Genomic DNA, 46,557 nt, shown 5'->3' on the forward strand with positions numbered 1-46,557 from the left:
GGCGCCGAAGTCCGTGTGGTGATGACCCAGGGCGGGCGCGAGTTCATCACCCCGCTGACCCTGCAGGCTCTCTCCGGCCACCCTGTGCATCTCGATCTGCTCGACCCGGCCGCCGAAGCGGCGATGGGCCATATCGAGCTGGCGCGCTGGGCCGATCTGATCCTCATCGCCCCGGCCACCGCCGACCTGATCGCGCGACTGGCCCAGGGCGTAGCCAACGACCTGCTGACCACCCTGGTCCTGGCCACCGACGCCCCCGTCGCCCTGGCGCCGGCCATGAACCAGGCCATGTGGCGCGACGCCGCCACCCAGGCCAACCTCGAACTGCTGCAAGATCGTGGCATGCGTCTGTTCGGCCCAGCCTCCGGCAGTCAGGCCTGCGGCGATGTCGGTCTCGGCCGCATGCTCGAGCCCAACGACCTGGCCCTGCTGGCCGCCGATTGTTTCCAGCGCCAGGCGCTCGATGGCCTGCACATCCTCATCACCGCCGGTCCGACCCAGGAAAACATCGACCCGGTGCGTTACATCACCAACCACAGCTCCGGCAAGATGGGCTTCGCACTGGCCGAGGCCGCCGCAGAAGCCGGTGCACGCGTAACCCTGGTTAGCGGCCCAGTGCACCTGCAAACGCCGGATCGGGTCAGCCGTATCGACGTGGTCAGCGCCCGCGACATGCTCGCCGCCTGCGAAGCCGCGATGCCCTGCGACGTGCTGATCGCCGCCGCAGCGGTGGCCGACTATCGCCCGGAAGTGATCGCGCAGCACAAATTGAAGAAAGACCCCACCAGCGGCGAGGGTATGCTCCTGCAAATGGTGCGCAACCCGGATATCCTCGCCACCATCGCCGGCCGTGAGGATCGCCCGTTCAGCGTGGGCTTCGCCGCCGAAACCGAGAACCTGCTGGAATACGCCTCGCGCAAGCTGCGCGACAAGAATCTCGACCTGATCGTCGCCAATGATGTGGCCAACCCCAGCATCGGCTTCAATAGTGAAGAGAACGCCATCACCGTGATCGACCGTGGGCTGCAGCAAACCAGCTTTGCCCAGACCAGCAAGGGCAAGATCGCCCGCCAGTTGATCACCCTTATCGCCGAACGACTGAACAAGAACTGACCATGCACGCTCTGCAAGCCAAGATCCTCGACCCCCGCCTCGGCCAGGAATTCCCGCTGCCGCAATACGCCACGCCCGGTTCCGCCGGCCTCGACCTGCGCGCCATGCTCAAGGAGGAAATCGTCCTCGAGCCGGGCCAGACCGTGCTGATTCCGACTGGCCTGTCGATCTACATCGGCGACCCTGGCCTGGCGGCCATGATCCTGCCGCGCTCTGGCCTCGGCCACAAACACGGCATCGTGCTCGGCAACCTGGTCGGCCTGATCGATTCGGACTACCAGGGCGAGCTGATGGTGTCGTGCTGGAACCGCGGCCAGACGCCGTTCACCATCGCCATTGGCGAGCGCATCGCGCAGCTGGTGCTGGTGCCGGTGGTGCAGGCGCATTTCGAACTGGTCGAGCAGTTCGACGAGAGCCAACGTGGCGCGGGCGGTTTCGGCCACTCCGGTAGCCACTGATTCATCCCCAATAGGACGACCCGCCGAGGAGCACCGACGTGAAACTCTTCAAGCGTAGCGCCAAGGAAGCCGACACTGCCGCCAGCCTGGTGCCGAACAAGCCCAAGAGCAGGGCCGCCAAACCCTCGCTGGGCCCACTGCTACCCGGCCTGCTGGCTGCCTTGCTCGGCATGGGCGCCGGGGGGGCACTGCTGTGGTTCGCCAATAGCAGCGGCAGTCAGGCGCGCCAGGCCGAGCTGACTCAAGCCATCGGCAGCAACCAGGCCGCCGCGGTGCAGCAGGCACTCAAGCAACTGCAGGCCGACAGCCTCGCGGCGGCTCGCAACCCAGAATTGCTGCAAGCGCTGCAAAGCGGCGACAACCTGCAGGTCAGCGAGGTCGAACGGCGCCTGGGCTATTGGGATGGGGTGATCGATGCTCACCTCAATCGACGCGGCGAAGCCGTGCAGAACACCACCCGCGCTGCACCGATGAACTTTGCCGGCCTGGATATGCTGCGCCGCGCCGAAAGCGGCCAGCAGCCGGCGGTCGAAGCCTATCGCGTCGGCCAGCGCTGGCTGGCCTACAACGCTGTGGTGTTGCGCGTCAGCGACAGCCAACCGGCCCAGGGCACGCTGATGCTGGCCTTCGACCTGCAACGCCTGCTCGCGGCTTTGCCAGCACTGCCTGCCGAGTACGGCCAGGTGCAGCTGGTGCAGCAGTTCGCCAACACCCCGGCACAGGTCCTGCTGCAGCGCGGCCAGCCTGGCGAAGGTGCAGCGCAGACCTTCTCCACCGGCAACCCCTACTGGAAGATCAGCTTCACGCTTGGCCCCGGCCTGGCACAGGGCAGCATTCCCCTGCCGATGCTTGGCCTCGCGGCCCTGCTGGCATTCGGCGGCGCCCTGATCGGCCTGATTCTGGTGCAGGGCGCCCTGCAGCGGCGCGTCAATGGCGATGCCCAACAGCTTGGGCAAATGCTCAAAGAACTCTCCGCCGGTAAGAACGTCAAAGCCTTCAGCCTCAGCGTGCCGGCGCTCGATGCGCTGGCTCAGAGCCTGGCGCGACTGCCGCGCCGCAGCAGCCCTGAAGGCAGCAGTACCCCCATTAAAGGAACAGCCGCGGCCCCCGCCGCTCAGCCGACAGCCAAACCGGCCGAGCTGGTCGACCCGCTGTTTCAGGACACCGATATCCTCGATATCGACATTCTCGATGAAGACCAGGATCTCCTGGGACTGGAGCAGAGCCCCGCAATGAGCAACAGCCAAAGCGCCCCGAAACTTCCCGCCGATATTTTCCGCGCCTACGACATTCGTGGCGTGGTCGGTGACACCCTGACCGCCGAATACGCCTACTGGATCGGCCGCGCCATCGGCTCGCAGAGCCTGGCCCAGGGCGAACCCAAGGTCATCGTCGGCCGTGACGGTCGCCTGTCCGGCCCTGAACTGCTGCAGCAGCTGGTGCAAGGCCTGCTCGATTGCGGTTGCGAAGTCACCGATATCGGCATGGTGCCGACCCCGGTGGTGTACTTCGCCGCCAACGTGCTGGAAGGCCGCTCGGCGGTGATGCTCACCGGCAGCCACAACCCGCCGGACTACAACGGCTTCAAGATCATCATCGCTGGCGACACCCTGGCCAACGAGCAGATCCTCGCGCTGAAGACCCGCCTGGACAACAACGACCTGGCCAGCGGTGTCGGCAGCGTGCAGCAAGTCGACGTCCTGCAGCGCTACTTCAAGACCATCCGTGACGATATCGCCTTGGCCAAGCCGCTGCGCGTAGTGGTCGACTGCGGCAATGGCGCGGCCGGCGTGATCGCCCCGCAATTGATCGAGGCCCTGGGCTGCAGCGTGATTCCACTGTTCTGCGAAGTTGATGGCACCTTCCCCAACCACCACCCGGATCCGGGCAAACCGGAGAACCTGGTCGACCTGATCGCCCGCGTCAAAGCGGAAAACGCCGACCTGGGCCTGGCCTTCGACGGCGACGGCGACCGCGTCGGCGTGGTGACCAATACCGGCAACATCGTCTACCCCGACCGCCTGCTGATGCTGTTCGCCAAGGACGTGGTCTCGCGCAACCCCGGCGCCGACATCATCTTCGACGTCAAATGCACCCGTCGCCTGACCCCGCTGATCAGCGGCTACGGCGGTCGCCCGGTGATGTGGAAGACCGGCCACTCGCTGATCAAGAAGAAGATGAAGGAAACCGGTGCCCTGCTGGCTGGCGAAATGAGCGGCCACATCTTCTTCAAGGAGCGCTGGTACGGTTTCGACGACGGCATCTACAGCGCGGCCCGTCTGCTGGAAATCCTCAGCCTTGAAAAGCGCAACGCCGAGCAGGTGTTCAGCGCCTTCCCCAACGACATTTCCACGCCGGAAATCAACATCAAGGTCACCGAGCAAACCAAGTTCGGCATGATCGAACGCCTGCAGCGCGAGGGCCAGTGGGGCGAGGCGAACATCACCAGCATCGACGGTGTACGCGTCGACTATCCCAAGGGCTGGGGCCTGATCCGCGCCTCCAACACCACGCCGGTGCTGGTGCTGCGCTTCGAAGCCGAAACCCAGGAAGAGCTGGAGCGCATCCAGGATGTGTTCCGCGCGCAACTGCTCAAGATCGTCCCCGACCTGCAACTGCCCTTTTGACCGATTTGTTCCAGGAGCCCCCCTGCATGACCCTCGAGCGTGACGCCGCCGCACAGGTTGCCAAGGTACTGTCCGAAGCCCTGCCCTACATTCGCCGCTTCGTCGGCAAGACCCTGGTGATCAAGTACGGCGGCAACGCCATGGAAAGCGAGGAGCTCAAGCAGGGCTTCGCCCGCGACATCGTGCTGATGAAGGCTGTCGGCATCAACCCGGTGGTGGTGCACGGCGGCGGCCCGCAGATCGGTGATCTGCTCAAGCGCCTGAGCATCGAGAGCCACTTCATCGACGGCATGCGCGTCACCGACACCGCCACCATGGACGTGGTGGAAATGGTGCTCGGCGGCCAGGTCAACAAGAGCATCGTCAACCTGATCAACCAGCACGGTGGCAGCGCTATCGGCCTGACTGGTAAGGACGCCTGCCTGATCCGCGCCAAGAAGCTCACGGTCAGCCGCCAGACGCCGGAAATGACCCAGCCGGAAATCATCGACATCGGCCATGTCGGCGAGGTTACCGGGGTCAACACCGACCTGCTGAACATGCTGGTCAGGGGCGACTTCATCCCGGTGATCGCGCCCATCGGCGTTGGCCCGAGCGGCGAGTCCTACAACATCAACGCCGACCTGGTAGCTGGCAAGGTAGCCGAAGCGCTGAAAGCCGAGAAGCTGATGCTGCTGACCAATATCGCCGGCCTGATGAACAAGCAGGGCGAAGTGCTCACCGGCCTGACCACCGAGCAGGTCAACGAGCTGATCGCCGACGGCACCATCTATGGCGGCATGCTGCCGAAGATCAAATGCGCACTGGAAGCGGTGCAGGGTGGCGTGACCAGCTCGCACATCATCGATGGCCGTGTGCCCAATGCGGTGCTGCTGGAGATCTTTACCGACATCGGCAACGGCACCATGATCAGCAACCGCAAACGTCCTTGAACAACGGCCGCTACGCGGCCTTCTGATGACCCTCTCCCGCTTGCGTGAGACGACTGCATGGAAGGAGCCAACGCCGAGGGTGTCCGCAGGATGGGAGAGGGCTGGGCAAATACAGCGGTGCGCACAGCGCACCCTACCCCGGCCATCCGCACGCTACTCGAATCGGCGTATTTCGACGACACACTGCAGATTGACACCCGTAGCGCGCGTCTGGGCCGCTAGAGCCTGCACTTCGCTTAGCGCGCCTAGCCAGCGGCGAAATCGTCTACGTGCACGCTGACGGCGCGATACTCAGCAGCGCACCGCTACCGCTGTGGCTCAGGGAAAAGATCGAGCGTTTCGAGAAGGCCTAGCTGCAAGGCTGAATTACTGCCACCTAAGGTCTTTTCTGCGGCTCGCCGAACAGCTCAGCCAGGCGCGCGCGATCAGCGGCGAAACCTGCCTCGGCCTGGGTGCGCGCTTCCTTGTAGCGAGCGATATCACGCAGCAGGCGCTGCTGCTCTTCCTTGAGGTTGTTGATCTGCGCCAGCAGATGCTCCGGCACCTGGCGCCCGGCGCGCTCATGGTCGGCGGCCTGACTCTGCAGATTGGCCTGCTGGGTGCGTACCGACTGCAGATTGCCGCGCGCGACACTGGTGATGCTGTCGAGCTCAGCCAGCTTGCGCTCACGGGCACGATCAACATCATCGAGGTTGGTGTACAGGCGCAGCAGCTGGGCATCGCTGCTAGCACGGGCCTTGTCCGCCTGCATGCGGGCGAACTCTTCCGGCGTCGGTGCCGGCGGAATCACTCGCACTACACGGCCCTGATCGTTCAGCACCTCGTAACCCTTGCCGATGAACTCGGGCGGCACACCCTGGCGACTGAGCACTGTCACACCCTTGTTATCGACGTAGCGATACAGCTCGGCAGCCACAGCCACTCCAGATAACGGCAGCAGCAGGCTACAGAGCAGCGTACAGCGAGTCAGGAGCGGTGCAGGCATAGGAGGACCTTGTGCTAGGGCTAGATTCCATACTCGGCGCGATAGGCTTCGACAGCCGGGAGATATTGCTTCAGTTCAGCATCACCTGCCAGATATTCCAATACCTGCTCCAGTGACACGATGCTCACTACCGGCATGCCGAAGTCGCGCTCGACTTCCTGGATGGCAGACAGCTCGCCCTGACCACGCTCCTGACGGTTCAGCGCAATCAACGTGCCGGCAGCCTGAGCACCCTGCCCCAGGATGATCTGCATCACTTCGCGGATGGCGGTACCGGCAGTGATCACGTCATCGACGATCAGTACGCGGCCCTTGAGCGGCGCACCGACCAGCGTGCCGCCTTCGCCATGATCCTTGGCTTCCTTGCGGTTGAAGCACCAGGGCAGATCGCGCTGATGATGCTCGGCCAGCGCCACAGCAGTGGTCGCCGCCAATGGAATACCTTTGTAGGCGGGGCCGAACAGCACATCGAAATCGATGCCGCTATCGACGACCGCCGCCGCGTAGAAACGCCCCAGCTGAGCCAGCGCCAAGCCGCTGTCGAACAAACCGGCGTTGAAGAAATAGGGGCTGGTGCGCCCGGACTTGAGGGTGAACTGGCCGAAACGCAGAACCCCGCGCTCGATGGCAAAACGAATGAAATCGCGCTGGTACGCTTGCATGAAAAGTCCCGGACGGCACGGATTTAGCTAATTGAGGTGAGCTCGGGTATCATACATGCATGTGTTTTTGGGGGCCATTTATGCGGATCATCAGTGTGAACGTGAATGGTATTCAGGCTGCGGCCGAGCGAGGTCTGCTCAGCTGGCTGCAAGCCCAGAATGCCGACGTGATCTGCCTGCAAGACACCCGTGCCTCCGCCTTTGAAATGGACGACCAAGCCTTCCAGCTGGATGGTTATTTCCTCTATGCATGTGACGGTGAAGTGCCCAGCCAAGGTGGCGTGGCGCTCTACTCGCGATTGCAACCCAAGGCGGTGATCAGCGGCCTCGGCTTCGAGATGGCCGATCGCTACGGGCGCTACCTGCAGGCAGATTTCGACAAGGTAAGTATTGCCACCCTGCTCCTGCCCAGCGGGCGGGACGGCGACGAGAGCTTGAATCAGAAATTCAAGTTCATGGACGATTTCACCCATTACCTGGACAAGCAACGGCGCAAGCGTCGCGAGTACATCTACTGCGGCTCGCTGCACGTGGCACACCAGAAGATGGACGTGAAGAACTGGCGTGACTGCCAGCAATCACCCGGCTTCCTGGCACCCGAGCGCGCCTGGATGGATGAGGTGGTCGGCAACATGGGTTATGTCGACGCACTGCGTGAAGTTAGCCGTGAAGGTGACCAGTTCAGCTGGTGGCCGGATAACGAGCAGGCGGAAATGCTCAACCTGGGTTATCGCTTCGACTACCAACTGCTTACGCCAGGTATGCGCCGTAGTGTGCGCAGCGCACGCCTGCCACGTCAGCCGCGCTTCTCCCAACATGCGCCGCTGATCGTCGATTACGACTGGATTCTCAGCATCTGATCGACAGGTACGAAAAAGCCGGCTTATCGCCGGCTTTTTGTTGTCACTCGCGATGCGACTTCAATCCACTCTCGGCCTGCCCCAGCAGGTTGCGGATATAAGCGTCATCGGCATAGCGCTGGCTCAGATCGAGCAGATGAGCATGCGCCTGCTCATACTCTTGCAGTGCCAGGTAGTTGCGCACCAGCGCGATCTCAGTGATACGCCCCGGTTCGATCTCGAAAGCAGCCCGATTATAGGCGAGCGCCTTGGGGTAGTCGGCATACTGCTCACCGTTGTCGCCCAGATAAAGCAGCCCTAGCACGTTGTTAGCCGCCAGACCTCGGGGTGCCAGAGCATGTGCCTGCTCCAGCTTGGCAGCGGCTTCCGCCACCCTGCCCTGCATGAGGTCGGCGTCAGCCATGTTCACCAGGTAATCGTAAGAGCCTTGTGGATAGTAGGCTGCAGCCTTGGCCGCATATTCGCCTGAGCGCGGGTAGTCACCCATCTCGTAGTAACCCAGCGAGATGAAGCGAAGCGCATGGGCCCGCTCCATATCCGTCGCAACCGCGCTCTTCACCACCTCTTCGAACTTGGCAATGGCCTGACGCGATTGCCCCGTGTCATGCAACTGCGATGCCTCGAGCCTCAGTGCCTGCAGTTTCGCCTGCTCGGTCAACGCCTGCGCAGCATCGCCGCAACCGACCAAACCTGACAGCAACAGCGCCAGCGCCCACATTCGTACCGTCATCAAACCTGTCCTTCCCTGACATGGAGAGGTCACCCCTCCCATTCCGTTCCCGGTTACTTACTTGATCAGGCGCCAGCTGAACGGGTAGCGATACGGCTGCCCCTCATTGGCCTTGATGCCGGCGATGATGGTCAGCACCAGTGCAGCCAGGCCCAGCAGCATCAGCAGCGGGAAACCGATCACCACCACCATCAGGATGAAGCAGACCACTGCTGCCAGCGCCACGCTGATCTGGAAGTTCAGCGCTTCCTTACCCTGCGCATCGACGAAGGGGTCCATATCCTTCTTGATCTGCCAGACGATCAGCGGGCCGAGCAAATTACCGAAGGGGAACACCAGGCCGAGAAAGGCGGCGAAATGGCAGAACATCGCCCACTGACGCGCTTCCTGACTGGGCGTCGGAACCGGGTTTTGCATATCGTCGTTCATGCTTGGTGCTCCTTGCTCGGTTGAAGATCTCAGTCGACCAGAGCGGCCTTCTGCAGCTCAAAGAGCTCGTTCATGCCCTTCTGCGCCAGCGCCAGCATGGCGTTGAACTCTTCAGGCTGGAACGGAGCACCTTCGGCAGTGCCCTGCACTTCGATGAAGCCGCCGGCATTGGTCATCACCACGTTGAGGTCGGTCTCGGCGGCGGAGTCCTCCAGGTAATCCAGATCCAGCACCGGCTCGCCCTTATAGATGCCGACCGAAACGGCAGCGATCATTTGCTTGAGCGGCTCGCCTTTCAGAGCGCCACGTTTCTTCAGCACTTTTAGCGCATCGATCAGCGCCACCATGGCACCGGTGATGGAGGCGGTACGGGTACCGCCGTCAGCCTGGATCACATCGCAATCGACGTACAAGGTGTTCTCGCCCAGCTTGGTCATATCCAGCGCCGCGCGCAGCGAGCGACCGATCAGACGCTGGATTTCCAGGGTGCGGCCGCCCTGCTTGCCGCGGCTGGCCTCACGCTGGTTACGCTCGCCGGTGGCACGCGGCAGCATGCCGTACTCGGCGGTCAACCAGCCCTGGCCCTGCCCCTTGAGGAAACGCGGCACGCCCGACTCGACGCTGACGGTGCAGATCACCTTGGTATCGCCGAACTCCACCAGTACCGAGCCCTCGGCGTGCTTGGTGTAGTTGCGGGTAATGCGAATCGAGCGCAACTGATCGGCGGCGCGGCCACTGGGACGTTTCATCGAGCGATACCTACTTCATTAAGTGAAAACAGTGCGCATTATAGGGGCGGGGCGGCTGCGGCGACATGCCGAATTGGGTAGGGTCGATTCACTGCGCTACAATCCTGCGTTTTTCGAGTCGACGTCCACGAGGTATCCCATGGTTCACAGCATGACGGCCTTTGCCCGCAACGAGCAGGCAACTGCTCACGGCACCCTGAGCTGGGAACTGCGCTCGGTCAACCATCGCTACCTGGAGCCGCACCTGCGCCTACCGGAAGCCTTCCGCGACCTCGAAGGCGCCGTGCGTGAAGCACTGCGCCAAGGGCTGTCGCGCGGCAAGGTGGAATGCACCCTGCGCTTCGCCGAAGAAAGCGCCGGCAAACAGCTGCAGGTCGATAGCGAGCGCGCGCGCCAACTGATCACCGCCGCCGAGCAGGTCGCTGCGCTGATTCAGCAGCCAGCGCCACTCAACCCGCTGGAAGTGCTGGCCTGGCCCGGCGTGCTGGTCGCCGACTCGGCCGATCCGCAGGCGCTCAACGCCGCTGCGCTGAAACTGTTCGACCAGGCGCTGGGCGAACTCAAGGCCGGCCGTGCCCGTGAAGGCGCCGAGTTGGCCAAGCTGCTCAATGATCGCCTCGACAGCATCCTCGACGAAGTCGCCTCCCTGCGCGAACTGGTGCCACAGATGCTCGCCGGCCAGCGCCAGAAGATCGAAACCCGCTTCGCCGAGATGCAGGCCGAGCTCGATCCGCAACGCCTGGAGCAGGAGCTGGTGCTGCTCGCGCAGAAGAGCGACGTGGCCGAAGAACTGGATCGCCTCAGCACCCACGTCAGCGAAGTACGTCGCGTGCTCAAGGCCGGCGGCGCGGCCGGTCGGCGCCTGGACTTCCTGATGCAGGAACTCAACCGCGAAGCCAACACCCTCGGCTCCAAGGCGTTCGACACGCGCAGCACGCAAGCGGCCGTCAATTTGAAAGTCCTGATCGAGCAGATGCGCGAGCAGGTTCAGAATATCGAGTGAAACGGCTGCGCTAGGCTATAGCGCGTATAAATCAGGTTCGAAATGCTCATTTACAGTCGTAAACTCCACTCCCTGACCTGATTTCGCCCTGTCCAGCCGTCGCTCGCTACATTTTCAAGACCACCAAGATTTGCTCAGGAAGCTCTAATGGCCACCACCGGCACCCTGTACATCGTTTCCGCACCTTCCGGCGCCGGCAAGACCAGCCTGGTCACGGCCCTGATCGACAGCGGCGCACAGATTCGCGTCTCGGTCTCGCACACCACCCGCGCCATGCGTCCGGGCGAGCAGGACGGGGTCAACTACCACTTCGTCGACCACGCGCAGTTCAATGCCATGATCGAACGCAGCGAGTTTCTCGAGCATGCGCAGGTCTTCGACAACTTCTACGGCACCTCGCAGAAGTGGGTCGAGCAGACCCTGAGCGAGGGTTTCGACCTGATCCTGGAGATCGACTGGCAAGGCGCGCAACAGGTGCGCAAGCTGATGCCGCAGGCCAAATCCATCTTCATCCTACCGCCAACCCAGGAAGCCCTGCGCCACCGCCTGACCAACCGCGGCCAGGACAGCGGCGAGATCATCGAACGACGCATGCGCGAGGCAGTCAGCGAGATGAGCCACTACGTCGAGTATGACTACCTGGTGATCAACGACGACTTCAACCACGCCCTGAGCGACCTGAAGGCGATCTTCCGCAGCAACCAGCTGGCGCAAACGCAGCAACAACAGCGCCATGCCGGCCTGCTCAGCGAACTGCTGGCCTAAGAGCAGCTGCAGGCTTCAAGCCACAAGCTGCCAGTAAAAGCAAGGCCGAATTGGCTCCTGCTTGTAGCCTGGAGCTTGAAGCTGCTTTACACTATCCAGTCCGCTCGCCCGCTCGGGCCAAGCTTATCCGCACACGTTACGAGGAACACCATGGCTCGCGTTACCGTCGAAGATTGCCTGGACAACGTTGATAACCGCTTCGAACTGGTCATGCTCGCGACCAAACGTTCGCGCCAGCTGGCCACCGGCGGCAAAGAGCCGAAAGTGGCTTGGGAAAACGACAAGCCCACCGTAGTGGCCCTGCGCGAAATCGCCGCTGGCCTGGTGGACTATGAAGTGATCGCCCAGGAAGACATCGTCGAAGAAGAGCCGCTGTTCGCTGCCTTCGAGGAAGAGGCCAACGAGCCTCTGTAAGTCGATGATGCCGGGTCGAAGTTGCGCGGCGTGTAGCCAAGCCAGCCCTGAGGGGAATACCCCATGGCTGGCATAGACGCTCTCGCCGACCGACTTTCGGCCTACCTCGGCAATGACCAGGTCAACCTGGTGCGCCGAGCCTACTTCTACGCCGAACAGGCGCACGATGGCCAACGCCGCCGCAGTGGCGAAGCCTACGTGACCCACCCGCTGGCCGTGGCCAGCATCCTCGCCGACATGCACATGGATCATCAGAGCCTGATGGCCGCCATGCTGCACGACGTCATCGAAGACACCGGCATCGCCAAGGAAGCGCTCAACGCGCAGTTCGGCGAAACCGTGGCCGAACTGGTCGACGGGGTCAGCAAACTGACCCAGATGAACTTCGAGACCAAGGCCGAGGCGCAGGCTGAGAACTTCCAGAAGATGGCCATGGCCATGGCCCGCGACATCCGCGTGATTCTGGTCAAGCTCGCCGACCGCCTGCACAACATGCGCACCCTCGATGCCATGCCGCACGAGAAAAGCCGGCGCATCGCCAAGGAAACCCTGGAAATCTACGCCCCCATCGCCAACCGGCTGGGCATGCACAACATGCGCGTGGAGTTCGAAGACCTGGGCTTCAAGGCCATGCACCCGATGCGCTCCGAGCGCATCCGCGCCGCCGTGCGCCGCGCTCGGGGCAACCGCAAGGAAATCGTCGCCAAGATCGAAGAGTCGATTCAGGTGTGCCTGCAGCACGAGGGCATGGAAGGCGAAGTGATCGGCCGCGAGAAGCACCTCTACAGCATCTACCAGAAGATGCGCGGCAAGCGTAAGGCGTTCAACGAGATCATGGACGTCTACGCCTTCCGCATCATCGTCGACAAAGTCGACACCTGCTACCGCGTGCTCGGCGCCGTGCACAACCTGTACAAGCCGCTGCCCGGACGCTTCAAGGATTACATCGCGATTCCCAAGGCCAACGGTTACCAGTCGCTGCACACCACGTTGTTCGGCATGCACGGCGTGCCCATCGAGATCCAGATCCGCACCCGCGAGATGGAAGAGATGGCCAACAACGGCATCGCCGCGCACTGGCTGTACAAGTCCAACGAGGACGAAGCGCCCAAGGGCAACCACGCCCGCGCACGCCAATGGGTCAAGGGCGTGCTGGAGCTGCAGCAACGCGCCGGCAACTCGCTGGAATTCATCGAGAGCGTGAAGATCGACCTGTTCCCGGACGAGGTCTACGTGTTCACGCCCAAGGGCCGCATCATGGAGCTGCCGAAAGGCTCCACCGCGGTCGACTTCGCCTACGCGGTGCATACCGACGTCGGCAACACCTGCATCGCCTGCCGCATCAACCGCCGCCTGGCGCCGCTGTCGCAGGCCCTGGAAAGCGGCTCGACGGTGGAAATCGTCACCGCACCGGGCGCCCGGCCCAATCCGGCCTGGCTCAACTTCGTGGTCACCGGCAAGGCGCGCACGCACATCCGTCACGCCCTCAAGCAGCAACGTCGTTCCGAATCCATCAGCCTTGGCGAACGGCTGTTGAACAAGGTACTGGCCAGCTTCGACACGAACCTGGAGAAGATCGCTCCCGAACGCGTCCAGGCCGTACTTGGCGAATACCGTCAGGAGGTCATCGAAGACCTGCTCGAAGACATCGGACTGGGCAATCGCATGGCCTACGTCGTAGCACGCCGCCTGGTCGCCGAAAGTGGCGACGACACCTTGCCGAGCAGCGAAGGTCCGTTGGCGATTCGCGGCACCGAAGGCCTGGTGATGAGCTACGCCAAGTGCTGTACACCGATTCCGGGCGACCCCATCGTCGGCTATCTGTCCGCTGGCAAGGGCATGGTGGTGCACATGGAGAACTGCCGGAACATCGTCGACATCCGCCACAACCCGGAAAAATGCATCCAGCTCAATTGGGCCAAGGACGTCACCGGCGAATTCAACGTCGAACTGCGCGTCGAGCTGGAGCACCAGCGCGGCCTGATCGCCTTGCTGGCCAGCAGCGTCAATGCCGCCGATGGCAACATCGAGAAGATCAGCATGGACGAACGCGACGGCCGCATCAGCGTGGTGCAGCTGGTGGTCAGCGTGCATGACCGCGTGCACCTGGCCCGCGTGATCAAGAAACTGCGCGCACTCAAGGGCGTGATGCGTATCACCCGAGTACGCGCCTGACACAATCCCCCTATTTCCAGTCTGTAGGCTGGGTGCTCGACCCAGCCAGTTCTCACAAGGAGCGATTCATGAGCAAGACCGTCATCACCAGCGACAAGGCCCCCGCCGCCATCGGCACCTACTCCCAGGCGATCAAGGCCGGCAACACCGTCTACATGTCCGGTCAGATCCCGCTGGACCCGGTAAGCATGGAGCTGGTCGAAGGCTTCGAAGCACAGACCGCACAGGTGTTCGAGAACCTCAAGGCCGTTGCAGAAGCTGCAGGCGGCTCGTTCAAGGACATCGTCAAGCTCAACATCTTCCTCACCGACCTCTCGCACTTCGCCAAGGTCAACGAGATCATGGGTCGCTACTTCGAACAGCCCTACCCGGCTCGCGCCGCCATCGGCGTTGCCGCTCTGCCGCGTGGTTCGCAGGTGGAAATGGACGCGATTCTGGTCATCGAATAAGTCGTTCTTCGGGCGGGGTGTGACGCCCCGCTCTCCCTTCCACGGCATGGAGATCACCATGCGTCTGCTTCCCCTGCTGCTCTGCAGTGCCCTGCTGGCCGGCTGCGCCAGTAAGCCGAACAACGACCCGAGTGGAACCTGGATCAACCAGGCCGCCATCGACGCCGCCCGCGAAAGTGGCCGCCTGCGCGAAGCCCTGCTCGCCTACGGCCCCAACCTCGAATGGCATATCGCTCCCGACCGCCAGGAGGCCAGCTACAGCAATGGCTTCGAGCTGGCCGAAGGCAAGCTGCAAAGCGCCGGAGAAGGCCGTTGGCAGGTGACCTTCTACGGTGACTACAAGGAACAACTGGGTGTGCAGAGTGGCGAACTGGTACAGATCGCCAGCGACTACTGGCCCGAGCAGCATTTCACCCGGGTCGACAGCTCCGGCGAGCCCAGACCACTGGGCAGCAGCTTCGAACAGGCGCTGTATCGCGACTATCTGGGCGGCGACTGGCTGATCGAGGAAGGCCTCGGCCAGGGCGGCCTGGTGCGCTTCAACAGCGACGGCCAGGTGCAGGGATTGCCAGGCGCCGAACGCTTCGCCCTGTGCCTGGCGGGCGATTGCGCAGCCATGAGCGGTGAACACGACAGCCTCTGGTTGCAAGCCGGCGATCAGGGCAGCCCCTGGCTATTCGTCCACGAAGGCAATCAGCTGCGGATCTTCGAAGCGCACAACCGCGCCCAATTCGATGAGATGCCCGAGTACCAGCCGGGCCCGCAGCGCTGGTTGCTCAAGCGCCGCTGATCAACGCTGGCCTGGCTCTATTTGTCCCGCAAGATCGCCGCATAGCCCTCGCGATAGCTGGGGTACTGCGGCGCCCAACCCAGCGCACGGGCGCGGGCATTGCTGCAGCGCTTGCTGCCGGCGCGGCGCACGCGCTGCTCGTCGCTCCAGTGGCTAACGCCCAGTTGCTCGCGCAACCAGCCCACCACGTCGTGCAGCGGCGCCGGCTCGTTGTCGACGCCCAGGTAGCAATCGGCCAAAGGCACGCCCGCAGCGTCGGCCTGCAGCAACGTGGCGAGCAGTCCTGCTGCATCGTCGACATGAATGCGGTTGCCATACAGCGGCGGTGTTTCACTGACGCGGTAGCCTCCGCGCACCTGGCTCAGCAACCATTCCCGGCCGGGACCATAGAGACCGGTCAAACGCACCGTGGTCGAAGGCAGGCCACTGTCGAGCGCGACACGTTCGGCTTCACGCATGATCACCGCAGAAAAGCTCTGGGCTTCGGCCGGAGAATCCTCATCGATCCACTCGCCCTCCTGCTGCCCGTACACCCCGCTGCTGGAGGCGAAGAGGATGCGTCGCGGGCGCTGGCCATGTTCAGCCAGCCAGCTCAGCACACGGCGCAACCCGTCGACATAGGCAGCACGGTAGCCGGCCTCGTCGTGCTGGGTGGCGGCTGCGCAGTACACCAGATACTCAAGCGCCCCCTGCGGCCAATCCGCTGGGCATTGATCAGCGTGCAGGTCACCGGCCAGCGGCTCGATGGCGGCCGGCAGCGCGGCCACGTTGCGGCGCATGCCCAGCACGCGCCAGCCCTGTTCGGCCATACGCAGGCCAAGACGGGTACCGACGTCCCCGCACCCGGCAATCAGCAGGCTGTTGCAGCTCGACATGCTTTTCTCCATGACTTCTATGCGACAGCGCAGTGTAACAGCCCGTTTGAAAGCATCGGCTGAAGCATTCAGCGGACTGCATGAGTGCTGGAGGCAGGGCGGCGCAGACGCCAAAGTCGAGATAGTTTTGCAACAGTCTATTAGCGCGGTTGGTTCATCTGATTGCAAAGGCTATGCTTGGCGGCAACTTAATGGATAAACACTATGACCCTCACCGAACTGCGGTACATCGTCACCCTCGCTCAGGAACAGCATTTCGGCCGTGCCGCCGAGCGTTGCCACGTCAGCCAGCCGACCCTGTCGGTTGGCGTGAAGAAGCTGGAAGACGAGCTTGGCGTGCTGATCTTCGAGCGCAGCAAGAGCGCTGTGCGCCTGACGCCAGTCGGTGAGGGCATCGTCACTCAGGCGCAGAAGGTGCTGGAGCAGGCCCAGGGCATTCGCGAACTGGCTCAGGCTGGCAAAAACCAACTGGCCGCGCCGCTGAAGATCGGCGCCATCTACACCGTTGGCCCCTATCTGTTCCCGCACCTGATTCCGCAGTTGCACCGGGTCGCACCGGACATGCCGCTGTACATCGAGGAAAACTTCACCCACATCCTGCGTGACAAGCTGCGCACCGGTGAGCTGGACGCCATCATCATCGCCCTGCCGTTCCAGGAAGCCGATGTCCTGACCAAACCGCTGTACGACGAGCCCTTCTACGCGCTGCTGCCAACCGGCCACCCCTGGGCGGCGATGGACACCATCGACACCAAGCTGCTCAACGACAAGAGCCTGCTGCTGCTCGGCGAGGGCCACTGCTTCCGCGATCAGGTGCTGGAAGCCTGCCCGACCCTGCGCAAGGGTGGCGATGACCACGGCAAGCACACCACGGTGGAGTCCAGCTCGCTGGAGACCATCCGCCACATGGTCGCCTCTGGTCTCGGCGTGTCGATCCTGCCGTTCTCGGCAGTCGACAGCCACCACTATGCGCCCGGCGTGATCGAAGTCCGTCCGCTCAGTGCACCAGTGCCGTTCCGTACCGTGGCCATCGCCTGGCGCGCCAGTTTCCCGCGGCCCAACGCCATCGAAGTGCTGGCCGACTCCATCCGCCTCTGCTCGGTCGCCCGCAGCCCGCAGACCAAGAGCGCCTGAGGTCTGAGGTGAGTGAACTGTCAGCGGTTTCCGTCACGGCGCTGAAAGGCGTGGGCGCCGCGCTGGCGGAGAAACTGGCCAAGGTCGGCCTGGAAAACCTGCAGGATGTGCTGTTCCACCTGCCGTTGCGCTATCAGGATCGCACCCGCATCACCCCCATCGGCGCCCTGCGCCCGGGGCAGGATGCGGTGGTCGAAGGCATTGTCGCCGGTGCCGACGTGGTCATGGGCCGTCGCCGTAGCCTGCTGGTCCGCCTGCAGGACGGCAGTGGCACCCTGAGCCTGCGCTTCTTCCACTTCAGCCAGGCACAGAAGGACGGCATGAAACGTGGCACCGCCCTGCGCTGCTACGGCGAAGTACGTCCCGGCGCCACCGGCCTGGAAATCTACCACCCGGAGTACCGCGCGCAGAGCGGCGACGAACCGGCCCCGGTGGAGCAGAGCCTGACGCCCATCTACCCGACCACCGAAGGCCTGACCCAGCAGCGCTTGCGCCAGCTCAGCCAGCAGGCGCTGGCACGCCTGGGCCCGCGTAGCCTGCCGGACTGGCTACCCGATGAGCTGGCCCGTGACTATCACTTGGCGCCGCTGGACGAGGCCATCCGCTATCTGCACCGGCCACCACCGGACGCCGATGTCGAGGAGCTCGCCGAGGGTCGCCATTGGGCTCAGCACCGCCTGGCCTTCGAAGAGTTGCTGACGCACCAGCTATCCCTGCAACGCCTGCGCGAACAGGTGCGCGCGCAGCAGGCACCGGCTCTGCCGCCAGCGAAGAAGCTGCCGCAGAAGTACCTGCAGAATCTTGGCTTCGCCCCGACTGGTGCGCAGCAGCGCGTGGGTGCCGAGATCGCCTACGACCTCACGCAGAGTGAACCCATGCTGCGTCTGGTACAGGGCGACGTCGGTGCCGGCAAGACGGTGGTCGCCGCCCTGGCTGCATTGCAGGCGCTGGAGGCCGGCTATCAGGTGGCGCTGATGGCGCCCACCGAGATCCTCGCCGAGCAGCACTTTCTCAACTTCAGCAAATGGCTGGCACCGCTTGGTCTGGACGTCGCCTGGCTGGCCGGCAAGCTCAAGGGCAAGGCCCGCGCCACCGCGCTGGAACAGATCGCCGCCGGCTGTCCGATGGTGGTCGGCACCCACGCCCTGTTCCAGGACGAAGTGAAGTTCAAGCGCCTGGCCCTGGTGATCATCGACGAGCAGCACCGCTTCGGTGTGCAGCAACGCTTGGCGCTGCGCCAGAAGGGCATCGACGGTCGTCTTTGCCCACACCAGCTGATCATGACCGCCACGCCTATCCCACGCACCCTAGCGATGAGCGCCTACGCCGACCTGGACACCTCGATCCTCGACGAACTGCCGCCAGGGCGGACACCGGTCAACACCCTGGTGATCGCCGACAGCCGCCGCATCGAGGTAGTCGAGCGCGTACGCAATGCCTGCCAGCAGGGACGCCAGGCCTACTGGGTGTGCACGCTGATCGAAGAGTCCGAAGAACTCACCTGCCAGGCTGCTGAAACCAGCTTCGAGGAGCTTTCCGCGGCATTGGGCGAGCTGCGTGTCGGGCTGATCCACGGGCGCATGAAACCGGCCGAAAAAGCCGCGGTGATGGACGAGTTCAAGCAGGGCAAGCTGCAGTTGCTGGTGGCTACCACGGTGATCGAAGTCGGCGTCGACGTGCCCAACGCCAGCCTGATGATCATCGAGAACCCCGAACGCCTGGGCCTGGCCCAGTTGCACCAATTGCGCGGCCGAGTGGGGCGCGGCAGCGCCGCCAGCCACTGCGTCTTGCTCTACCATGCCCCCCTGTCACAACTGGGGCGCGAGCGCCTGGCGATCATGCGTGAGACCACCGATGGTTTCATCATCGCCGAGAAGGACCTGGAACTGCGTGGCCCCGGCGAAATGCTCGGCACTCGGCAGACCGGCCTGCTGCAGTTCAAGGTCGCCGACCTGATGCGCGATGCCGACCTGCTGCCTGCCGTGCGTGATGCCGCGCAAGCCCTTCTGGAACATTGGCCGCAACATGTGGCTCCATTGTTGGAACGCTGGTTGCGTCACGGCCAGCAATACGGTCAAGTGTGAACCTGTTCACAAGACAACCGTCGCCACGAACCTTTGCGCAAATCCTCGCTGGTTATACTCCGGGGCACATGCGCCAACGCTGGATACCGATATGACTGAAGCAGCCCTCGCCGCCAATCCAACTCCGCAACCCCCTGCTGTGATCGTGCAGTTGCTGGAGAAACTCGCCATACCCTACCAGGTACGCGCGGAGCGACCGGGCCAGCCAAGCGAAGCACGCCTGCAGGCCGTGCTGCTGGACGACGCCGTCGGTGCCCTGCTGGTGCTCTACCCGCGCAGCCAATTGCTGGATCTGTCGCGCCTGGCCGAGTTGACCGGGCGCCAGCTCACCGCGGTCAAACCGGAGCGCCTGGAGCGCATGCTTGGCAAGCACAACCTGGCCGCCCTGCCCGGCCTGCCGCCGCTGACCAGCTCGCCCTGCTTGTACGAAGAACGCCTGCTGCAGGTGCCCAGCCTGCTGATCGATTCAGGCCAGCCCGGCGTGCTGCTGGAAATTCCCACCGACGCCTTCAAGGCATTGCTGAGCAAAGCCAGCGCGGCGCGCTTCGGTGAACCGGTCAGCGCGATCAAACCGAACCTCGATCGCCCGCACGATGACCGCGCGGAGATCACCCAGGCCGTGCAGGCCTTCACTGCGCGCCGCATCCAGCAGCGCCTGGAAGAAACCATCGAGATTCCGCCGCTGCCGGAAACCGCGCAGAAGATCATCAAGCTGCGTGTCGACCCTAACGCCACCGTGGATGACATCACCGGTGTGGTCGAGACCGACCCCGCGCTGGCGGCGCAGGTAGTGAGCTGGGCCGCCTCGCCCTACTACGCCGCGCCCGGCAAGATCCGCTCGGTGGAAGATGCCATCGTCCGCGTGCTGGGCTTCGACCTGGTGATCAACCTGGCTCTCGGCCTGGCCTTGGGCAAGACCCTGAGCCTGCCCAAGGATCAGCCGCAGCACGCCACGCCCTACTGGCAACAGGCAATCTACACCGCTGCGGTGATCGAAGGCCTGACCCGTGCCATGCCGCGTGCGCAGCGCCCTGAAGCCGGCCTGACCTACCTCGCCGGTCTGCTGCACAATTTCGGCTACCTGGTCCTGGCGCACGTGTTCCCGCCGCACTTCTCGCTGATCTGCCGCCACCTGGAGGTCAACCCGCACCTGTCGCACGGTCATATCGAGCAACACCTGCTGGGCATCACCCGCGAGCAGATAGGTGCCTGGCTGATGCGCCACTGGGATATGCCGGAAGAGCTGTCCAGCGCCCTGCGCTTCCAGCATGACCCGTCCTACGCCGGCGACAGCGCCGCCTTCCCCAATCTGGTGTGCCTGGCGGTCAGCCTGCTGCGTAACCAGGGTATCGGTGCCGGCCCGCAGAGCGAGATTCCTGATGAGCTGTTCGAGGCCCTGGGCCTGAGCCGGGAAAAGGCCGAGGATGCGGTGAGCAAGGTGCTCAGTGCCGAGGTCGCCTTGCGCGAACTGGCAGCCCAGTTCCAGCCGACGCACTGAGCGTCGGTCTTGGGCAAGTAGGGCGCCCCCTATGGCTTGCCTGCTGCTTTGCGCAGTTGCTCGCGGCGCTCGGCGAACAGCTGCGGCAGCACATCGAGACTGGTGCTGAGCAGTTGGCTGACGCTGGGATGCTCGTACAGCGCCGCATACTCGGCCAGCTGATCGCTGGGCATCTGCCGATACGCATAGAACATGAAGGTCTCTACCGCCTGCTCGCTGGATTGGCGAATGGCGTCTGCCTGCTTCTGCGTCTGTGCCTGCAGTTCGGCCTCACTGAGATTCTCGCCCCGCGCTCTTAATGCCAGCAGTGCCTGAGTCTTGCCGACCTCGTAACGCAGCAGGCTGGCCAGCTCGGTGGTGTGTGCGGCGGCATCGAGACGCTTGACCAGCTCCAGCCGCGCGCCTCGTGGCGGCTGTTCCTGCAGCCGCTGGCGGTACTCGGCCAAGCCTTCGGGCTGCTCGCCCACCGCCCGCTCGGCAGCGGTGAAACGCTGCGCCAGCGGGCTATCGAGGCGCTCGCGGGCCTGTTCGCCCTGCACCGCATCGAAGCGGGCACCAACGCGCTTGGCCAGTTCCAGACAAAACGCCTCGCCAGCGAACAGCTGAGCGAGGCGTTTCTGTTCGGCCTCAGCTTGCCCACGCTGGACCAACGGCGCGCTCTGCTCGCACAACAGATGGATACCGGCGAGTTCGAACAGTGGCAACAGGGCTTTGGCAGGCGCTGGCTCGGCCCGTGCAGTGGTAGCGGCCAGCAATAGCAGGGGTAGCAGGAAAACACGCATGGTCAGGCTTTCCACAGGAACGTGCCTGGCAGCCTAACCAAAGCGCAGCGTCGCGGCCAGCCGCGACGCACATCAGTGCCGATCAGGCAGCCTCTTTCGGCGCCTCGGTCTTCTTCTTCGGCATCAGGTATTTGGTCAGCCCCTGGAACCACATGACCAGCGCCGGGTTGCCCTGGATCTGGATGTCCTTGTTCTGGATACCCTGCATGAAGGCCAGTTGCTTGTTCTTCGCGGTCATGGTTGCGAAGCCATAGGCGGCATCTTTGAAACCGATGGCGAAAGCGGGCTCCTTGGCGTTACCGCGCTTGCTGCTGACGCGCTGGCCGGCCACGATGAAATGGCGAGCAACCTTGCCGTCCAAGGTGTGCAACTGGAAGACCATATCGCGACCTTCGAGCTGCTGACGGAACGCCGGGTTTTCACGACTGGCCTTGGCCATCAGGCGGCCCAGCATCCACAGAAGAAAACGGAATTTCATGCACGAGCCCTTGTGATCGAAAATGACGGCCGCGCATTGTAGTGGTTTTTCTGGAGGACTACAGCCTGCCTAAAGTACGGTCGTACCAGACATGACGCAGCCTCGCTGCGCAGGGAGAACCCGGAGCCGAATGGCTCCGGGTAACGGGCTCAGTTGACCGCGTCTTTCAGGGACTTGCCCGGCTTGAAGGCGACGGTGTTGCTGGCCTTGATCTTCACCGGCTGACCGGTTTGCGGGTTCTTACCAGTACGGGCGCCGCGATGGCGCTGGACGAAGGTACCGAAGCCAACCAAGGTCACACTGTCCTTGCGGTTCAGTGCACCGGTGATTTCTTCTAGTACGGCGTTGAGTACACGATTGGCCTGATCCTTGGTCAGATCAGCCTTTTCGGCGATGGCGGCGGCGAGTTCCGGTTTACGCATAGATGCCTCTTTGACGGTTTTTTGTTGTTGTGTCCGTGCTGTCCTTCCAGAACAGCGCCCAAGGCGCCGCAACAGCTCTGCGCTGCGGCAGACCCAAAGGAGAATGGCATGCTGCATCGCGCTGCGCCAGTCTCGTCCGCCACTTTAACCAGGCAATTTCGTGGCGTATCCGACAGAACGGCAGGCAATCATGCCAGCAGCGCTGGTAATTCCTTGTTCAGTGCCAGTTTCTCCTGCACCGCGGCGCCGGTCAGCGCATAACCGAGCAGTGCTCCGTAAGCCTCGCGGCAGAGCACCTTGATGTCGCTACCGCTGCCTTCTACCGTCCACTCGCCTTCGCGGCCACGGGGTGGCGGCGAGACCACCAGCGGACACGCCGGTGTTTTCACCGTCACCGGCATCGGCCCGTAGCTGACGGCAGTGGGCTCGCCGGCCAGGGTCTTGGCCAGCGCTCGAGCACAGGCCATCAGCGGCATGACATAAAGCAGGTTGAGGCCGTCGACCTCGGCGCAGTCGCCCAGGGCGTAGATGTTGGCGTGCGAGGTACGCAGTTGGCGGTCGACCATCACCCCACGGTTGACGTCGAGCCCGGCCGCAGCGGCAAGCGCGATACGCGGGCGCAGACCGACGGCCGAGACCACCGCATCGCACGGGATCAGGCTGCCATCGGAGAGTGACGCCTGTAGCGCATCACCCTGGTGATCGAGGCTGGCCAGCACCGGGCCCAGATGGAAACGCACACCCAGGCCTTCCAGGCCAGCTTGCACGGCAGACGCTGCCGCCGGATGCAGCAAACCGGGCATCACCTGCTCGCAAGGCGCCAGCAACTCGACCTCATAGCCACCGGCACTGAGGTCGTTGGCGAACTCGCAGCCGATCAGACCGGCGCCGAGGATCAGTACGCGGCGCTTGCCGGCCACGGCGCTGCGAAAGCGTGCGTAATCTTCAAGATCATTGATCGGGAACAGCGCATCCTGGGCATCACCTTCGACCGGCACGCGAATCGGCTCGGCGCCCCAGGCCAGTACCAGATCCCGATATGGCACGGCTTCCTCACCGATCCACAGACGCTTGTGACCAGGGTCGATACCGGTGATGCGGGTATGGGTGCGAATTTCCGCATTGAGCTGCTCGGCCATGGCGCCCGCCTCGGCCATCGCCAGGCCATCGGCATCCTTGTTCTTGCCAAAGCCGGTGGACAGCATCGGCTTGGAGTAGGAGCGACCGTCATCAGCGGTGATCAGCAGCAAGGGCGTCTGGGTGTCGAGCTTGCGCCACTCCTTGGCCAGGTTGTAACCGGCCAGACCGGTGCCGACGATGACGACTGGTGCACTCATGCGCTCTTTCCTCACATTGAAAACGACGCGACGGCCCAGCGGCCGCCTCCCGAGATGGCGGGATGACACCCTACTGGATCGGGCAAGCGCTGGCCAGATGGCGTGCAGTCAGCCATTCGGAGGTTGGGGAAAGGTGCGAGCGGGGGAGTCAGGAGCGGGGATCAAGGCAGACCGCCCGGTATACCAGGCGGTCCATGGGGCCCCTAGAACGCCAGGCCTACGCGCAGGCCGACCTGCTCCTGCTTGAGCTTGCTGCGCTCGGCAATCGCGCTGTTGCTGTCCAGCTCGTAGCGAGTCTGGGTGTAGTACAGGCTGGTGCTGATCGGCAGGCTGTTGATGCCCTTGTTCCACAGCACGGTCAGCTCGCCGTAGGGGTTGACCTTGTCCTTGAGGTCCACGGAGTCGCTCTCGCCATTGACCTTGAGGCGCGCCTCGGAGTTGATCGAGTAGCGTGCACCGACTTCCAGGCGCAGGGTGTAGTCCGGCGTCAGGTAGTTGTAACCGAGGCCAGCCTTGGCGAAGGGAGATTTGCTGGTCAGCTTGACGTTGCTGTCGAACGGGCCGATGTCGTCCTGCTTGATGCGACCCCAGTCGTAGCCGCCACCGACGATCACGTCGACGTAGTTGTTGGTGCTCAACGCGGCACGCAGACCAAGGTCGATGTCGGCGCGCGCGGACTTGTATTCCACGTCGTCCTTGTCACGGTACTGACCTTCGATACCGGCCTGGTAGATGAAGCCCTCCTGCCCGGTCAGCTTGTTACCGAAGTGGTAGAACAGGCCGCCCTGGTTGAGGCGCTCCTTGTCGCTTTCATCGTCCACGGTGAGCTTGTACTGGTTGTGCGAAGCGATGACACCGAAGGTCGAGATTGGATCGGTGACCGAGTCTGCATAGGCCTGCGAGGCGCCCGCCAGGCACAGGGCGAGTGTTGCTTTGGGGGTGATGCTGGACAGCTGCATGACGATTTCCTTGGCAATGAGTGGATAACGCCGCTCACCGGGAGGTGGGACGCAAGTACCTAGACTTGCGATGCAGGGAGTCATTCGGCAAACCTGACGAGTGGTCTCGAAACTGAACAGGCCCTGAACAGGCCTGGATCGGAGGGGGAAATATTGACCGAACGGACAGCCCGTTATGGCCTCTCGCCGAGAGAGGCACCTTTGGTTGGCGCCTTGCGGACTCAGTCCAGCTTGACCACCTTGGCCAGCACCACCTTGGGACCCTTCATCTTCTTGACGATGATGCGCAGGCCATCGGTTTCCAGCACTTCCTCTTCATCAGGCATGCGCTTGAGGGTCTCGTAGATCAACCCGGCGAGGGTCTCGGCCTCGATATGGTCGAGGTCGACACCCAGCAGTCGCTCGACCTTGGCCAGCGGCGTGTCGCCACGCACCAGCAACTTGCCCGGCTGGTAGGCGAGAATGCCGCGCTCGGCCTTGCGGTGCTCGTCCTGAATGTCGCCGACCAGTGCTTCGAGTACATCTTCCATGGTCAGGTAGCCGATCACCTTGCCGTCGGCCTCCTCGACCAGGGCGAAGTGCGCGCCGCCCTGGCGGAACTGCTCGAGCAGCTGCGATAGCGGCATATGCCGGCTGACGCGCTCCAGCGGATGCATCAAATCCCCCAACTTGAGCGCCGATGGCAGCATCTCCAGCAGCGATAGGTGCAGCAGCAGGTCCTTGATGTGCAGCACGCCGACGAACTCGCCCTTGCTCTCGTCGAAGATCGGGTAGCGGCTGTACTTGTGCCGGCGGAAGGTGGTGAACACCTGATCCAGGCTGGCGTTGAGTTCCAGAAAAACCAGGTCCTCACGCGAGTTGGCCCAGTCCACTACCTCCAGTTCGCCCAGTTCAACCGCCGAGGCGAGCACCCGCAAGTCCTGGTCATTGTCGCTGCTGGCGCGACTGGAATGCAGGATCAGCTTGAGCTCTTCACGGCTGTAGTGGTGCTCGTGGTGCGGCCCCGGCTCGCCTTGCCCGGCGATGCGCAAAATGGCGTTGGCGCTGGCGTTGAGCACGAAGATCGCCGGGTACATCAGCCAGTAGAAGGCGTACAACGGCGCGGCCGTCCACAGCGACAGCAACTCGGGCTTGCGGATCGCCCAGGACTTGGGCGCCAGCTCGCCGATGACGATGTGTAGATAGGAAATGATCGAGAACGCGGCGAAGAAGGCGATGCCATGAATCAGCTTGGGTGACTCCACGCCAACCGCCACCAGCAGCGGCGTCAGCAGCTCGGCGAAGGCAGGCTCACCGACCCAGCCAAGGCCCAGCGAAGCCAGGGTGATACCCAGCTGACAGGCCGACAGGTAGGCATCCATCTGGTTGTGCACGGTACGCAGGATGTGTCCACGCCAGCCGTGGGCCTCGGCCAGCGCATCGACCTTGGTCGCGCGCAGGCGCACGATGGCGAACTCCGCGGCGACGAAGAAGCCATTGAGCAAAACCAGGAACAGGGCGAACAGCATGAGGCCGAAATCGGCGAAGTAGGCAGAAGCGGGGAGACTCGTGGAGGGGTCCATGAAGGTTCGGGTTGGCCAATGATCGCTAGAGGTTGGAGCTTCGTCGCGGCGAATGCAAGCATTCAGCGCGCGCGCTGCACCACCTGCGCCGCAGCGAAATGACAGGTGAATGTACTGCCCTTGCCAGGAACGCTGCTGATCTCCAGATTGCCGCGGTGACGCAACAGTACGTGCTTGACGATAGCCAGGCCCAGGCCAGTGCCACCGGTGTTGCTGGCGCGGCTGGAGTCGACGCGATAGAAGCGTTCGGTCAGGCGGGGCAAGTGCTTGGCCTCGATGCCCATGCCAGTGTCGCTGACCGCCAGGTGCGCGCCCTGCTCATCGCCCCACCAGCGAATACGAATGTCACCACCGGCCGGGGTGTACTTCACCGCATTGAACACCAGGTTGGAGAAGGCGCTGCGCAGCTCCGCCTCGCTGCCCTTGAGCTTGAGATGCGGGTCGGCCTCCAGGCTGATGCGATGCAACTGGTCACCGGACAGCGCCTGGGCATCGTTCTTGATCGACAGCAGCATCAGGTCGAGCGCCACTGGCTGGTTGTCCGAGGGATAGTCGGTGGCTTCCAGCTTGGCCAACAGCAGCAGGTCATTGAGCAGGGTCTGCATCCGCGCGCCCTGTTGCTGCATCTGCTGCAACGCGCGCAGCCAGCGCGGATTGACCGCCTCGACGTTGTCCAGCAGGGTTTCCAGATAGCCGGCGATCACCGTCAGCGGCGTGCGCAGTTCGTGGGAGACGTTGGCGACGAAATCCTTGCGCATCTGTTCTAGCTGATACAGGCGAGTGACGTCACGCACCAGCAGCAGGTGCTCGCGGTTGCCGTAGCGAGTGATGTGGAACTGCAGACGTCGGCGGTCGTTGGCTGGCGAAGGAATCTCCAGGGCATCAGCATAATTGCCACGCTCGAAGTAGTCCTTGAAGCGTGGGTCACGCACCAGATTGGCCAGTTGCTGGCCGCTGTCCTGCGGCGTCTTCAAGCCCAGCAGGGTTTCCGCAGCGCGGTTCCACCATTCCAGGTTGCCCTGGCTGTCGAGCATCACCACCGCATCCTTGAGCGCGGCAGTGGACTCCTGCACACGGTCGATCACCGCCTGCAAGCGGCCACGGGCTTTCTGGTTGCGACGTTGCAGGTGATAGATGCTGTCGAATACCTCGCCCCACAGCCCATAGCCATCAGGCGGCGGCTCATCGGTTTTGTGCTCGCGCAGCCACTTGTGCAGACGCAGCAGTTGGCTGAGGGTCCAGCCCAGGTGAATGGCCAGGCCACCGGCCAGCACCCAGGCATATTCACCGGTGATGAAGCCAAGCAACAGGCAGACGCCGATCAACAGCAACAGCCGACGCACCACGGCGCCACGCCAGTCTTGATTCACGATGGAGCGCATCCTTGTCAGAAGAGCGGACCCGTAGAAGCTGCTTTACGATCTCGCGAGCTAGAGCCATGCAAGGCGAAAGCAGGTGAGGAAGCGGAGTGTACTTTTGTACATGAGCATTCCGAACCTGTTTTCAACGCAGCAGGGCCGACGCGCAGCAGATCGTAAACAGCTTCTCAACCTTTGGTGGAGAAACGATACCCAGTCCCGCGTACGGTTTGTACCAGGTTTTCGTAGGCATCACCGAGCGCCTTGCGCAGGCGGCGGATATGCACGTCGACGGTGCGCTCCTCGACGTAGACGTTGCCGCCCCAGACCTGATCGAGCAACTGGCCACGGGTGTAGGCGCGCTCCTGATGGGTCATGAAGAACTGCAGCAGGCGATATTCGGTCGGTCCCATCTCGGCCGGCTTGCCGTCGATGGTCACGCGGTGGCTGATGGGGTCGAGCAACAGGCCGCCCACCTCTATCGGTGCCTCACCATCGCTGGGGCCAGCGCGGCGCAGCACGGCCTTGAGACGGGCCACCAGTTCTCGCGGCGAGAAAGGCTTGGTGATGTAGTCGTCAGCACCGACCTCCAGCCCCTGGATCTTGTTGTCCTCTTCGCCCTTGGCGGTGAGCATGATGATCGGGATATCAGAGGTCAGCTCGTCACGTTTCAAGCGGCGAGCCAACTCGATGCCGCTGGTGCCGGGCAGCATCCAGTCGAGCAGAATCAGGTCAGGTTTACGGTCGACGATAACGGCATGGGCCTGCTGGGTATTCTCCGCTTCCAGGCACTCATAACCGGCCATCTCCAGGGCCACCGCGATCATCTCGCGGATCGGTGCTTCGTCATCGACGATCAGGATGTTCTTGCCAACCATGGGGCCTTAGCCTCTATTCGTTCTCTGTCTGCGCCGCATTAGATAACGGAATTATTGCAACGATATGACAGGGCCATGTTAGACGCTGCCAAAGTTCCCTCCCAGACGTGACGGTACATCGAACGAATCGGCTAAAGGCCTCGTCTAAGCTCAGTGAGGTCACCACCAATCCGGGGTGACCTGGAGCCTGGCACAGAACCCCAGCAGCAGGATGGGCGTTCGGGGTTCTGTCCACTCGATAGCGCTGCGATCTCAAGCCGTGATCCAGCTGCCGCCAGGCGTTCCCTGTTCGTTCCGAGAAGAGGTTAGACAATGAAAAGAATTACCCCTCGATTCGCTCCGTTGCTTGTCGGTGCCTTGCTGAGCTGGCCCCTCTTAGGCCTGGCAGCCGAACCGGCGATGGAGAAGGACGGCATGCTGGTGGATGCCAAAGGCATGGTGCTCTACACCTACGACAAGGACGCCGCTGGCGCGTCCAATTGCACGGGCCAGTGCGCACAGAACTGGCCACCGCTGATGGCCGAAGCCGGTGCCAAGGCCGAAGGCGAATGGAGCCTGGTCAAGCGTGACGATGGCTCCATGCAATGGGCCTACGACGGCAAGCCCTTGTACACCTTCATCAACGACAAGCAGCCCGGTGAGGTAACGGGCGACGGCAAGATGGGTGTCTGGCACGTGGCCAAGCCATAAGCCTACTGATTGTGCATTGCTCCAGGCGCTGCGCTGTTTTCAGCGCAGCGCGTAGTCGGCGACCAGACCGAGGAAGATCGCCAGGCCCGCCCAATGGTTGTGCAGGAAAGCGTTGAAGCATACCAGCGGCTCGCGTCGACGGGTCACGTAAAACTCCCAGGCGAAGCAGGCGGTGGCCACCAACAGGCCGAGGTGGAAGTACAGGCCCAACTCGAAACGTGCGCCGGCCAGCAGCAGGCAGAGCAACGCCAGGCCCTGCAGGGTGGCGATGATCAGGCGGTCGGCATCGCCGAACAGGATAGCCGTGGACTTCACCCCGATCTTCAGGTCGTCCTCGCGGTCAGCCATGGCGTAGTAAGTGTCGTAGGCCACGGTCCACAGCAGGTTGGCGATGTACAGCAACCAGGCCTCCGGCGGCAGGCTGCCGGTTTCGGCGGTAAAGGCCATCGGCATGCCCCAGGAAAACGCCGCACCGAGCACCACCTGCGGGTAGAAGGTGTAACGCTTCATGAAGGGGTAGCAGGCCGCCAGGGCCAAGCCGCCGAATGACAGCCAGATGGTGGTGGCGTTGGTGAACAGCACCAGCACGAAACTCAGCGCCACCAGCACGGCGAACAGCACCAGCGCTTCGCGCGCTTTCACCTTGCCGCTGGCCAGCGGCCGGGCCTTGGTACGACTGACGTGGCCGTCGAAGTTGCGGTCGGCGTAATCATTGATCACGCAGCCAGCAGCACGCATCAGGATCACACCGACGACGAAAATGAACAGATTTTTCGCGCTCGGAATGCCTTCGGCCGCCACCCACAGCGCCCACAAGGTCGGCCACAGCAGCAGATAGATGCCGATGGGCTTGTCCAGACGCATCAACTGAATGAAATCCCAGGCGCGCGGGTGCAGGCGGGTGGTCGATTGCAGCAGGCGGGTATACATCAAGGCGTCTCCGTGCAGGTTGCGCGGATTATAAGGGGGTTGATGACGTTGAGTGGATCGGGGCGCGTGGTCGACGCTTTTTTCATCCACCGTTATAGGCGCGCGGTACGACCATGCTTTCAACCCATCACGCGGATCGCTGAAGGCAACGCGCCACGACCCTGCCCTACGCCTCGATACCGGCCGCTTGCCAGAATGCCGGCAGAAACACCTCGGCGACCAATACACCGAGCGCACCCCGACTGAAGCAGGAGCGTCGTGCCCACAGGCGCTCTTCGCGCACCGCATCCGGTAGCCAGGCAGCCGGATAGCGGCAGGCCTGCAGCTCGCCACGATCGAAGGCGCGATCACTGAACAACAGTTCACCCAGCGAGCGACTGCCCAGCTCTGCCAGATTCAAGCCGGAGCCTTCCAGCACGCTACGCGCTGCGACGCTACGGGCAAATACCCAGGGTTGCCCATGACCACGCAGGTACACCTCACGCACCCAACCCTGACTGCCATCGGCCACGCCAAGCAGGGCACACTCGTCAACACGCAGGCGCTGCCAGCCCTGCTGCAGCGGCGAAACCGAGAAGCCGTCATGCGACAACGCAGTCAGGCGCCGGGTAAGCGAATCCTCATTGAACAACCAGTCGCGCACTCCAGCAGAGGGCTGCGGATGCAATTGGACATTGGTCAGCCAGCGCGGCGGATGGGCGAGAGCAGCGTGAGGCACGGAGAGAAATCACCACAGATCGGAAGCGCGCGAGTCTAACACGGCGTGGCAGGCGCTTAGAGACCGGGACATGGACTGTAGGTGGGTCAGGCGACCTACTCAGACCGTAGGGTGAACTTCAGCCCAGCAATGAGGGTGGCGCAGGCTAAAGCGCTCAATACGGCTGAGGTGCGTACAGCTGAGCCGAGCCCGGCTCGCCGAGCAGCTGTTCCAGAATCTCGTGATGCATGGCCAGCAGCTTGCCGTTGCGCTCGTTGAGGCGCTTGCACTGGCCAGCCAATTGGCCGAGCTGGTCCCAGGTGTGGGCGAGGTGATTGCGCTGGGCCTGCGGATAACGCCCCAGCAGCTTCTGCATGGCACTGTTGCCGCCGCCCAGTTGAAAGGCCGCGAGCACCTTACTGCGGCGCTCCGCACGGGCCTTGGCCTGGTCGACCAGTGGCAGGATCTGCTCGTTGAGCAGATCGATCTGCCGGCTGTCACGCTTGAGCAACTGCTGATACAGCTCCTGCATGAGCCCGCGCAGGGCGAGGTAGTCGGCGCAATCCTGCTGCAGATCCTGCTCGACCACCTGGAGCAACTGTTGCTCACGCGCAGTGGTCACGCATCGCTACCGCTGTGATAGGTCAGCATGCTGCCGGCCAACGCGGCCGGATCGCTGTTCAGTTCGCCGCGCGCGAGGGCGGCCTTGAGCTGGGCAACCTTGTCCAGGTCAACGTCCGGCAGGTTTCGCAGGGCGTCTTGCAGTTGCTCCAGGCGTGGTTCCTCGCTGGCACTGCTGCGCGCATTGCCACTTTGCTGCGGGCGGGCGCTCTGCACCTGCGCCGGCGCATCGCTGGGCAGGTTGAGACTGGGCTTGAGATGCCGGCTGATTTCCATGATTCGAATCCAACTCGCGTAGTGTTATGGCCTAAGAGCGACCGCGGGCGGCGAGAACTTAAACGCGTCGACGAGAAATTAACTGACCTGGGTTCGCCACCAGGCCTGCGCAGCCAGACCATCCTGAATCTTCTGCTCCTGACGGGCAAGCAGGTCCTGCCACTCACCCAGCTTGCCCTCGAGAAACTGGGTGATGACCTTCTCGCTGCGCATCGCCGCCAACAACTCGCATTGAATGCGCGTCAGATTCTCTTCGGCCAGCGCCAGCTCGCGGCGCTGCAGCTCCACCATCTTGTACAGGGTCGCCTTGTAGCGCTGCTGATTATCACGCTGCAGTGGCGTGGTCATCGGCACGCTGAATCCGCACAGGCGGCTGAGGCCAGTGATGTTGTTGCGATAACGCTGACAGAGGTTCTGCTGATAGCTGACCCGTCCGAGCATCTGCCGCACACGATTACCACGCAGGCTGGCCAGGCGTCCGAGCGTTTCTAGCTGTTCTTTCATTTGATGATGCTCTGCAAGGTGGCGATGCTGGCGCCAAGCTCAGCGCTGGCACCGACCTCTTGGCGCAGGAAGCGTTCGAGGCTGGGCGCCAGCTGCACGGCGCGGTCGGTCTTGGCGTCCATGCCTGGGGTGTAGCCGCCGAGCGGGATCAGCTCCTTGATCTTCTCGAAGGTGCTGTAGAACTCCTTGAACTGCCGCCCGGCCGCCAGATGCGCCGCTTCACCGACTTGGCTCATGCAGCGGCTGACCGAGGCGGAGATGTCGATCGCCGGATAATGGCCAACGTCAGCCAGACGTCGCGACAAGACGATGTGGCCGTCGAGGATGGCTCGCGCACAGTCGACGATCGGGTCCTGATGGTCGTCGCCCTCGGCCAGCACGGTGTAGATGGCGCTGAGGCTGCCGCTACCGCTCTCGCCATTGCCGGCGCTCTCCACCAACTCCGGCAGCATGCCGAACACCGACGGAGGATAGCCCTTGGTCGCCGGCGGCTCGCCGAGGGCCAGGGCGATCTCGCGCTGGGCCATGGCGTAGCGGGTCAGCGAATCGACCAGCAGCAGCACGTCCTGGCCCTGGTCACGAAAGTAGGCGGCGATGCTGTGGCACAGCTCAGTGGCCTTCAGGCGCATCAGTGGTGATTCATTGGCCGGCGCCACGACAACTACCGCCTTGCGCAAGCCCTCTTCACCCAGGGAATGGAGGATGAACTCCTGCACCTCACGACCGCGCTCACCGATCAGCCCGACCACCACCACATCGGCCTTGGTCTGCCGGGTGATCATACCCAGCAGCACACTCTTGCCCACTCCGGAACCGGCGAACAGGCCAACACGCTGCCCTTTGCCCAGGGTCAGTAAACCGTTGATGGCACGCACGCCAACGTCCAACGCGGCCTCCACCGGGCGCCGCTTGAGCGGATTCACCGAAGGCAGCCCGATCGGCAGCGGGTCGCGCCCACTGAGCTTGCCACGTTCGTCCAATGGTTCGCCGAGGCCGTTGACCACACGTCCGAGCCAAGACTCGTCGATCTGCAGCACGGCTTCATCCTTGGCCGGAAACACCCGCGAACCTGCAGCCAGGCCAATCGGCTTCTTGAAGGGCATGAGGTAGGTGATATCGCGGTTGAAACCGACCACCTGGGCATCCAGCAGGCTGCCGTCGGCCTGCTCGACCCGGCAACGCTGACCGGTGCTGCGCTGGCAGCCGAGACTTTCCAGCAACATGCCGGAAACCCGCACCAGACGCCCGGCCACCTTGGCCAGTTGCACGCCATCGAGCGAGCGCAGCGCTTCGTCGAGTTTGTAGTCGAGCATGCGCTCAGGCCTCGGTCAGGTGCAGATGTTCGGCCAGGGTGTCGATGCAAGCATCCAGACGCTGCTGGCAGCCCACGTCGGCTTCGGCCTGTGGCGTGACCACGCGGCACTCGCCCAATGCCAGACGCTCGTCGGCCACCAGTTTCCAATTCGCCGCGCGCTCCGGCGCCAGTGCCTTGATCCGTGCGTATTCCTCGGGGCTGAGCAGCACCTGCACGTCCTCGGGCTCGCCCGGCATGCTGGTCAGGGCTTCCTCGACCAATGCCAGCAACTGGGTCGGATGCAACGTGAGTTCGCAGCGGATGACCTGCTGCGAGACCTTCTTGACCAGCTCGAGCAGCTCCTGACGGCGCTTGTGCTCCAGCTCGCCAAGATACTGTTCGACCTTCTCGCTGATCTGCTGCAGCGGCTGCGCGGCCAGCTCAAATTCACGGCGGCCCTCACTGCGGCCCTCCTCGCGTCCGAGCTTGAGCCCCTCGTCGCGGCCCTGCTCGAAGCCGGCCTGGCGCCCGGCCTCCTCGCCTTGCTGCAGGCCGTCCTGGTAACCCTTCTCGATGCCCTGCTGAAAGCCATCGGCCATGGCCCGCTGCAGGCCGGCGGCATCGCCGCTCCAGTCTACGGCTGGCTGGCTGCTGCGCGGGGGGAAGCGATAGGCGCGCCACGGGCGGGCGTCGCCGCTGATTACCTTGACCGTCATCTCATTCCACCGTCTGTTCGCGGAACAATTGCACCTGCAGCTCACCACTGGCCGACATTTCGCGCACCACCGCCATGATGTCCTTACGTACCTGTTCGACACGACTCAGCGGCACCGGGCCCTGGCGGCGGTTGATCGACTCCATCTGCTGTGCCTGGCGCTTGGGCATGGCGCCGGTAATGGCACGCACCAGCTCGGGCTCGGCACCCTTGAGAGCAACCACCCACTCTTCCAGCGGTACGGCTTCGAGCAGCGCCTGCAGCACCTCCTGGTTCTGTCGCGAGAGGATGAAGAAGTCGTACATTTCATCCTCGATGCGTTCGACCAGCTGGTCGTCATGGGCACGCAGCAGCTCGAACATCTGCCCTCGGTCGCCCTTGAATCGGTTCATGATGTCCGCCGCCTGCTTGATCCCGCGCACCTGCGAACCTTGGGTACTGAGCACGGCCAGGCTACGTTCGATCAGTTGCTCCAGCTCGGCGATGACGTCGCTGTTGACCTCGCTGAGGTTGGCGATGCGGTATAGCAGCTCGTCCTGGCGCTCCCTGGGCATGCATTCGAGCACGTCGCTGGCCATGCCCGGCGGCAGGAAGGCGAGGAACACCGCCTGCATCTGCGCGTGCTCCTTGGCGATCAGCGCAGCGAACTGCTTGGGGTCGAGCCACTCCATCTTGGCCATCTTGGCGCGGATCTCCTCGCCGTAGATGCTGTCGAGTAGCGAGCGGGTGATTTCGCTGCCCAGCGCCTTGCTGAGCATACCGTCGAGGTAGCCACGCGAGGCGCCCTTGATGCTGCTCTGCTCCTTGTAGTCCTCGAAGAAGCGGCCGATGACGTCGGACACCATCGGTTGCTTGACGTTGGACAGGCGCGCCATCGCCTGGCTGATGCTGACGATCTCCTCGCGTGAGAAGTGTCTGAGCACACCTGCAGAAATCTCGTCACCCATGCTCAGCATGAGAATGGCGGCCTGCTCGGAGGTACTCAGCGAGCGCTTCTGCACACGCAGGCGCATTTCCTTGGCGGTGGAACCACCGCGGCCGTCAGGCTGGGTTGAGGTCTCGTTCATTGCGCCCTATCCACTGTTTGATGACTTCCGAGACACGCTCGGGATCGTTCTTGGCCAGCATCTGCAGGTGTTCGATCTGTAGCTCCAGACCCGAGCCGGGCGCCGGCAGGCGAATCTCCGACAAAGGGTTTAGTTCGCCGAGCACGGTAGCGCCCGGCGTATCGTCGCCAACACGCGCCAGCAGGCGTTCGGCTGCGCGCTCGGCGTGCAGCGCCAGTTGGTCCTCGCCCTCGAGCGCCACAGGCGCGCCAGGCTGGCTGCGCTGGCTCAGGCTGCGCACTGCAGGGCGCACCACCATCAGCAACAGCAGCAGGCTGATCAGCGCGAACACGCCGAGCTTGGCCAGGTCGTGCACCTTGGCGTTTTCCCACCAGGGCAGCAGATCCTCACCCGCCCCACCAATGCCTGCATCGGTGAAGGGGAAGATGCTCAGCGTCAGCAGATCGCCGCGCGCCTGGTTGAAGCCCACGGCACTCTTGACCATCGCAGCAAGCTCCTCGCGCGCCTCGGGTGTCCAGCCACCCTCTGGCGCCACGGCGGCATTGAGCACCACGGCGATGCTCTGCTGACGCAGGCTAAAGGGCGCATGCTTGACGTGAGTCACGCTCTGGTCGTAATCCAGCTGGCGGTTGGACTCCTTGCGCAGCGAGGTCGCCGCCTGGTTGGCATTCTCCGCCGGAGCACCCGCCTGCGCCTGATCGGCAGGCGGCTCCGGCGCGGGTTGCGGCGGACGGTTGGCCAGCGAGCCGGGAACGCCGAGGGCCAACTGGTCGAGCACGCTCTCGTCGCGCAGCACTTCATTGCGCAGACGCGGCGTCTCGCCGTAGGACTGGAAGGTCTCTTCCTTCTGACTGAAGTCGATATCGGCGGACACGCTGATACGGTAGTTACCGCCGCCGAGTACCGGCGCCAGCACCGCCTCGGCATTGGCCACGGCCTTGCTCTGGTAGTCGTCGACCACCTGCCAGTTCTGCACCGGGCCGCCCAGCGTGTCGATACCGCGCGACAGCAGTGCGCCGTACTGATCGACGACCTGCACGTTGCCGGCTTCGAGCTGCGGCACGCTGCCAGCCACCAGGTTGACGATGGCGCTGACCTGCTCCGGCGCCAGCTTGTAGCCAGGCGCCAGCTGCAGCATCACCGAGGCCTTGCCCGGCTCGCGCTTGCCGACCACGAAGGAACTGCTCTCCTGCAGCGCCAGGTGCACGCGGGCGCCCTCCACGCCCTTGAGCGCCATCACCGTACGCGCCAACTCCCCCTCCAGGCTGCGCTTGAGGCGCACATCCTGGACGAACTGGCTGGTGCCCAGCGGCTCGTCCTTGTCGAACAGCTCGTAGCCAGCCGGCACCTTGACCTGCACACCCTTGGCCGCCAGCAGCATGCGCGCACGACCGATCTGGTCCTCACGCACCAGCACCTGGCCGCTCTGCGGATGCAGGCGATAGCTGATGGCGTCGCCATCGAGCACCTGCATCACCTCGGCCGCCGGATAAGCTTCACCCGCGCCATACAGGGGACGGAAGGAACCCTGGTCGCGCCATAGGTAGAACACCACACCAACCGCCAGCAACGCGGCGATCAGCGCGAGGCCGATCAGGGTCATGCGAGGATCGAGTTTCAGCCCGGTGTCGGGCAGCTTGCTTCTTATGGTCTGCAGCACGCGTCAGCCCTCGATCCGCTTACAGCGGCATCTTCATGATGTCGTCGAAGGCGCTGGACAGCTTGTTGCGCACCTGCATCAGGGCGCTGAACGAAACGCTGGCCTTCTGGCTCTCGATCATGGCACCCACCAGGTCATCGCTCTGGCCGCTGTCGACCGCGGCCATCAACTCGCCGGAACGATGTTGCTGGGCGTCGACCGCGCGCACCGCATCGTCGAAAGCCGTCGCAAAACCTGGCTCGCCGGGCTGCACGGCGAATGCCTGTGCGGGTTTGATCGGCGTCGCTTCGCCGAGGCCCTTGAGCTGCTCCATTTGGCCCAGCAGATTCTGCTGCACCTGGCTAATCGAGTTCATCCTTTGCTTCTCCTAGACGGGAATCTGAACGCCCTGCTCGCGCATGGCGTTGAGGCGATAACGCAGTGCGCGTGGGGTCATGCCGAGGCTTTCGGCGGCCTTGGTCTTGTGCCCGCCGAAACGGCGGATGGTGTCGATTACATGCTGGTATTCGGCCCACTTGCCGCTGGCGCGCAGCGCGGCCTTGCCGCCCTCGAGCGGCTGTGACTGCAGGCGCGGTGCCGGCTCTGGAACGCTGCTGGGTGGCAGGCTCAGGCCAAGATCCTGAGCCTGGATGTACAGGCCGTTGCGCAGGATCAGCGCACGCTGCAGACAGTTCTCCAGCTCACGCACATTGCCCGGCCAGTCATGCGCCAGCAGCGCGCGGCAGGCGTCTTCGGTCAGCAGTTCGTGACGGGCGTCCTGCGGCGCGTACTGGCGAATGAAGCGACGCGCCAAGGCCAGCACGTCCTCCTTGCGCTCACGCAGCGGGCTGATGTGCAGCGGCAGTACATCAAGACGGAACATCAGGTCGGCACGGAAACGGCCCTCTGCCACTTCCTGCTGCAGATCACGGTTGGTGGCGGCGATGATGCGCACGTCCAGGGCGATCTCGCGGCGCCCGCCCAGGCGCTCGACACGCTGTTCCTGCAACACGCGCAGCAGCTTGGCCTGCAGGCCCAGCGGCAGTTCGCCGATCTCGTCGAGCAACAACGTGCCGCCATTGGCCAGTTCGAACTTGCCGGGCTGAGCACTGACCGCACCGGTGAAGGCGCCCTTCTCATGACCGAAGAGAATGGATTCGAGCATCTGCTCGGGAATCGCCGCACAGTTCACCGCGATGAAGGGCGCATCATCCTGCGCGGAAAAGCGGTGGATATAGCGCGCCATCAGCTCCTTGCCGGTGCCGGTCTCGCCGGTAATAAGTATCGGCGCACGGGTCATGGCCACCCGCTGGGCCATGGTAAGCAGGCGGCGGCCGGCCTGCGAGCAGGACACAAATCCCTCTTCGCCTGCGCTGGCCGACTCCTGACGACGCAACAGCGCGCTGAGCTGGGCCTCACTGAACGGCGCCAGGAGGTAATCGACACAGCCCAATTCCAGCAGCACAGCTGCTTTTTCCTGGTCGGCATACTCCACCACCGGCACCACACCAATGCGACCGACCTGACGCAGGATCGCGCCGACCTGTGCATAAAGGGTATTGCCCGCGAGGCTGCTGACGAAAACCAGCACCAGGCTGGCGCTCTCCAGAGCACGCGGGTCCAGCTCCAGGCAGCTGGCGAAGCGGCGCACCTGAAAACCCTGGCGTAGCAGACCGCCGGTCAGCAAGCGCTCACTGGCAGCATCGGCCTGCCCGACCACGACTATATGTTGCTGCCCCAGTTGTTCATCGAACAACTCGTCGCAGGCGTAACTTACCGTTTGAGTTGAATGCTTCAAGGTAAATCACCCGTTGTCTTTCATGAGCCCGACGGCGGCATTCGACCCCGTGTTCAAAACTGCCAAGCAGATGACAGATTTTTTTCACATGGCCCCTTAATCTTTCGAAACTTCCCGTCGCCTCTATTGGTCAACTTCAGCAGCACTTGGCGGCGCGCCTTATATACGTGCGACGGATCACGGCGCGAACGTTAACAAGCGCACAGAAAATCGCCGAATTACTTGCTGTTATTTCCTATCAACACCGGCCATTCGCTATCAAAAACAGCATTTGATATCTATTGATTTAATTTCCTGCCCTCCCCCTGCCTAGACTCCTTCCCGTCATCACTGGCCTGCAGCACTGTGCCCGGATGAATTCGACGCCTTGGCCCAAGCACTGCTGCTAACGCCTCCCGGCACATCAAAACACCCTCTGCACGCCCAGCGGACTGCTCGATGGCGCACTTGCAGTTACAACCAGGAATACAGCCCACAACATGACCGGGATTAAAAAAGTCCTTCATGGCGTGCCCGCCGACAGTCTGACCCGGTTGAAACCGCAGAAACTTGGCCGGCACTATCACAAGATTCCCCACTATATTCGCGAGTTCTCCAGTAAGTACCCGCGCATCATCAGCGACTACTTTCTACGCAACTATCGAATCAATCTCGAACTGCTTCGGGTCGATGTTCATGAGCACTTGGACAAGGATGCCGAGTGCCTGTATCGCTCGACGCTGGGCAAGGTCGGTTTCGCCATGGACCGCGCCCTGCTGACCGAAGCGCTGGAGTGCTATTACGGCGGCACCTGCCTACCCAACCATGAAGCCACCCCGGTGAGCACCTCGGAACAGCGCATGCGCACGCGCCTGGGCCTGGATGTCAGCCAGTTGTTCGCCCGTTCGCTTCTCGCCGGCCAGACCTTCGGCAAGCTCGAGCCGTTCGACAATGCCTACGAAGAAGCCGACTGGGAGTACGTGGCGGAGTTTCACTTCACCAGTCACATCACCGGCAGCCAGGCATCGATCTTCATCTACCTGGATACGCAGTTGGTCGATGAGTTGACCAACCGCCTCACCCCTCCAACGCCCCTTATGCAAAGCGGCAACTCGTTCAACCAGATTCGCCAGTTACCGGTGCGCCTGGACTGCGTGGTAGCCAGCCTGCAAATGCCTCTGTCGCAAGTGCTTGCCCTGCGCCCCGGCGACATCCTGCCGATGCGCCTGCTGGAGCGCTGCGATGTACAGATCAACCAGCAGAAGCTGTTTCGCGGCGCCATCTTCGAAGACGACGGCTCCTTGTTCCTGACTTCTCTTGAGAGCGTGAAGACCCCATGAGCAGCCCCATTTCCGATAACGATTTCGACAGCCTGATCAACGACGCTGGTCTCAATCTGGATGACTCCGCCAAGGAGCCTGCGCCGGTAGAAGTACCGCCCGGCCTGCCGCAGCAGGACCTGAGCTTCTTCGGCAAGATCCCGGTCAGCGTCACTCTGGAAGTGGCCTCGACCGAAATCACCCTCAAGGAGCTGATGGACGTCGACGCCGGCAGCGTGATCGCCCTCGACAAGCTGGCCGGCGAGCCGCTGGACGTGAAGGTCAACGGTGCCCTGTTCGCCAAGGCCGAAGTGGTGGTGATGAACGGCAACTACGGCCTGCGCATCGTCGAGCTGTCCGGCAGCGGCCTCAGCGGGCTGGGCGTGTGATGCTGCGTCGGCTGCTGCAATCCGGCCTGCTGCTGGCGGCCCTGTGCTGCCCGCTGCTAGCCCAGGCGGCGGGCGGCGACATCACCCTGTTCAACTTCAACGACACCGCAGACGGCCAGACCCTGAGCGTCAAGCTGCAGATTCTGCTGATCATGACGCTGCTGGGGTTTCTCCCGGCCATGTTGATGATGATGACCTGCTTCACCCGCTTCATCATCGTTCTGGCGATTCTGCGCCAGGCCATCGGCCTGCAGCAGAGCCCACCCAACCCGGTACTGATCGGCATCGCCCTGTGCCTTACCCTGCTGGTGATGCGCCCGGTGTGGCAGGAGATGTACACCGAGGCCTATGTACCGTTCGAGGCCGACCAGATCAGCCTCGAACAGGGTATGGGTGAAGGCAAGCGCATCCTCAGTCAGTTCATGCTGGCACAGACCAGCAAGAACTCGCTGGAAACCCTGGTTAGCCTGGCCGGCGAGGAGATGCCCGAAGACCTGGCCCAGCTGGACTTCTCCCTGCTGCTGCCGGCCTTCGTGCTCAGCGAGCTGAAGACCGCCTTCCAGCTTGGCTTCATGATCTTCGTACCCTTTCTGGTTATCGATCTGGTGGTGGCCAGCGTACTCATGGCGATGGGCATGATGATGCTCTCGCCGATGATGATCTCGCTGCCGTTCAAGCTAATGATCTTCGTCCTGGTCGATGGCTGGACGCTGCTGGTCGGCACCCTCACAACCAGTATTCAGCCCTATTAGCGAGGCTTCGCGATGCTCACGCCGGAACACGCCGCCGAGCTGGTGGCCCATGCGGTCTATGTCACCGGCATCATCGTCTGCGTGCTGGTCGTGCCAAGTCTGCTCGGCGGCCTGCTGGTGAGCATTTTCCAGGCCGCGACACAGATCAACGAACAGATGCTCAGCTTTCTCCCGCGCCTCCTGATCACCCTGGCCATGCTGGTATTCGCCGGCCATTGGATCCTGCGCACGCTGGGGGATCTGTTCATCGAAACCTTCAAGCAGGCCGGGCATCTGGTGGGCTGAAGCATGTCCGAACCCGTGCTGCATGCCAGCCAGTATCTGACCAGCCTGCAGGCCTACTGGTGGCCGTTCTGCCGTATCGTCGCGCTGCTCAGCATGGCGCCGCTGTTCAATCACAAGGCGGTGTCGGTACGCGTACGTATCCTCCTCGCCCTCGCACTGACAGTGGCACTCGGCGCAGCGCTGCCGGAGATGCCGCTTATCGATCCACTGTCGCTGAAGGGACTGATGACGACACTGGAGCAGATCGCCTTCGGCGTGATGCTGGGGCTGACTCTGCAACTGGTGTTCACCATCTTCATGCTGGTCGGTGAGGTGGTGTCGACGCAGATGGGCATGAGCATGGCGCGCTATAACGATCCGGTGAACGGTGTGTCGTCCTCTTCGATCATCTACCAGCTGTACTTCATCCTGCTGGTGTTGCTGTTCTTCGCCATCGACGGCCATCTGGTCACCGTCAGCGTGCTGTACCAGAGCTTCCTATTCTGGCCGGTCGGCAGTGGCCTGCATTACCTGGGCGCACAAAGCTTCGTACAGGCCTTCGCTTGGGTGCTGGCAGCAGCCGTGCTGGTCACCTTGCCCGTGGTGTTCTGCCTGACCCTGGTGCAGTTCTGCTTCGGCCTGCTCAACCGCATTTCGCCGGCGATGAACCTGTTCTCCCTGGGTTTTCCCATCAGCATTCTGATGGGCCTGCTGTGCATCTATCTGACCTTGCCCAACTTGCCCGACAGCTACCTGCACCTGACCCGCGAGTTGCTCAACGGCATTGGTGTGATTCTGCGCGAGGGCGGCGATGTCTGAGCAGAACAGCGGCCAGGAGAAAACGGAAGAAGCCTCCGCGCACAAACTGAAGAAGAGCAAGGATGACGGCCAGGTCGCACGCTCCAAGGACCTGTCGACCACCATCTCGCTGATCGCCACCCTGTTCATCCTCAAGTTCAGCGCAGGGCTGTTCCTGGAAGGGCTCAGCGACAGCTTCCGCCTGTCGTACATCCAGTTCGGCCATAGCGAGATCGGCCTGGATGATCTCGACACGCTGCTTGGCTACAACATGCTGGTGTTCATCAAACTGCTGTCGCCCCTGCTGCTCACCTCCGTGCTGGTGGTGGCGCTGTCGCTGGTACCTGGCGGCTGGGTGTTCTCCGCGAAAAACTTTGCGCCGAAACTCAGCAAGCTCAATCCCATCACCGGCCTGGGAAGAATCTTCTCGGCGCAGAACTGGAGCGAACTGCTCAAATCGATCCTCAAGGTGCTGGTGCTGCTTGGTGTCGGCTATGTCCTGGTGCGCGCAGCCCTTCCGGACCTGATCGCTCTGCAGCGCAGTAACGTGCTCGAAGCAATCTCGGCGGCGCTGGACCTGACCTTCAATCTGACCCTGTGCCTGATGCTGATCTTCGTGGTGTTCTCCTTCATCGACATCCCGTTGCAGCGCTACTTCTTTCTCAAAAAGATGCGCATGACCAAGCAGGAGCGCAAGGAGGAGCACAAGAACCAGGAGGGCCGCCCCGAGGTCAAGGCGCGCATCAAGCAGCTGCAACGGCAGATGTTGCAAAGGCAGATCAGCAAAGTGATCAAGAACGCCGACGTGGTCATCGTCAACCCGACGCACTACGCCGTGGCGCTGAAGTACGACACCAAGAAGGCCGCCGCTCCCTTCGTGCTGGCCAAGGGCGTCGATGAAACCGCCCTGTACATGCGCCAGATGGCCAACAAGCATGAACTCGAGGTGGTGGAAATTCCGCCACTGGCACGCGCCATCTACTTCACCACTCAGATCAACCAGCAGATCCCGGCCCCGCTGTATACCGCCGTGGCTCATGTGCTGACCTATATCCTGCAGCTCAAGGCCTGGCGCCAGGGGCGCAGAAGCAAGCCAGAACTGGCAAGCAACCTCCCGATTCCCGACAGCTTGGCCAACAGGGGCTGATTCATGAACCTACTGCAGCAACTCGCGCCCACCTTCCGCAGCGGCCGCATCGGTATTCCGGTGCTGATCCTGTCGATCCTGGCCATGGTCATCCTGCCGCTGCCACCCGTGCTGCTCGATGCCCTGTTCACTTTCAACATCGCCATGGCCATCCTGGTGCTGCTGGTTAGCGTGTCGTCGAAGAGCCCGCTGGATTTTTCCCTGTTTCCCACGGTGATCCTCATCACCACATTGCTGCGCCTGTGCCTGAACGTCGCCTCCACGCGTGTGGTACTGCTCGAGGGCCATACCGGCACCGGCGCGGCGGGCAAGGTAATCGAGTCGTTCGGCGAGGTGGTGATCGGCGGCAACTTCATCGTCGGCCTGGTGGTGTTTGTGATCCTGATGATCATCAACTTCATCGTCATCACCAAGGGTGGCGAGCGTATTTCCGAAGTCACCGCCCGCTTTACTCTGGACGCACTGCCCGGCAAGCAGATGGCGATCGATGCAGATCTCAATGCCGGCCTGATCGAGCAGCACGAAGCCAAGCGCCGCCGCTCTGATATAGCCAAGGAAGCCGACTTCTACGGAGCCATGGACGGTGCCTCGAAGTTCGTCCGTGGCGATGCCATCGCCGGCATTCTGATCCTGCTGATCAACCTGTTCGGCGGCTTCGCCATCGGCCTGTTCGTCTACGACCTGGGCGCAGGCCAGGCCTTCCAGCAGTACGCCCTGCTGACCATCGGTGATGGCCTGGTAGCGCAGATCCCGGCACTGCTGCTGTCCACTGCAGCAGCGATCATCGTCACGCGGATCAACGAATCCTCGGACATCACCCAGCAGGTGAACCGTCAGTTGCTGGCCCAGCCGGCACTGCTCTATACCGTAGCCGGTATTCTGTTCACCCTGGCGCTGGTGCCAGGCATGCCGCACCTGGCGTTCATCAGCTTCGCCGCCCTGGTGGCGTTCATCGCCTGGATGGTTTCGCGCAACGGCCCGCCCACGGAAGCCGCCAGCCTCGAACAGGTCGAGGCATTGGGCAAGGCGATGGAACAGGAACGTGCGCAAAACATGGTGTGGGAGGACATCCCGCTGGTCGAACGTCTGTCCGTGTCGCTGGGCTACAAATTGGTCGGACTGGTCAACGAAGCCGCCGGCGCGCCCCTGACACAACGTGTACGTGGTGTACGCCAAACCCTTTCGGAAAGCCTGGGCTTCCTCCTGCCGGAAGTGCATATCCGCGATAGCCTGCGCCTGAAAGCATCGCAGTACAGCATCCAGATCAATGGCGAGAAGATCGATAACGCCGAGCTGCATGCCGATCGCATGATGGCCATCCCGTCGCCGGAGCTCTATGGCGAGATCGACGGCATTCTCGGTGTCGACCCGGCCTACCGCATGCAGGTGGTGTGGATCCAGCCGGAGGACAAGGCGCGTGCGCTCAACCTCGGCTACCAGGTGATCGACTGTGCCAGCGTCATCGCCACACACCTGAACAAGGTCATCCGTGAGCACCTACCGGACGTGTTCAAGCACGACGATGTCGACCATCTGATGCAGCGTCTTCAGGTGCAGGCGCCGAAGCTGGCCGATAGCCTGAAGAATCAGCTCAGCTACACCCAGCAGCACCGCGTCTATCGCCAGTTGCTGCAGGAGCAGGTGCCGCTCAAAGATATCGTCACCATCGCCACGACACTGCTGGAAGCGAGCGAATCGACCAAGGACGCGGTATTGCTGGCTTCGGACGTGCGCTACGCGCTGCGCCGCAGCATCGTCGGCATGATCGCCGGGGAGCGCCAGGAGCTTTCGGTCTTCATTCTCGAGAACGCCTTGGAGAACACCCTGCTCAACGCGTTGGCCATCGCCCAGCAAGCCGGCCCTGTCAGCCTGGACAATATCCCGGTAGAACCCAGCCTGCTAAACCAACTGCAGAACACCATGCCAGTGGTGAAAGAGAAGCTGCGCAAGGACGGCCATCCACCTATCCTCACCGTCATGCCACAGCTACGCCCGTTGCTGGCACGTTACGCTCGCGTATTCAGCCCAGGCCTGCACGTGCTGTCACAGAACGAGATCCCTGACAGAGTGGGCGTCAATATCCTCGGTACGCTGGGCTGATTGGTAAAGGTTTCAACACGCTGGTGGATGCGTGCTTTGCATCCACCGCGCCGACCTTGAAAGAAGACCGCCACGCCAGAGCGATCGCCTTTATCGCCTCGCCATCCACTCCCGCCTAAGCCTTTTCCTTGCGCAGCTTGCGCATACCTTCGATCAGCCGGACGTACTCGGCCGTCTCCTCCTGCAAGGCCAGCCCGGCTTCGAAGAAACCCGTGCGGGTATTCTCCAGCGACCACTGGCAGATCATGTTCACATCCACCTGGCGCATCTCTCCCTCACGATCACGCATGCGCACACGCAGCTTCAGTTCACTTCCGGGCTCCACCGGCGTATCGCTCAGCAGTTTCATCCCGCACTCGGAAACATCGCCCGCATAGCCGATCAGCGTGTCGCTTTCTCGATCACTGATCTTGATGCGGAAGGTGGAGCGGAAGGTGATACGACTCGATTGACGCATAGGAGAATGCCTTAGTGCTCGCCACGTCTGGTTGGATCGCAAGGATCAGGAATCATCAATCGAGATCATTCAGAAGGAAGTCGCGCATTGATGGCCTGTGATTCATCAGAACAAGACGACCATAGCGAGCAGATACTTAAATCTGAGGCGAGCGCTGATGGCCTATAGGAGCGAGCTCTGCTCGCGAAGCTGCACTGCATCCCCGTAGGGTGCGCCACGCGCACCGACCTGCTGGAGTCTTGAGCGGTGCGCGCCGCTCTATTTTCCGCGTTGCAAAGAAGAAACCCCAGACCGCGTGCGCGATCTGGGGTTTCGTATAGGAGCTTGACGATGACCTACTCTCACATGGTGAAGCACCACACTACCATCGGCGATGCGTCGTTTCACTACTGAGTTCGGGATGGGATCAGGTGGTTCCAACGCTCTATGGTCGTCAAGCAATTCGGTTGGGAGATCGTCGTGAGACGCGCTCCCTTGGATACGTGATAGATAATTTGTAGTTCTTGCAAATTTTCGGCTTTCTGTCGACTTCACCATCGACACCCTCTGTCTCCGGCTTATGCCTTCGCAGATTGTTTGGGTGTTATATGGTCAAGCCTCACGGGCAATTAGT

The 46,557-nt window shown here is 62.8% G+C and carries 48 protein-coding genes and 1 rRNA gene (1 of these 49 only partly in view); 22 read left to right on the forward strand and 27 right to left on the reverse strand.

The window, feature by feature from the left end; translation table 11 throughout:
• The 4 genes from coaBC to argB form a co-directional block, all read left to right on the forward strand.
• Window positions 1-1,113, forward strand: the 3' portion of a protein-coding gene (coaBC, locus tag BM059_RS15125; protein WP_074939633.1) for a bifunctional phosphopantothenoylcysteine decarboxylase/phosphopantothenate--cysteine ligase CoaBC. 96 nt of this gene lie to the left of the window's left edge; 1,113 of the gene's 1,209 nt are visible here — the last part of the coding sequence; its start codon lies off the left edge, out of view; its stop codon occupies window positions 1,111-1,113.
• Between the two features lie 2 nt (window positions 1,114-1,115).
• Complete coding sequence (gene dut / locus BM059_RS15130) at window positions 1,116-1,571, forward strand: dUTP diphosphatase (protein WP_036998798.1); 456 nt, start codon at window positions 1,116-1,118, stop codon at window positions 1,569-1,571.
• Between the two features lie 1,232 nt (window positions 1,572-2,803).
• Window positions 2,804-4,198: a phosphomannomutase/phosphoglucomutase gene (gene algC / locus BM059_RS25510; RefSeq protein WP_208606108.1), complete on the forward strand. Its 1,395-nt coding sequence runs from the start codon at window positions 2,804-2,806 to the stop codon at window positions 4,196-4,198.
• A 26-nt stretch (window positions 4,199-4,224) separates the two neighbouring features.
• Window positions 4,225-5,130: an acetylglutamate kinase gene (argB, locus tag BM059_RS15140; RefSeq protein ID WP_074939636.1), complete on the forward strand. Its 906-nt coding sequence runs from the start codon at window positions 4,225-4,227 to the stop codon at window positions 5,128-5,130.
• Window positions 5,131-5,506: 376 nt separating this feature from the next.
• Here the strand turns inward: argB and BM059_RS15145 are convergent, their stop codons facing one another.
• Both BM059_RS15145 and pyrE read right to left on the reverse strand, forming a co-directional pair.
• Window positions 5,507-6,115 carry a DUF4124 domain-containing protein gene (locus BM059_RS15145; RefSeq protein ID WP_074939637.1) on the reverse strand — a complete coding sequence of 203 codons (609 nt, stop codon included), beginning with the start codon at window positions 6,113-6,115 and terminating at the stop codon, window positions 5,507-5,509.
• Window positions 6,116-6,135: 20 nt separating this feature from the next.
• A complete protein-coding gene (gene pyrE, locus BM059_RS15150) occupies window positions 6,136-6,777 on the reverse strand; it encodes an orotate phosphoribosyltransferase (RefSeq protein WP_074939639.1) in 642 nt (213 codons plus the stop codon).
• 80 nt (window positions 6,778-6,857) lie between these two features.
• On the opposite strand from pyrE, the gene BM059_RS15155 reads away from it, so the two are divergent.
• Entirely contained in the window at window positions 6,858-7,637 is a 780-nt protein-coding gene (locus BM059_RS15155; protein ID WP_061238319.1) for an exodeoxyribonuclease III, read from the forward strand.
• A gap of 43 nt (window positions 7,638-7,680) precedes the next feature.
• On the opposite strand, the gene BM059_RS15160 is transcribed toward BM059_RS15155, so the two are convergent.
• From BM059_RS15160 to rph, 3 genes are read right to left on the reverse strand one after another with little or no spacing between them, the layout of a single operon-like run.
• Entirely contained in the window at window positions 7,681-8,367 is a 687-nt protein-coding gene (locus BM059_RS15160; protein ID WP_244154413.1) for a tetratricopeptide repeat protein, read from the reverse strand.
• Between the two features lie 57 nt (window positions 8,368-8,424).
• Window positions 8,425-8,796, reverse strand: a complete 372-nt coding sequence (locus BM059_RS15165) for a DUF4870 domain-containing protein (RefSeq protein WP_074939643.1) — start codon at window positions 8,794-8,796, stop codon at window positions 8,425-8,427.
• A gap of 29 nt (window positions 8,797-8,825) precedes the next feature.
• Entirely contained in the window at window positions 8,826-9,545 is a 720-nt protein-coding gene (gene rph, locus BM059_RS15170) for a ribonuclease PH (protein WP_074939644.1), read from the reverse strand.
• A gap of 139 nt (window positions 9,546-9,684) precedes the next feature.
• Between rph and BM059_RS15175 the strand changes: the two genes are divergently transcribed.
• The 6 genes from BM059_RS15175 (at window position 9,685) to BM059_RS15200 (ending at window position 15,141) form a co-directional block, all read left to right on the forward strand.
• Window positions 9,685-10,548 carry a YicC/YloC family endoribonuclease gene (locus BM059_RS15175; RefSeq protein ID WP_036998779.1) on the forward strand — a complete coding sequence of 288 codons (864 nt, stop codon included), beginning with the start codon at window positions 9,685-9,687 and terminating at the stop codon, window positions 10,546-10,548.
• A gap of 147 nt (window positions 10,549-10,695) precedes the next feature.
• Entirely contained in the window at window positions 10,696-11,313 is a 618-nt protein-coding gene (gene gmk / locus BM059_RS15180) for a guanylate kinase (protein ID WP_074939646.1), read from the forward strand.
• A gap of 150 nt (window positions 11,314-11,463) precedes the next feature.
• Window positions 11,464-11,727: a DNA-directed RNA polymerase subunit omega gene (gene rpoZ, locus BM059_RS15185; protein ID WP_036998775.1), complete on the forward strand. Its 264-nt coding sequence runs from the start codon at window positions 11,464-11,466 to the stop codon at window positions 11,725-11,727.
• 63 nt (window positions 11,728-11,790) lie between these two features.
• Window positions 11,791-13,902, forward strand: a complete 2,112-nt coding sequence (spoT, locus tag BM059_RS15190; RefSeq protein ID WP_074939647.1) for a bifunctional GTP diphosphokinase/guanosine-3',5'-bis pyrophosphate 3'-pyrophosphohydrolase — start codon at window positions 11,791-11,793, stop codon at window positions 13,900-13,902.
• A 68-nt stretch (window positions 13,903-13,970) separates the two neighbouring features.
• Entirely contained in the window at window positions 13,971-14,351 is a 381-nt protein-coding gene (locus BM059_RS15195; RefSeq protein ID WP_074939649.1) for a RidA family protein, read from the forward strand.
• 58 nt (window positions 14,352-14,409) lie between these two features.
• Window positions 14,410-15,141: a hypothetical protein gene (locus BM059_RS15200; protein ID WP_074939651.1), complete on the forward strand. Its 732-nt coding sequence runs from the start codon at window positions 14,410-14,412 to the stop codon at window positions 15,139-15,141.
• A 17-nt stretch (window positions 15,142-15,158) separates the two neighbouring features.
• On the opposite strand, the gene BM059_RS15205 is transcribed toward BM059_RS15200, so the two are convergent.
• Window positions 15,159-16,016, reverse strand: coding sequence for an NAD-dependent epimerase/dehydratase family protein (locus tag BM059_RS15205; RefSeq protein WP_074939653.1), 858 nt, complete (start codon window positions 16,014-16,016; stop codon window positions 15,159-15,161).
• A 204-nt stretch (window positions 16,017-16,220) separates the two neighbouring features.
• On the opposite strand from BM059_RS15205, the gene BM059_RS15210 reads away from it, so the two are divergent.
• The 3 genes from BM059_RS15210 (at window position 16,221) to BM059_RS15220 (ending at window position 20,732) form a co-directional block, all read left to right on the forward strand.
• On the forward strand, window positions 16,221-17,150 hold the full coding sequence (locus tag BM059_RS15210; protein ID WP_036998760.1) for a hydrogen peroxide-inducible genes activator: 930 nt from the start codon (window positions 16,221-16,223) through the stop codon (window positions 17,148-17,150).
• An 8-nt stretch (window positions 17,151-17,158) separates the two neighbouring features.
• Entirely contained in the window at window positions 17,159-19,234 is a 2,076-nt protein-coding gene (recG, locus tag BM059_RS15215) for an ATP-dependent DNA helicase RecG (RefSeq protein ID WP_074939657.1), read from the forward strand.
• 91 nt (window positions 19,235-19,325) lie between these two features.
• Entirely contained in the window at window positions 19,326-20,732 is a 1,407-nt protein-coding gene (locus BM059_RS15220; RefSeq protein WP_036998758.1) for an aminoacyl-tRNA deacylase and HDOD domain-containing protein, read from the forward strand.
• Between the two features lie 29 nt (window positions 20,733-20,761).
• Here the strand turns inward: BM059_RS15220 and BM059_RS15225 are convergent, their stop codons facing one another.
• The 8 genes from BM059_RS15225 to phoB form a co-directional block, all read right to left on the reverse strand.
• Window positions 20,762-21,514 (reverse strand): hypothetical protein, encoded by a 753-nt coding sequence (locus BM059_RS15225; protein ID WP_198528948.1) that lies wholly within the window; start codon window positions 21,512-21,514, stop codon window positions 20,762-20,764.
• Window positions 21,515-21,596: 82 nt separating this feature from the next.
• The gene (locus BM059_RS15230; protein WP_074939658.1) at window positions 21,597-21,992 is read right to left on the reverse strand and encodes a helicase; all 396 of its coding nucleotides are present in this window, start codon (window positions 21,990-21,992) and stop codon (window positions 21,597-21,599) included.
• A gap of 149 nt (window positions 21,993-22,141) precedes the next feature.
• Complete coding sequence (locus tag BM059_RS15235) at window positions 22,142-22,414, reverse strand: HU family DNA-binding protein (protein ID WP_003242571.1); 273 nt, start codon at window positions 22,412-22,414, stop codon at window positions 22,142-22,144.
• 188 nt (window positions 22,415-22,602) lie between these two features.
• Window positions 22,603-23,751: an NAD(P)/FAD-dependent oxidoreductase gene (locus BM059_RS15240; protein WP_074939660.1), complete on the reverse strand. Its 1,149-nt coding sequence runs from the start codon at window positions 23,749-23,751 to the stop codon at window positions 22,603-22,605.
• A gap of 203 nt (window positions 23,752-23,954) precedes the next feature.
• Window positions 23,955-24,710: an outer membrane beta-barrel protein gene (locus tag BM059_RS15245; protein WP_074939663.1), complete on the reverse strand. Its 756-nt coding sequence runs from the start codon at window positions 24,708-24,710 to the stop codon at window positions 23,955-23,957.
• A gap of 221 nt (window positions 24,711-24,931) precedes the next feature.
• A complete protein-coding gene (locus tag BM059_RS15250) occupies window positions 24,932-26,272 on the reverse strand; it encodes a hemolysin family protein (protein WP_036998752.1) in 1,341 nt (446 codons plus the stop codon).
• 62 nt (window positions 26,273-26,334) lie between these two features.
• Window positions 26,335-27,654, reverse strand: coding sequence for a phosphate regulon sensor histidine kinase PhoR (gene phoR / locus BM059_RS15255; protein ID WP_074939665.1), 1,320 nt, complete (start codon window positions 27,652-27,654; stop codon window positions 26,335-26,337).
• Between the two features lie 164 nt (window positions 27,655-27,818).
• Window positions 27,819-28,508, reverse strand: a complete 690-nt coding sequence (gene phoB, locus BM059_RS15260) for a phosphate regulon transcriptional regulator PhoB (protein WP_024310067.1) — start codon at window positions 28,506-28,508, stop codon at window positions 27,819-27,821.
• Window positions 28,509-28,820: 312 nt separating this feature from the next.
• On the opposite strand from phoB, the gene BM059_RS15265 reads away from it, so the two are divergent.
• Window positions 28,821-29,198, forward strand: coding sequence for a COG4315 family predicted lipoprotein (locus tag BM059_RS15265; RefSeq protein WP_074939667.1), 378 nt, complete (start codon window positions 28,821-28,823; stop codon window positions 29,196-29,198).
• Window positions 29,199-29,237: 39 nt separating this feature from the next.
• On the opposite strand, the gene ubiA is transcribed toward BM059_RS15265, so the two are convergent.
• The 11 genes from ubiA to BM059_RS15320 form a co-directional block, all read right to left on the reverse strand.
• On the reverse strand, window positions 29,238-30,128 hold the full coding sequence (ubiA, locus tag BM059_RS15270) for a 4-hydroxybenzoate octaprenyltransferase (protein ID WP_074939669.1): 891 nt from the start codon (window positions 30,126-30,128) through the stop codon (window positions 29,238-29,240).
• Window positions 30,129-30,294: 166 nt separating this feature from the next.
• Window positions 30,295-30,846: a chorismate--pyruvate lyase family protein gene (locus BM059_RS15275; protein WP_074939670.1), complete on the reverse strand. Its 552-nt coding sequence runs from the start codon at window positions 30,844-30,846 to the stop codon at window positions 30,295-30,297.
• A 154-nt stretch (window positions 30,847-31,000) separates the two neighbouring features.
• Window positions 31,001-31,447: a flagellar export chaperone FlgN gene (gene flgN / locus BM059_RS15280; protein ID WP_074939672.1), complete on the reverse strand. Its 447-nt coding sequence runs from the start codon at window positions 31,445-31,447 to the stop codon at window positions 31,001-31,003.
• On the reverse strand, window positions 31,444-31,722 hold the full coding sequence (gene flgM, locus BM059_RS15285) for a flagellar biosynthesis anti-sigma factor FlgM (protein ID WP_036998744.1): 279 nt from the start codon (window positions 31,720-31,722) through the stop codon (window positions 31,444-31,446). Before flgM ends, flgN begins: the two co-directional genes overlap by 4 nt.
• Window positions 31,723-31,800: 78 nt before the next feature.
• On the reverse strand, window positions 31,801-32,226 hold the full coding sequence (locus BM059_RS15290; protein WP_074939674.1) for a flagellar FliJ family protein: 426 nt from the start codon (window positions 32,224-32,226) through the stop codon (window positions 31,801-31,803).
• The gene (fliI, locus tag BM059_RS15295; RefSeq protein WP_074939675.1) at window positions 32,223-33,539 is read right to left on the reverse strand and encodes a flagellar protein export ATPase FliI; all 1,317 of its coding nucleotides are present in this window, start codon (window positions 33,537-33,539) and stop codon (window positions 32,223-32,225) included. The genes BM059_RS15290 and fliI overlap by 4 nt, the downstream gene beginning before the upstream one ends.
• Window positions 33,540-33,543: 4 nt before the next feature.
• On the reverse strand, window positions 33,544-34,236 hold the full coding sequence (gene fliH / locus BM059_RS15300; protein ID WP_074682276.1) for a flagellar assembly protein FliH: 693 nt from the start codon (window positions 34,234-34,236) through the stop codon (window positions 33,544-33,546).
• 1 nt (window position 34,237) lies between these two features.
• Entirely contained in the window at window positions 34,238-35,302 is a 1,065-nt protein-coding gene (locus BM059_RS15305; RefSeq protein WP_074939683.1) for a FliG C-terminal domain-containing protein, read from the reverse strand.
• Window positions 35,277-36,962: a flagellar basal-body MS-ring/collar protein FliF gene (gene fliF / locus BM059_RS15310; protein ID WP_074939684.1), complete on the reverse strand. Its 1,686-nt coding sequence runs from the start codon at window positions 36,960-36,962 to the stop codon at window positions 35,277-35,279. The genes BM059_RS15305 and fliF overlap by 26 nt, the downstream gene beginning before the upstream one ends.
• Before the next feature lie 19 nt (window positions 36,963-36,981).
• Complete coding sequence (locus tag BM059_RS15315) at window positions 36,982-37,317, reverse strand: flagellar hook-basal body complex protein FliE (protein ID WP_036998732.1); 336 nt, start codon at window positions 37,315-37,317, stop codon at window positions 36,982-36,984.
• A 12-nt stretch (window positions 37,318-37,329) separates the two neighbouring features.
• Window positions 37,330-38,739 carry a sigma-54 interaction domain-containing protein gene (locus BM059_RS15320; RefSeq protein WP_074939686.1) on the reverse strand — a complete coding sequence of 470 codons (1,410 nt, stop codon included), beginning with the start codon at window positions 38,737-38,739 and terminating at the stop codon, window positions 37,330-37,332.
• 479 nt (window positions 38,740-39,218) lie between these two features.
• Here BM059_RS15320 and BM059_RS15325 point away from each other — a divergent pair, with 479 nt between their 5' ends.
• From BM059_RS15325 to flhA, 7 genes are read left to right on the forward strand one after another with little or no spacing between them, the layout of a single operon-like run.
• The gene (locus tag BM059_RS15325) at window positions 39,219-40,058 is read left to right on the forward strand and encodes a FliM/FliN family flagellar motor switch protein (protein WP_074939688.1); all 840 of its coding nucleotides are present in this window, start codon (window positions 39,219-39,221) and stop codon (window positions 40,056-40,058) included.
• On the forward strand, window positions 40,055-40,426 hold the full coding sequence (gene fliN, locus BM059_RS15330; RefSeq protein WP_036998728.1) for a flagellar motor switch protein FliN: 372 nt from the start codon (window positions 40,055-40,057) through the stop codon (window positions 40,424-40,426). The genes BM059_RS15325 and fliN overlap by 4 nt, the downstream gene beginning before the upstream one ends.
• On the forward strand, window positions 40,426-41,178 hold the full coding sequence (gene fliP, locus BM059_RS15335; protein ID WP_036998726.1) for a flagellar type III secretion system pore protein FliP: 753 nt from the start codon (window positions 40,426-40,428) through the stop codon (window positions 41,176-41,178). The genes fliN and fliP overlap by 1 nt, the downstream gene beginning before the upstream one ends.
• 12 nt (window positions 41,179-41,190) lie before the next feature.
• Window positions 41,191-41,463, forward strand: a complete 273-nt coding sequence (locus BM059_RS15340; protein ID WP_036998720.1) for a flagellar biosynthetic protein FliQ — start codon at window positions 41,191-41,193, stop codon at window positions 41,461-41,463.
• Window positions 41,464-41,466: 3 nt separating this feature from the next.
• Entirely contained in the window at window positions 41,467-42,261 is a 795-nt protein-coding gene (gene fliR / locus BM059_RS15345; RefSeq protein ID WP_036998719.1) for a flagellar biosynthetic protein FliR, read from the forward strand.
• Window positions 42,254-43,387, forward strand: a complete 1,134-nt coding sequence (gene flhB, locus BM059_RS15350) for a flagellar biosynthesis protein FlhB (protein ID WP_074939691.1) — start codon at window positions 42,254-42,256, stop codon at window positions 43,385-43,387. The genes fliR and flhB overlap by 8 nt, the downstream gene beginning before the upstream one ends.
• Before the next feature lie 3 nt (window positions 43,388-43,390).
• Entirely contained in the window at window positions 43,391-45,487 is a 2,097-nt protein-coding gene (flhA, locus tag BM059_RS15355) for a flagellar biosynthesis protein FlhA (protein WP_074939695.1), read from the forward strand.
• 115 nt (window positions 45,488-45,602) lie between these two features.
• On the opposite strand, the gene BM059_RS15360 is transcribed toward flhA, so the two are convergent.
• On the reverse strand, window positions 45,603-45,944 hold the full coding sequence (locus tag BM059_RS15360) for a PilZ domain-containing protein (RefSeq protein ID WP_036998714.1): 342 nt from the start codon (window positions 45,942-45,944) through the stop codon (window positions 45,603-45,605).
• 322 nt (window positions 45,945-46,266) lie between these two features.
• Window positions 46,267-46,382: ribosomal RNA gene (gene rrf, locus BM059_RS15365) — 5S ribosomal RNA — on the reverse strand.
• Between the last annotated feature and the right edge of the window lie 175 nt (window positions 46,383-46,557).

It is taken from the genome of Ectopseudomonas composti (genome assembly GCF_900115475.1).
Classification (GTDB): domain Bacteria; phylum Pseudomonadota; class Gammaproteobacteria; order Pseudomonadales; family Pseudomonadaceae; genus Aquipseudomonas; species Aquipseudomonas composti.

What these genes read in the sequence shown, in the direction of transcription:
- argB (WP_074939636.1), top strand. Translation starts at nt 4,225, where the DNA reads ATGACCCTCGAGCGTGACGCCGCCGCACAGGTTGCCAAGGTACTGTCC.
- BM059_RS15250 (WP_036998752.1), bottom strand. Translation starts at nt 26,272, where the DNA reads ATGGACCCCTCCACGAGTCTCCCCGCTTCTGCCTACTTCGCCGATTTC.
- BM059_RS15225 (WP_198528948.1), bottom strand. Translation starts at nt 21,514, where the DNA reads ATGCGTGTTTTCCTGCTACCCCTGCTATTGCTGGCCGCTACCACTGCA.
- BM059_RS15235 (WP_003242571.1), bottom strand. Translation starts at nt 22,414, where the DNA reads ATGCGTAAACCGGAACTCGCCGCCGCCATCGCCGAAAAGGCTGATCTG.
- BM059_RS15265 (WP_074939667.1), top strand. Translation starts at nt 28,821, where the DNA reads ATGAAAAGAATTACCCCTCGATTCGCTCCGTTGCTTGTCGGTGCCTTG.
- BM059_RS15325 (WP_074939688.1), top strand. Translation starts at nt 39,219, where the DNA reads ATGACCGGGATTAAAAAAGTCCTTCATGGCGTGCCCGCCGACAGTCTG.
- BM059_RS15205 (WP_074939653.1), bottom strand. Translation starts at nt 16,016, where the DNA reads ATGTCGAGCTGCAACAGCCTGCTGATTGCCGGGTGCGGGGACGTCGGT.
- BM059_RS15340 (WP_036998720.1), top strand. Translation starts at nt 41,191, where the DNA reads ATGCTCACGCCGGAACACGCCGCCGAGCTGGTGGCCCATGCGGTCTAT.
- BM059_RS15245 (WP_074939663.1), bottom strand. Translation starts at nt 24,710, where the DNA reads ATGCAGCTGTCCAGCATCACCCCCAAAGCAACACTCGCCCTGTGCCTG.
- BM059_RS15230 (WP_074939658.1), bottom strand. Translation starts at nt 21,992, where the DNA reads ATGAAATTCCGTTTTCTTCTGTGGATGCTGGGCCGCCTGATGGCCAAG.
- fliP (WP_036998726.1), top strand. Translation starts at nt 40,426, where the DNA reads ATGCTGCGTCGGCTGCTGCAATCCGGCCTGCTGCTGGCGGCCCTGTGC.
- gmk (WP_074939646.1), top strand. Translation starts at nt 10,696, where the DNA reads ATGGCCACCACCGGCACCCTGTACATCGTTTCCGCACCTTCCGGCGCC.
- BM059_RS15220 (WP_036998758.1), top strand. Translation starts at nt 19,326, where the DNA reads ATGACTGAAGCAGCCCTCGCCGCCAATCCAACTCCGCAACCCCCTGCT.
- BM059_RS15200 (WP_074939651.1), top strand. Translation starts at nt 14,410, where the DNA reads ATGCGTCTGCTTCCCCTGCTGCTCTGCAGTGCCCTGCTGGCCGGCTGC.
- ubiA (WP_074939669.1), bottom strand. Translation starts at nt 30,128, where the DNA reads ATGTATACCCGCCTGCTGCAATCGACCACCCGCCTGCACCCGCGCGCC.
- spoT (WP_074939647.1), top strand. Translation starts at nt 11,791, where the DNA reads ATGGCTGGCATAGACGCTCTCGCCGACCGACTTTCGGCCTACCTCGGC.
- BM059_RS15155 (WP_061238319.1), top strand. Translation starts at nt 6,858, where the DNA reads ATGCGGATCATCAGTGTGAACGTGAATGGTATTCAGGCTGCGGCCGAG.
- flgM (WP_036998744.1), bottom strand. Translation starts at nt 31,722, where the DNA reads ATGGAAATCAGCCGGCATCTCAAGCCCAGTCTCAACCTGCCCAGCGAT.
- BM059_RS15160 (WP_244154413.1), bottom strand. Translation starts at nt 8,367, where the DNA reads ATGACGGTACGAATGTGGGCGCTGGCGCTGTTGCTGTCAGGTTTGGTC.
- pyrE (WP_074939639.1), bottom strand. Translation starts at nt 6,777, where the DNA reads ATGCAAGCGTACCAGCGCGATTTCATTCGTTTTGCCATCGAGCGCGGG.
- BM059_RS15290 (WP_074939674.1), bottom strand. Translation starts at nt 32,226, where the DNA reads ATGAAAGAACAGCTAGAAACGCTCGGACGCCTGGCCAGCCTGCGTGGT.
- flhA (WP_074939695.1), top strand. Translation starts at nt 43,391, where the DNA reads ATGAACCTACTGCAGCAACTCGCGCCCACCTTCCGCAGCGGCCGCATC.
- fliI (WP_074939675.1), bottom strand. Translation starts at nt 33,539, where the DNA reads ATGCTCGACTACAAACTCGACGAAGCGCTGCGCTCGCTCGATGGCGTG.
- rpoZ (WP_036998775.1), top strand. Translation starts at nt 11,464, where the DNA reads ATGGCTCGCGTTACCGTCGAAGATTGCCTGGACAACGTTGATAACCGC.
- fliR (WP_036998719.1), top strand. Translation starts at nt 41,467, where the DNA reads ATGTCCGAACCCGTGCTGCATGCCAGCCAGTATCTGACCAGCCTGCAG.
- BM059_RS15360 (WP_036998714.1), bottom strand. Translation starts at nt 45,944, where the DNA reads ATGCGTCAATCGAGTCGTATCACCTTCCGCTCCACCTTCCGCATCAAG.
- phoR (WP_074939665.1), bottom strand. Translation starts at nt 27,654, where the DNA reads ATGCGCTCCATCGTGAATCAAGACTGGCGTGGCGCCGTGGTGCGTCGG.
- BM059_RS15195 (WP_074939649.1), top strand. Translation starts at nt 13,971, where the DNA reads ATGAGCAAGACCGTCATCACCAGCGACAAGGCCCCCGCCGCCATCGGC.
- flhB (WP_074939691.1), top strand. Translation starts at nt 42,254, where the DNA reads ATGTCTGAGCAGAACAGCGGCCAGGAGAAAACGGAAGAAGCCTCCGCG.
- fliN (WP_036998728.1), top strand. Translation starts at nt 40,055, where the DNA reads ATGAGCAGCCCCATTTCCGATAACGATTTCGACAGCCTGATCAACGAC.
- BM059_RS15165 (WP_074939643.1), bottom strand. Translation starts at nt 8,796, where the DNA reads ATGAACGACGATATGCAAAACCCGGTTCCGACGCCCAGTCAGGAAGCG.
- BM059_RS15305 (WP_074939683.1), bottom strand. Translation starts at nt 35,302, where the DNA reads ATGAACGAGACCTCAACCCAGCCTGACGGCCGCGGTGGTTCCACCGCC.
- fliH (WP_074682276.1), bottom strand. Translation starts at nt 34,236, where the DNA reads ATGACGGTCAAGGTAATCAGCGGCGACGCCCGCCCGTGGCGCGCCTAT.
- BM059_RS15175 (WP_036998779.1), top strand. Translation starts at nt 9,685, where the DNA reads ATGGTTCACAGCATGACGGCCTTTGCCCGCAACGAGCAGGCAACTGCT.
- phoB (WP_024310067.1), bottom strand. Translation starts at nt 28,508, where the DNA reads ATGGTTGGCAAGAACATCCTGATCGTCGATGACGAAGCACCGATCCGC.
- BM059_RS15315 (WP_036998732.1), bottom strand. Translation starts at nt 37,317, where the DNA reads ATGAACTCGATTAGCCAGGTGCAGCAGAATCTGCTGGGCCAAATGGAG.
- rph (WP_074939644.1), bottom strand. Translation starts at nt 9,545, where the DNA reads ATGAAACGTCCCAGTGGCCGCGCCGCCGATCAGTTGCGCTCGATTCGC.
- dut (WP_036998798.1), top strand. Translation starts at nt 1,116, where the DNA reads ATGCACGCTCTGCAAGCCAAGATCCTCGACCCCCGCCTCGGCCAGGAA.
- BM059_RS15210 (WP_036998760.1), top strand. Translation starts at nt 16,221, where the DNA reads ATGACCCTCACCGAACTGCGGTACATCGTCACCCTCGCTCAGGAACAG.
- algC (WP_208606108.1), top strand. Translation starts at nt 2,804, where the DNA reads ATGAGCAACAGCCAAAGCGCCCCGAAACTTCCCGCCGATATTTTCCGC.
- BM059_RS15145 (WP_074939637.1), bottom strand. Translation starts at nt 6,115, where the DNA reads ATGCCTGCACCGCTCCTGACTCGCTGTACGCTGCTCTGTAGCCTGCTG.
- BM059_RS15240 (WP_074939660.1), bottom strand. Translation starts at nt 23,751, where the DNA reads ATGAGTGCACCAGTCGTCATCGTCGGCACCGGTCTGGCCGGTTACAAC.